This window comes from Streptomyces asoensis, from assembly GCF_016860545.1.
Taxonomy (GTDB): Bacteria; Actinomycetota; Actinomycetes; order Streptomycetales; family Streptomycetaceae; genus Streptomyces; species Streptomyces asoensis.
This window is the reverse complement of the sequence record NZ_BNEB01000003.1, coordinates 282,776-339,351: the sequence shown is the minus strand read 5'-3', so window position 1 is coordinate 339,351 and position 56,576 is coordinate 282,776. Positions and strand designations below refer to the sequence as shown.

The window sequence follows — 56,576 nt, the reverse complement described above, 5'->3', positions numbered from 1 at the left end:
CGGCCGCACCGACGACCGGCTCCGCGTCGACGGCGAGAACCTGGCCGCCGCGATGATCGAGAACATCCTCGCCCGGTACGAGGGGACGGCCGCCGTGGCCGTCTACGCGGTGCCGGACCCGGTGACCGGGGACCAGGTGATGGCCGCGCTCGCCGGGACCTTCGACCCTTCCGGGTTCGCCGCGTTCCTCGGCGCCCAGCCCGACCTGGGGACGAAGATGGCGCCCCGCTTCGTGCGGGTGCTGGAGCGGATGCCCGTCACCGCCACCAACAAGATCCACCGGGCGCGGCTGCGGCAGGAGGGGGTGCGCTGCGCCGACCCGGTGTGGTGGTGCCCGCCGGGTGGGACGGCCTACCGGGAACTGACGGAGGCGGACGCCGAGGCCGCCGGGGGCGAGGGCGGGGGAACGCCGAAGGGCCCCTCGTCTTCACGAGAGGCCCTTCACCGGTGCGCCGCCAGGGACTCGAACCCCGGACCCGCTGATTAAGAGTCAGCTGCTCTAACCAACTGAGCTAGCGGCGCATGACTCCCGCCCTCCGCCTTCGGCGGCTGGCGACGGAGAAAATACTACCTGGTCCGCGGGGGTGCTCCGGACCATTTCGGGGGCGCTGCCGGACCGCCCGTCGGGGGCGCCGCTAGATCGCGAGCGACAGCAGGACGGGTGCCGCGTTCCTGTTCAGGGTCTCGGCAGCCTGGCGGAGCCGGTGGGCGTGCTCGACGGGCAGGGAGAGGGCCAGGCAGCCCGCCGTGGCGCCGGCGGTGATCGGGACGGCCGCGCAGACCGTGCCGATCGCGTACTCCTGGAGGTCGAGGACCGGGACCGTGGGCGGCTGCGCCTCCAGCCGGGACAGCAGCAGCTTGTCGCTGGTGATGGTGCGGGAGGTGAGCCTGGCCATCTTGTGCCGGGAGAGGTGGTCGCGCCGGCCGTTGTGGTCGAGCTGGCCGAGCAGGCTCTTGCCGAGCGCGGTGGCGTGGGCGCAGGAGCGGAAGTCGACCCACTCGTTGACCGACGGGGTGGCGGGGCCGTCGGCGTACTGGGTGATCGTGACCTCGCCGTCGACGTACCGGCTCACGTAGACGGCGGCGCCGACACAGTCGCGGAGCCGGTCGAGGGTGTGCCGGAGCTGGTCGCGCAAGGCCTGCTCGCGCAGGTGGGCGGAGGCGAGGCGGGTCAGGGCCTCTCCCGTGACGTACGCCCCGTCGGCGAGCTGCTCGACGTATCCCTCCCGGCGCAGCATGCGCAGGAGGGGGGTCAGCCGCTCGGGGGTGAGGCCGCTCTCGCGGGCCAGCCCGGCGTCGGTGACCCCGGCGGAGTGGCGGGCCACGGTCTCCAGGACCCGCAGCGCCTCCTGGGCCGAGTGGTACGGCGCGGTCGGCTCGACCCTCATGACGGCTCACCTCGCATCGTGGTGCAGGGCGTGAGCGCCACGGTTCCCCCCTGGTCGCTTCATGGCCGTGATCCCTGATCCTGGCAGTGAATCGCTTCCACGATAGCGGCCAAGGGAGCCGCGACGAGAGGTTGTTGACGAGAATATGGTCCGGCCCCGGCCCCCTCAGCTGCGGCGCCGACCCGCAGGCATATGCCTCCGGCAGGACCCGGCGCCGGGACCTGGGAACCTGAGCGGTGCTCACCTCCCGGAGCCCGGCGCGCAGCCGCCCGGACTCCGGGAAAGTCCCGGACACCCCCTAGAGCACCGCGCTCAGGAACTCCCGGGTGCGCTCCTGTTCCGGCGAGCCGAAGATCTGCTCCGGCGGGCCCGCCTCGACGACCCGGCCCGCGTCGAACATCAGGACCTGGTCGGAGATGTCCCGGGCGAAGTTCATCTCGTGGGTCACGCAGAGCATCGTGATGTCGGTGGAGCGGGCGATGTCCCGCAGGACGTCCAGGACGCCCGCGACGAGCTCGGGGTCCAGCGCCGAGGTGACCTCGTCCAGGAGCAGGATCTGCGGCCGCATCGCCAGCGCCCGGGCGATCGCCACCCGCTGCTGCTGCCCGCCCGACAGCCGGGACGGCTTCGCGTCGCACTTGTCGGCCAGGCCCACCAGGTCCAGCAGCTCGCGCGCCCTCGCCTCCGCCTCGTCCTTGGACAGGCCGAGCACGGTGACCGGCGCCTCCGTGAGGTTTCTGAGCACGCTCATGTTCGGGAACAGGTTGAACTGCTGGAACACCATCCCGATCTTCTTGCGGACCTCGCGGACCTGCTTCTCCGGCGCCGGGAACAGCCGCTGCCCGTCGACGGTGATGGTGCCCTCGTCGGGCTTGGCCAGGGTCATCAGCAGCCGCAGGATCGTGGTCTTGCCGGACCCCGACGGGCCGATGAGGGTGACGTGCTTGCCGGGCTGCACGGAGAAGTCCAGATGGTCGAGGACGGTGTTGTCCCCGAACCGCTTGGTGACCCCCTCCAGCCGGATCAGCTCGGAGCTCTCGGGGGTGCCGGACGGCTGCTTCAGGGTTTCAACGGACAAGGCGTCGCTCCAAGGTGCGCAGAAGGAAGGAGGCGAGGGCGGAGATGACGATGAAGGCCACGCCGATCACCGTGAGGGGCTCGGTGAACCGGAAGTGCTCCTGGGAGAAGAGCCGGGCCCGGCCGAGCATCTCCAGCACGGTGATCGCCATGAGCAGCGGCGTGTCCTTGAGCATCGAGATGACGTAGTTGCCGAGCGCCGGCACGACCCGGCGGACCGCCTGCGGCAGGATCACCGCACGCCAGGTCCGGGCCTTCGACAGGTTCAGCGCGGTAGCCGCCTCCCACTGACCGGCCGGCACCGCCTCGATACCGGCCCGGTAGACCTGCATCGTGTACGTCGAGTAGTGCAGCCCGATCGCGAGCACCCCGGTGGCCATCGCCGACAGGGTCAGTCCCCACTCGGGCAGCACGTAGAAGAGGAAGAACAGCTGCACCAGCAGCGGCGTGTCCCGGACGAACTCGGTCACGATCCCGACCGGCCACTGCACCCACCGCGTGGGGGTCCGCATCAGCAGCGCCCACACCAGCCCCAGCGTGAACGAGATCAGCGATCCCAGGACCAGCGCCTGGAGGGTGACGAGCAGCCCCTCCCGGAACAAGGGCATGAAGTCGCGGACGGCGTTCCAGTCCCAGTTCATCGCACACCCGCCTTCAGATGGTTCTCGAGACCGCGCATCACCCGGGTGAGCAGGAACGCGATCACGAAGTAGATGAGCAGGACGTAGGTGTAGATCTCCGCGCTCTCCTGGAGCGCGAGGCGCACCAGGTTGCCGCTGAAGGCCAGGTCGCCCATGCCCATGACGGACACCAGGGCCGTGCCCTTGAGCAGCTCGACCAGGAGGTTGGAGAACGGCGGGATCATCTCCGGCACCGCCTGCGGCAGCAGGATCTTGCGCAGCCGCTGCCCGGACGTGAAGCCGAGCGCGATGCCGCCCTCCCGCTGCGCCGGGTCGACGGCCAGCAGCCCGCCGCGCACGATCTCCGAGCCGTACGCGCCGTACGTGAGGCCGAGCGCGAGCGTGCCCGCCCACATCGGCACCAACTGCCAGCCGAAGGCGGGCGGCAGCACGAAGAACACCCAGAAGATCATCACGAGGGCCGAGGTCCCGCGGAACACCTCGGTGTAGAAGCCCGCCAGGAAGCGCACGATCCACAGCCGGTGCGTGCGCGCGATCCCGACGGCGAAGGAGACGGCCGCGCCCAGCGCGGCGCTGAACACCAGCAGCTGCACGGTCGTCCAGATCCCCTTGAGGACGAGTTCCCAGAGTCCCGATGTCATCCGCCGCACAGCTCCTTCGCGGTCAGGTCGGTCATCTCGGCCTCGGTGAAGCCGAAGGGCCGCAGGATCCGGAACAGCTCGCCGCTCTTCTTCAGCTTGCGCAGCTCGACGTTGAAGGCGTCGCGCAGCTTCGTCTCGGTCGGCCGGAAGGCGAACCCGCCCCCGTCGACATGCGGCTTGCCGCCGACGAGCGGGGCGAACGGCTTGGTCGCCTCTGCCTTGGAGGACTTCTTCACGACCTCACGGGCGGTGAGGGCGGTACCGGCGAAGACGTCGACCCGCCCCGCCTCGACGGCGTTCAGCCCGGCCACCTGGTCCGGCACGATCAGCATGTCGCTCTGCCGGTACCCCGCCTCGACCGCGTACTGGATCTCGGCGTACCCGGTCCCGGTGGCGAACCTCGCGCCCTTCTCCACCACGTCCTGGTAGGTGTGCAACCCCTTCGGGTTCCCCTTGCGGACGATGAAAGCGTCCAGCATCTGGTAGTCCGGGTCGGCGAATATGACCTGCTCGCAGCGGTCGGGGTTGATGTACATCCCGGCGGCCACGACATCGAACTGCTGGGAGCCGAGTCCCGGGACGAGGGAGCCGAACTCCGTGGGCACGGGCTGTACCCGGTCGACCCCGAGGCGCTTGAACACCACCTCGGCCAGTTCGGGCGCCTCCCCGGTCAGCCGGCCGTCCCGGTCGATGTACCCGAAGGGGATCTCCCCCGCTATCCCGAGCCGTACGACGCCCTGGGCCCGCAGTCTGTCCAGCAGGTCCCCGCCCGGCGCGGTCGAGGCGGTCGCCACCCGTGAGCAGCCCGCGGCGCCGAGCGTGCCGAGCGCCGCCACCCCCGCGAGCAGCGATCGGCGTGTGGTTCCTGTCGTGTGTGTGCGCTGACTGAATCTGGTCGGTGGAGCCATGGCGGCGCGGCTACCCAGGACCATTCGTCGTATGCGCCGCGCACCGCGGGCTGCACACGACCGCCCCGAGGTCTCCCCGGCACGCTCGCGCGGGGCACGTCCGGGGCGGGGACGTCAGTGTCCGGGAACGTACCCGCGCTCCTTGTCGACCACGTTCTTCAGCGGCCGGCCCGCCGCCCAGCGTTCGAACAGGTCGACGAACTGCGCGCCGAGCTCGTCCCACCGGCCGACGGTGTCACCGCTCATGTGGGGCGAGATCAGCAGCCCCGGGACCCGCCACAGCGGGCTGTCCGGCGGCAGGGGCTCCTCGGTGAGGACGTCGAGCGCGGCGCCCGCGATCCACCGCCGTTCCAGGGCCCGTACCAGCGCGTCCTCGTCGACCAGCGGGCCGCGGCCCACGTTCACGAACCGGGCCGAGGGCTGCATCACCCCGAACCGCCGGGTGTCGAACATGCCCCGCGTCGCGTCGGTGAGCGGCGCGGCGGCGATCACCCAGTCGGCGCGCGCGAGGAGGCGGTCCAGGTCCTGGGGCCCGTGGATGCCGGTGCGCGGGACGCGGCCGACGACGGCCGCGGTCACGCCGAGCGCCTTCAGCGTCCGGGCGATCGCCCGTCCGATCGGCCCGGACCCGACGACGACGGCCCGGGTCCCGGCCACCCGCGCCCCCTCCCGGTGCCGCCACTCGCCCTGCCGCTGCGACTCCCAGGTCCGGGGGAGGTCCTTGGCCATCGCCAGGACCAGGGCGGCGACGTACTCGGCGATCGGCTCCTCGAAGATCCCGCGCGCGTTCGTCACCACCGTCCCGGACGCGGTCAGCTCCGGACAGAGCAGGTGGTCCACGCCCGCGCTCGCCGTGTGCACCCAGCCGGGACGCGGTCCCGCGCCGGGCCAGGCGGCGCGCACGGCACGCGAGGTGAAGTCCCAGACCAGCAGGACGTCCGCCTCCGGCAGCCGGGCGGCGAGCGAGGCCTCGTCGGTGTGCAGCACCCGGACCCGCCCGGTGAGGCGGCCGAGCCGGGGGAGGGGATCGGCGTCGAGCACGAGGAGCGTGGGCAGGTGTGCGGGGCCGACGGCCATCCGGTGCCCCCTATGTGCGTGACCAGGTGCCTGACGTGCGCGGATCGCCCACGTTCGCACCCGGACCGACCGCCGTCAACACGCCCGGCCGGATGCCGGGTTGCGGGGCCGCCCCGCCGTCGCGGCGGCGCCCGCGGGGGCGGGGGCCTTTCTCGGCCAACCAGGTGACCGTGTGGGCGGTGTCGCGCCGACCGGGTATCCGAGCGGTGGGACCGTGACAAGCGCCGCCGCCGGAGCACCGCCCGCGGGCCCCGGGCGGCGCGGGAGCACCGGCGGGCGTGTGGCAGCCGGGCTGCCGGACACCCGGACGGTTCGGGAACCGCCCGTACCGCAGGAGCCCCCGGTCCTGCCGGAAGAAGAGCAGCAGCAGGAAGGCTGGACATGACCGCACTCGGTTTTCTCTACCCGGGCCACTCGGCCGAGGACGACTACCCCCGTATCGAGCAGCTCCTGGGCAGCGACGTCCGGTTGGACCTGGTCCACACGGACCTCGGGGAGGACTCGCACCGGGTCGACGTACTGCGGCAGATGGGGGACCCCGAGGGGCTGACGAAGGGCGTCGAGCAGTTGCGGCTGGCGGGGGCCGAGGCGATCGTGTGGGCCTGCACCAGCGGCGGCTTCGTGCACGGCTGGGAGGGCGCCCAGGAACAGGTGCGCACGCTGGCCACCACCGCCGGCATGGCGGCCTCCTCGACCTCCTTCGCCTTCGTGCACGCGGCCCGCGAGATCGGGGCCCGGCGGGTCGCCGTCGCCGCGGCCTACCCCGACGACGTCGCCGGCCTGTTCGGTGGGTTCCTGCGGGCCGGCGGTCTGGAGGTGACCGGCGTGCACAGCGCCCCGGCCGCAACGGCGGCCGAGGTCGCCGCCTGGGAGGAGGCGCAGGTCACCGCGCTGGCGAGGGCGGCCGACGCGCCCGACGCCGACGCGGTCCTGATCCCTCACACCGCCCTGCACACGGCCGCCTGTCTGCCCGCCCTGGAGAAGGAGCTCGGCAAGCCGGTCCTCACGGCCAACCAGGTCACGGTCTGGGAGGCCCTGCGGCTGGCGGACCGCCGCGTGAACGCGCCGAGCCTGGGCACCCTGTTCACCCGGGAGCCGATCGTGCAGGTCTGACCGGCCCCCGGGTCCGGTGCCCCCGGGCGGGGCGGCCGGGCCCCGCCGGGAACAAACGGGGACACCCTCCTGTTGTGCTGCGCAGGACAGTACGCGCCGACGAGCAGGAGGACCCCCGTGGCGGCAGACGAGACGGCGAGCGATGTGACGGCGGCGGCCGGCGACGGGATCCGGGCCGCGGCCCGGGGCAGCGCTCCGGCGCCGCTGTCCGTACTGGACCTGGTCACCGTCGGCTCCGGCCGGACCGCCACCGACGCCCTGCGCACCAGCGTCGAGCTCGCCAAGTACACCGAGTCGCGCGGCTTCCACCGCTACTGGGTCGCCGAGCACCACTCGATGCCGGGTGTCGCCTCCTCCTCGCCCGCGGTGATCCTCGCCCACCTCGCCGCCCACACCGACCGCATCCGCCTCGGCTCGGGCGGTGTGATGCTGCCCAACCACGCGCCCCTGGTCGTCGCCGAGCAGTTCGGCACCCTGGAGGCGCTGGCGCCCCGCCGGGTCGACCTGGGTCTCGGCCGCGCCCCGGGGACGGACGGCGCCACGGCCGCCGCCCTGCGCCGCACCGCGACCCTGCACGAGGGCGCCGACGACTTCCCCGAGCAGCTCGCCGAACTGGTCCGCTTTCTGGACGACGACTTCCCCGACGGCCACCGCTACAGCCGGATCCACGCCATCCCCGGCCCCGTCCAGGGCACGTCGCCCGGCGGGGTGCAGTCGTCGCACCGGCCGCCCGTCTGGCTGCTCGGCTCCTCCGGCTTCAGCGCCCGGCTGGCCGGCATGCTCGGTCTGCCCTTCGCGTTCGCGCACCACTTCTCCGCGCAGAACACCGTCCCGGCCCTCGACCTGTACCGGGAGTCCTTCCGGCCGTCCGCGGTGCTCGCCGAGCCGTACGCCCTGATCGGTGTCTCCGTGCTCGCCGTCGACGAGGAACGCGAGGCCCGCCGCCAGGTGCTGGCCACCGGCCTCAACATGATCCGGCTGCGCGGCGGCCGCCCCGGTCTCTTCCCCTCTCCCGAGGAGGCCGAGGCGCACGAGTTCAGCCCGCTGGAGCGGGAGTTCGTCGATTCCTGGGGAGCGAACATCATCCACGGCACGGCCGACGAGGTCCGCACCGGTCTCGACGACCTCCACAAGCGCACCGGAGCCGACGAGTTGATGCTCACCAGCCACGCCCACCGCGGTGAGCTGCGGCTGCGCTCCTACGAACTGATCGCGGACGCCTACGGGTTGCCGACGGCGTAGGTCTCGCTCCCGGACTCGGTTCCGGACTCTGTTCCGGACTCGGTCCCGAGCAGCTCGGAGATGCGGTCGGGCGGCACCGGACGGGAGTACAGCCACCCCTGCCCGGTGTCGCAGCCGATGCTGCGCAGCCGGGTCGCCTGCGCGGAGGTCTCCACGCACTCGGCGGTGACGGTCAGCCCCAGCCGGTGCGCGAGGGCGATCATCGCCTCGACGACGACCTGGTCGGCGGGGTTCGGCGGTGCCCCCGCGCCCTCGTACTGGAAGCCGCGCACGAAGGACCCGTCGAGCTTGAGCACGGACACCGGCAGCCGGCTCAGATAGGCGAGGTTGGAGTAGCCGGTGCCGAAGTCGTCGATGGCGATGCCCACCCCCATGTCGCTGAGCGCCTGGAGGGCCTGGAGCGGCCGTCCCGCCGAGCCCATCACGGCCGACTCGGTCAGTTCCAGCTGGAGCAGGTGCGGCGCGAGCCCGGTCTCGGCGAGGATCTCCGCCACGTCCGCCACCAGGTCGGAGTCCCACACCTGACGCACCGCCACGTTGACGCTGACGAACAGCGGCGGATAGTCCGGATTGTCCGTCTGCCACTGCCGGGCCTGCCGGCAGGCGGTGGCCAGAACCCATCGGCCGAGCGGCACGATCGAGCCGTCCTCCTCGGCCAGCGCGACGAACCGATTCGGCGACAGCAGGCCGAAGCGGGGGTGGTCCCAGCGCACCAGCGCCTCCACCCCGCGCAGCCTGCCGTCCGACATGCCGACCAGCGGCTGGTAGTCGAGGCGGAACTCGCCGCGCTCGATGGCGGGGCGCAGCGTGGAGGCCAGGGCCTGCCGGGTCATCAGATGGGCGTTGCGCTCGGGGTCGAACAGCGTCCAGCGGTCCTTGCCGTCCACCTTCGCCCAGTACAGGGTCGTGTCGGCGGCCTGCATCAGACCGGTCGCCGTGGTGCCGGCCGCGTGGCGCTCCACCACACCGATGGACGCGGACACGTTCAGCCGGTGTCCGGCCAGGTCGATGGGGGCCTGGAGCGCCTTGAGCACGGACTCGGCGAGGTCCGCGAGCTGCTCGGTGCCGGTGGAGTCCTCCACCAGCAGGGCGAACTCGTCACCGCCGAGCCGGGCCACCAGCGGCACGCTCGGCCGGGTCCGCCCGGCCTCCTCGGCGCACTCCGTCAGCCGGTCGGCGACGGCGGCCAGCAGCAGGTCGCCGACCCGGTGGCCGAGGGTGTCGTTGACCGCCTTGAAGCCGTCCAGGTCCAGGTAGCACAGGCCGATCCGGCCGGTCCCGCTCTGCTCGTACACCTCCGTCTCCAGCGCCGCGGACACCCGCTCGAAGAACAGGGTCCGGTTGGGCAGCCGGGTCACCGGATCGTGCATCTGGAGGTGGCGCAGCCGCGCCTGGAGGTCACGGTGGGCGCTGACGTCGGCGACGGACAGCAGGACGGCGCCGGGCGTTCCCCCGTCGAGCGGGGAGACGGTGACCTGCGCCCACAGGGAGCGCCCGTCGGGCAGCTTCAGGCGCCGGGTGCAGCGCAGCTTCGCCTGCCGGCCGCGCAGCACCTCGCGGTAGGCGTGCCAGGTGCGGGGGTCGGAGGCCAGGTCCAGCAGTTCGGCGGCGACCCGTCCGGCCGGGCCGGCGTCCGCGACGCCGAGCAGGACGCCGAGCGCGTCGTTGGCGTCGACGATCCGGCCCTCGCCGTCGACCACCGCCATGGCCAGGGGTGCCGCCGCGAAGGCGGAGCGGTAGGCCGCAGGCCAAAGCACCGGGGCTCCGCTTTCCGTACCATGGATGTCACTCTCTGTGACGGCTGACCGGTCGAGGTCTGCCGCGGGCGTCGACCCTTCGGACGTTCCGCTCACCGCTCGCTCCCGCAGTGCACTCGATCGCTGTCCGTGCAGGAAAGTCTGCCGATCATAGAGGCTGCCCCCGGACCCGCGCAGCCACTGCCCAGTGTCCCCGAACAACCGGCCTTTCTGACAGATCGTTTCTGCCCGCACCTGGCCCGGTTCTGCGGGGGGACGACCGCTTGTGACGTTCCGTGAGAATTCCGGGGGTGTCGAGGTGATGCCCGCTTTCGGGCTCCTCACTCGTCTGGGGCAGACAAACAGGGCGTAGTACGACAAATTCACACAGGCTGGGTGGCGGTGTCCCGTGAACCGCCTTCCGGAGGTCCCTGTGCCGCGACTGCCGCGACGTCCGCGACTGCTCCCGCGCCCCCGACTGCGCAGCGGCGCGGCCGTGTTCACCACCCTTTCGGCGCTGGTCGCGAACTCGCTCGTCAGTGGACCCTCGGTGGCCGAGCCCTTCTCCGCCGCCCCGTGCGCCCTGGCCCGCACCACCGCCCACCACTCGGAGGGGGTGGACACCTGGAACAGCGCCTATGTGCGCCCCACCCGCACCCTCGACGCGGTGATGGTCTTCCTGTCCTTCCCCGACTGGACGCCGATGACCTCCCCCGGCGAGCTCGCCGCCGACCACTTCCCGGCGACCGACCGCTTCTTCCGGCAGGCGTCCTACAACCGGTTCAGCCTGAAGGCGCATCCGCTGAAGCGCTGGATCCGCATGCCGAAGCCGTCCACGTCCTACGCCATACAGCGCGACTGGAACCCCCGCAGCCGGGCCGCCTACCTGCGCGACGCGCTGGCCGCCGCCGACCCGCACGTCGACTTCTCCCGCTACGACGTCGTCTACTTCGTGGCCGACCCGGACGCGCCGGGCGTCGACTCCGACGCCACCAAGGTCGTCAACCTGGACACCCCGCTGCACGCCGACGGCGCCGACATCCGCCGGGTCGTCACCGTCTTCGAGCAGCACCCCCCGGACCGTCTCGTCCTCGCCCACGAGACCGGTCACGTCTTCGACCTGCCCGACCTCTACCACCGTCCCGCAGACGGCAAGGGCGACTGGGACACCTATGTCGGCGACTGGGACCTGATGGGCAGCCAGTTCGGCCTCGCCCCCGACCTGTTCGCCTGGCACAAGTGGAAGCTCGGCTGGCTGGAACCGCGCCAGGTGGTCTGCGTACGGGGCCCGGGACCGACCCGGCTGACGATGGAGCCGCTGGGCGCCGGACCCGGCGGCCCCGCCACCCGGGCCGCCGGGGCGCCGGCCTTCGGACTGGGCAACGGCGTCAAGCTCGCCGTGGTGCGCACCGGCCCCGACGGCGCGCTCGCCTTCGAGGTGCGAAGCCCCGCCGGGAACGACCGGGCGGCCTGCCGCAGCGGTGTCCTCGTCTACCGCATCAGCAGCGGCGCCCGGTCCGGCCGGGGCCCGGTCGAGGTGATCGACGCCCACCCCCGTACCGAGGCCTGCTGGGAGAACTCCGTCTATCCACCGCTCGCGGACGCCCCCGTCGCCCTCGGCGAGACCTTCACGGTGCCCGGCAGCGGGGTACGCGTGGACGTGGAGGGGCGCACGCCGTCGGGGGAGTGGACGGTGCGGATCACACCCGGGACGAAGCTCTGACCGAGGCCGCGGCGCGAGCGCGGCGCGGTCGTGTTGCGGGAGAACGACGAGGGGCCTTGACCGCGTTTCCGCGGTCAAGGCCCCTCGTCGTTGTCGTGCGCCGCCAGGGACTCGAACCCCGGACCCGCTGATTAAGAGTCAGCTGCTCTAACCAACTGAGCTAGCGGCGCCTGCTGACGTCGTAGACCTTAGCATCCTGATCCTGGGGAGGAGAAATCGAAATCCGCACCGCTGAACGGGCCGCCCGCACGGCCGCCCACAGCAGGATCTCCGGGCCCGGCAGCCAGGGGTGACGGGTGTCCGGGGCGACCAGCCAGCGCGTCGACGCGCCGCCGGGCGCGGGGGTGAGGGCGGGCACGGTCACCGCGTCGCCCGTGCCGTGGCACAGCAGCGGCGGCACCGTCGCGGTACGGCCGTCGCGTCGGCCCTCGGCGCTCCACTCCTCCCACTCCAGCAGGGAGGGCAGCCGCTGCGCGGTGCCGGGCGCCGCGAACAGCAGTGTCCGGCCGCGGAACGCCGCCACGGGCCCCGAGCCGGGCCCGTCGCCCCACAGCCGGTCGAGCATCAGCCGCCCGAACACCGCCGGCGCGCTGACGACGTCGAACGCGGAGCCGCAGGGCAGCACCACCGGTGCGTCGGGCCGCTCCCGCCAGTGGGCGAGCGTGCTGCGCGGATACGTCCCGGCGGAGGCCAGCCAGGCGGCACCGTCCGGGGTGACACCGAGGGGTTCGTCGTCGCATGCGCTGCTCATACCGCCAGGTGTACCGGGTGTGAACGACCGATCTCACAGGGTTGCCGGAAACCGGGACGGGAGGGACGGAAGAGGGGTATCTTGCCCGCCCGGCATATGCCATCCGAACGGCCGCACGGGCGGGTCCCGGGCAGGGTCTCCGGTTCGGACGGACCGGCTCAGACGGGGTCGGCGTGGCCGCGTCCCTCGGTGCCACCCCGCAGCAGATCGCGGCCGAACTCGACCATCTTCTTCGCGTAGTCCTCGGTCCACTCGGCGCGTTCGCCGATGTCCGCGGCGGTCAGCCGGTCGAAGCGGCGCGGGTCGGCGAGCTGGGCCGCCGCCATGGCCTGGAACTCCACCGCCCGGTCGGCCGCCGCCCGGAAGGCGAGCGCCAGCTCCGTCGCCCGGGTGAGCAACGCGGCCGGATCGTCTATCGACTCCAGGTCGAAGAAGTGCTCCGGATCACCGGCCGCCTCGGCGGGCTCGAAGAGCAGGGGCGCGGGGCGTAGCCGCGGTTCGTTCCGACGCGGCGTGGGCTCCGCCATGTCTTCTCCTCCTCGTACGGTTCGGATGACGCCACGGCCGTGGCGCCGGTGGAGTGGACCACCCTCCATTGTCCCCCGATGGCGCAAGGCCCACTCCGCCCCGCACTCTCAAGCCTCCCGGCGCCCCCGGTGTTCCCGTCGGGTTCGAACGCCCCGGCCTCCCGCCCGCGCCAAGGGATCAGGGCGTGGATCGGGGCAGGGATCAGGGGCGCCAGGGCACGCGGTGTTCCGCGAGGTGGGCCAGGACCGCGTGGTTCGCCTCCCAGCCGTCCGGGAACTTCACGAGGGTTCCCAGCTGGACCGGCTCCGTCGACGGGTAGGCGTCGAGCAGGTCGCCCACGCCCGCCCGGCACACCACCACGCACGCGTGCCGGTGACGGGAGGCCAGGACGCACAGACGGCCCGTCTCCAGATGGAAGGCGGTGGCGTCGGGCCGGCCGGAGAGTGGGTGCAGCACGACCGTGACGTCGAACTCCATGCCCTGGAGCCGGTTCGCCGTGTCCACGGTCACGTCCACGACACCCAGGTCCGCCAGTGCCGCCCGCACGGCCGCCGCCTGGTCGCGGTGCGCCGTGCCCACGGCGACCCGGCCGGCGGTCAGCGGCGCCGGATCGGCGGAGAGCTCCGAGACGGCGGCGCCGCCCCGGTCCAGCAGCCGCCGCACGACCGTGGCGACGGCCCGCACGGCCTCCGGGTCCGTCCGGGGCGTGTGCCGGGCGGGCAGCTCCAGCAGGCCCCAGCCCGACCGCGCCGCCTCGTCGATCACCCGGTCGGTGCCCGAACCGTCCGAGGGCACGGCGAAGGACAGCCGCCGGTCGCCGTGCCCGGTGCCGCTGCGGAACGGGGTGTACGGGTAGAACGCGTCGGAGACCAGGGGCGCCGCCGACGCCGGGAGCCGCCAGGACACCGGCAGCCGGTGCTGGGGCAGGTCGGGGTTGTGTGCGAGCAGGGTGCTCACCGCCGACGCCGACGGGTCGTACGACAGCCCCGCCCACTGCTCGCCGCCGACGATCGAGAACGGGTCCAGCTGTCCGGGGTCGCCCACGAACAGCGCCCGCTCGAACAGCCCGGCCACGGCCAGCAGACCGTCCGACCGCATCTGGTACGCCTCGTCCACGATCGCGTGCCGCCACGGCTCGTCGACCTTCACGTGCGCCCACTTGGCGGCGGTGGAGATCACCACCGGCAGCCCCGCCAGATCGCCCGCCTTCGCCGACTTCCTGACCTGGGGAAGCTCGTCGAGGACCGTGTCGTACGGGTCGCTGTCGCTGCTGTGCAGCCGGCCCACCGGCAGCCCGGGGTTCTTCGCGGCGAGCCGCACGACCAGGTCGTCGACCTGCGCGTTGGTCTGCGCGACCACCATCAACGGCCGCCCGGCTTCCGCCAGTTCCAGCGCCGCGCGCACGACGAGCGTGGACTTCCCGGCGCCCGGCGGGGAGTCGACCACCACCCCGCGCGCGGTGCCGTGCAGCGTGTCGCGCAGGATCGCGTCGGTGGCGCGGGTGGCGGCGGTACCGGGGTCGACGGCGGCCTCGGTGGTCACAGGACGTCCTCCTGGGTGACGGAATCGGGGGCCTCGGGCACCTGCTCGCCCGGCGGCCCGCCGTGCGTCCACGGCGTGTTCTCCGGGTCGGGCAGCTTCGCGCCGCCGCGCTGCTCGTGCTCGAAGAGGGTGAAGCAGAGCCGGTCGCCCTTCTCGGGCACGGACCCCGCCTCGGGTTCCTTGCCCCGGCCCATCCGGTCGACGATCCGCAGCACGACGAGGTCCTCCGCCGCCCGCTCCACGACCTCCGCCGCCTGCGGCTTGCCGCCCAGCGACCGGTACGCCCTGGCCCGCTCCGCGAGATGCGGCCGGTCGTCCGTCCGTACGGTGACCAGCGGGCGCGGACTCGGCCGCTTGCTCTCGCTGTAGGCCATGACGACGTCGACGACCTCCCCGGCGAACGCCTCCCCGGCCAGTCTGCGCCCCGCCATCACCAGCGGGTCGTCGAGCGCCTCCTGCGCCTCCAGCCGGGCCTGTTCCCGCTCCCGGGTGGCGAGCTTGTTGGCGGCGGTGACCGCGTCGTCCCGCCGCGGCTGCGGCGGCTCCCCGGCGACGACCCGGTCGCGGTGGCCCGTGAACGACCAGCGGTCGCGGGTCCAGCGCTCCTCGACATGCGCGGCCTCGGGCAGCTCGTGCAGCAGGTCCAGGCCCTGCCACACCTTCTCCCAGGTGGGGAGCGTCCGGCTCAGCACCAGTTCGCGGATCTCCCGCTCCGCCGCCGTGAGCGCGCCGAGCCGGTCGTCGGCCTCGAGGCCGTCCTCGGCGGCGGCCAGGGCGGTACGCGCGCGGTCGTAGCGCTCGATGGCCGGGGCGAGCAGTCTGTTGTCGAAGGCCGGGTCGGTCGCCGGTCCGGCCGGCGGGCACCACAACTGGCCGTCGGCCCCCCGGGCCAGTTCCGCCCGCAGGGCCGCCTGATCGCCCCGCTCGCCCGGCGGCGGCGCGATCCAGGCGAGCTGGGCCCCCAGATGCTGGTCCTCCAGGCTGGACTGCCCGGTCGCCCAGTGCAGCCCCAGGAGCTCCGTCATCGCCGCCAGCAGCGAGGAGCCGGGCACCCGCGCGCGCTCCCCGAAGTGGGTCAGCCACCGGCCCAGCAACGGCACCCGCGGGGGCGCGGGATACGGCGTCTCGGGGTCCTGCTCCGCCGTGCGCCGAAAGCGCATGGAGCGGCCCAGGAGCCGTACGAACTCGACGCCCGCCCTGCTCGGCACGATCAGCTGGGGCGCGTCGGCGCAGAGCTCGACCTCGACCTTGACGCGCCGTCCGGTCTCCGGGTCGGTCTCGTTGCGTTCGGCGGTCTCGACGGCTTCGGCGCAGGAGTCCACGTAGGGCAGGACCACGTCGGCGAGCTCGGCGAGGAACGCGAACCGCAGGTCCCGGTCGCGCGGCTGCGGCACGACGAGCAGCCGCGGCGCCCGACGGTCGGTGCCGACCAGCGCGCCCAGCGGGGCGCCGGCCTCGCCCGCGGTGGTCAGCGGGACGAACACCAGCGGCCGCTCGGACAGATGCCGGTGCCGGACGGTGGCGGTGGGCTGGGCGCGGCCGGTGGTGACGGCCTCGAGACGGGCGAGGGTGGTGATCAGCGACACATCGTCCCCAGGGCCTCGGCGCGCAGTTCCGCGGCCCGGCGCAGGGCGGCCACCGCCGGATCCCGCGGGTCGCCGCTCTCGCCGCGGGCCGCGGCCAGGACGTCCTCGACGGTCGTCAGCCCGCCCAGGTCGGCCCGCACGGAACGGCCCAGGGAGGTGACCGCGCCGGCCGTGCGTGCGCGGGCGCGGCAGTGGAAGGCCAGTTCGCAGGCGGCGAGGCACTCGGGCGCGTACACCGCCGGAACCGCCTCGACGGCCGCCGTGAGCTGCTCGGCGGGCAGCTCGGGGGAGAAGCAGACGCCCTCGGGGAGGGCGTCGGCGATGTCCTGGACCCGGGTGAGGCGGGCCAGCTGGCGGCGGGTGACCGCACGCTGTTTGCGCACGTCCACGGCGGAGGCGGTGGGCAGGTTGGAGAAGTCCTTGGGGCAGACCAGCAGGACGCGGTGGTGTACCCGCGGGGCCGGGTCGAGGCGGGCGGCGATCTCCTCGAGGGCCAGTACGTAGACCGCGGACTGGCGGGCGGCCGCGCCGACCTTCGCCGGGTCGGCCGCTCCGTCGAGCATCGGGAAGGACTTGATCTCCACGACGGTCCAGCTGCCGTCGGGGTGCACCACGACCGCGTCGGGTTCGAGGAAGGCGGGGGAGCCCGCGACTTCCAGCGCGATCATCGGATGGTCCAGCAGCGTCCAGGTGCCGGCCGCCGCGGTGGCCTCGCGCAGGGCCAGCGCGGTGCGGGCGGTCCGGCCCTCGGGGCCGATCGCGGACAGGTCCGGTACGGCCGCCGCGGCGGGCGGTGCGGCGCCGGGGTCAAGCCGCTCGTGCACCAGCCGCAGCAGCTCCGCGCCGCCGTCCTTCTTCACCTTCGCCTCGAACGCGTTGCCCCGCGTGAGGGCGAACTGCGACTGGCCGAAGGCCGACGGTGAGCCGAGCGCGTCCGCGAGCGTCGCCTTGTCCACCCCGGCGCCGTCGAGGATCGCGCGCCGCTCGCAGCCGGGGTTCGCGGCCAGGGCCGCGAGGGCACGGGCGTCCAGCGCCTTGGCCGGGGTGCCGGGACCGCGCAGCTCAGCGAGCCGCTGCCGGAGCGCCGTCCCCCGCGTCCGAGGGGGTGGCACCCGGTTCGGCTCCGGGGCCGAACGGTGACTCGCGCTGCCGTGGAATTCGCTCACCCGTCGAAGTCTGGCATCCGCCACTGACAATCGGGGCCGACGGTCCCGTGGAGGCCGCCGCGACCAGGGGGACGCGGGCCGCGAAGTACCGCCGGGCGCGGTCCGCGCCGCGCATCACCAGGGGTGTCAGCAGCAGGCCCACGCCCATCACGGCCGCGCCCGCGACCGCGTCGAGGAAGTAGTGGTTGGCGGTGCCCATCACCACGAGGGTCGTGATCAGCGGGTAGAGGACGCCCGCCGTCCTCGCCGTGCGCGTGCCGCCGTGGCGCCAGAGCATGACGCCGCACCACAGGGCCCAGCCGACGTGCAGGCTGGGCATGGCCGCGTACTGGTTGGTCATGCCGCCCATGCCGCGCGGCGCGCTCGCCTCGCCGCCCCACCAGCCGTACGAGCTGTACTGGGCCATGGTGTCCACGAAGCCGTGGCCGGCCGACAGCAGCCGGGGCGGGCAGGTGGGCAGCAGCGTGAAGCCGATGAGGCCGATGAACGTGGACGTCATCAGCCAGGTGCGGGCCGCCCGGTAGAGCGCGGTCCGGGACCGGAACAGCCAGACCAGGATCACAGGGGTCACGAGGTAGTGCAGCGACGCGTACCAGAAGTCGGCGGGCACGCCTATCCAGGCCTGCGTCCGGAACAGCCGGTTCAGCGGGTGCTCCGCGTTGATGTGCAGGAACTTCTCGACGCGCAGGATCGCCAGGCCGTGGTCCACGGCGGTGGTGACGTCGCCCCGCGCGAGCAGCCGGCCCGCGGAGTAGCACGCGTACACGAGCACGAGCAGGGGCAGCTCGGTCCACCAGCGCAGCCGTGCCCGCGGGGCCGCCTCGGTGCCTGGTGTCTCGGTCTGCGGCATCCGATCGCCTCCCCCTTCGTGTCGCTGTGTCGTCGCTGCTGCGCCGATGGCGCGGGACGGGCCACTTTACGGCGTGGGCGCGCGCCGGTTCGGGGCGCCCCGGCTCTCAAAGACGCTGAGATCGCCCGCCGGGTTGCCCCTGTTCAGGGTGAGCGATGATGGAGGGGAGCCGCCCCCGATTTCTTCCCTGGTCCGGCCCAGGGTTTCCCCGGAAAGGTCCCCCATGGCACCGCGCATCCTGCTGGCACGGCACGGGCAGACCGAGTGGTCGCTGTCCGGCAAGCACACCGGCCGGACCGACGTGCCCCTCCTGGAGGAGGGCCGCAGGGGCGCCAAGCTGCTCGGCGAGCGGCTGCACCGGGCGCCGTTCGACGGTCTCGCGGACGTGGAGATACGGACCAGCCCGCTGGTGCGCGCGCGGGAGACCTGTGAGCTCGCCGGGTTCGGCGACCGGGCCGCCGTCTGGGACACCCTCATGGAGTGGCACTACGGCGCCTACGAGGGCATGACCCCCGCCGAGATCCAGGCCGTCCGGCCCGGCTGGCTGATCTGGCGCGACGGCGTCCCCGAGGGCGAGACCCTCGCCGAGGTGACCGCCCGCGCGGACGAGGCCGTGGCCTGGGCCCGCTCGGCCGACCGGGACGTGCTGATCTTCGCGCACGGGCACATCCTCCGCTCCATCGGGGCCCGCTGGCTGGGCCTGCCGCTGGACTTCGCGGCCCGGATACGTCTGAACCCGACGTCGTTGTCGGTCCTCGGCTGGGCGTACGGCGAACCGGCGATCGAGAGCTGGAACGACCTCGGGCACCTCGGGTGAGCGCGGGCGCGTAGGCCGACCGCGGAGACCACCGGCGACCGCCCCCGGGCGCTCGCGGCACGCGCCGTGGCTCACACCCTGCGCGGTGTGGAGGCGTGCCGCTCCAGGAAGGCCGACACTCCACCCGCCCGCCGGTGCGGCAGCAGCACTCTGGCCGTGCCCGCCAGCATCGTCTGGATCCGCGACGACTGGACCTGGTCCAGGAGGTCCAGCACCCGCATCCCGGCCACGGCGGCCTCGTCGGGGCGGCCCCCGCGCGCGAGGTCGTCCGCCAGCTCCGCCGTGTACAGCGCGATGTTCCTCGTGAAGTGCGGGTCCTGGAGGTCCGCCGCCCGCTTCGCGTGCCGGGCCGCGCGCGGCCAGTCGCCCAGCGTCGACCAGCACTGCGCCGTGAGGCCCTCCAGTTCGGCCTCGCCGTAGAAGCTCATCCACTCGGGATCGCCGTCGCGCGAGCCCCGGTCGTAGAGGGCCTGGGCGCGGACGAGCGCCTGCTCGCAGCCACTGCGGTCGGCGAGTCCGGCCCAGCCGCCCGCCTCGCGCAGCGCCAGCAGCGACATCAGACGGGGCGAGCCCAGGGGACGGGCCACGCGCTGGGCCGCCTGGGCGGCGCGCACCGCCTCGCGGGGGCGGCCCGCGTCGCGCGCGAGGAACGCCGTGTTGCAGAAGGCGTGCGCCTCCAGGGCGTCGTCGCCGGTCATCCGGGCGGTCGCCAGGGCCTCCGCGTAGTGCGAGCGCGCGTCGTCGAAGCGGCCCGAGTCGTGGGCCAGCCAGCCGACCGAGATGGCGAGCTCCCCGGCGCCCGAGTGGAGCCGGTCGGCGGTGGTCTGCCGGGTGGTCCCGGCGTCCAGCAGCGCGTAGGCGGCGCGCAGGGGGGCGGCCGCCCGCCGGTAGAGGCCGTCCGCCCCGTGCCGGTCGTCGAGCAGCCGGATTCTGCGGACCGCTTCTTCGAGGGCGCCGGCCTCGCTCGTGCCCGCGCGGCGCGTCCGGCGTTTCGCCGACGCGTCGTGGGTGAGCCCGCGGGGGCCCAGGGTGGCGGCGGCCATGGTGGCACCTCCGCCGGTCATGAATGCGCGACGCAGCACGTCGCTCTCCTCGGTGTCGTGGTGCGTGTCGTACGGGTCCTGCGTGTCATACGGCTCATGCGCCCCACCCGTCTCATCGGTGTCCCGTCCGTCACTGGTGGTGCGCTCCGGTCTCGTGGTGTGGGTGCAGGGCGCGTCGGCCGCGGGGCGCGCCCCCCGGCCGCGTACCGAGGCACGGGGCGCGAACCCCAGATCGGTGAGTGTGCGGCCGGGGAACATGTGCAGGAACACCCGCTCGTACGCGTAGTTGGGACAGCGGATCTCCCCCGCCTCGACGCGCCCGATGTAGCGCGCGTCGCAGCTCACCCGCTCGCCGATCTCCCGCGCGGCCCGCCGCACCAGCGCGGCGAACTCGGCCGGCGAGCGGTGTCCGCGCAGAAGCCGGAAGGTGAGGTTGGGCCGTGCCGGCCGGTCGGGCCGAGGTGGGGTCACCGTTGACGACGCCATGGCCGGGTCCTCTCGTGCGAACCGTCGAACCATGCCGGAAGAGGGATGAGTTGTCCGTGTGGCACCCTTGTTCCCGGCGGGCAAGAACGTACCTGCTGTGGTCGGGCCGCCATGCGGTGTTTGGCTACAAATCGGATATCTCATCCGCGATCTGCCATGAACTGCCATCCTTTGCGGCGGACTTCCGCCGTAGCCCTTGACGTCCTGACGCGTTGAGCCGTGCGGACTACAGGTGGGCTGCGCGGTGGAGGCCGGGATGGAGACCAGCCAGAGCAACAACGATTCTTCTGCGTCGCCGGTGGTGGCGTGCGATCTGGTGACGGTGCCCACCCGGCACGGTCTGGAGGCGGTCGACATCCTGCGGAGGGGACCGGCGCCGGACGGGGTGGGCCCCGTCCTGCACGACGACGGCGACGACACCCTGGGCTTCGTGGTGCCGGCCGGCACGGCGGCGGCCTGGGACGTGCCGGGCAGCACCTGCACGGGGACCGACGGCCGGGGACTGAGACTCGCCCCCGAGCCCCCGGACCGGGGCTCGGACTGGCTGGTGCCCCCGGGCGAGGCGGACCTCGCGACGGATCCGGCGGTGCTGCGCAGGGCGCTGGGCGAGGCGGCCCGGCTGATCGAGGCGGCGGACAGCTGCCGCTGACGCCTTCGGCGTGCCGCCCGGGCGTCCCCCGACCGCGCGCGCCGTGACACCGGCGGGCCTGCGAAAATACCGGCATGGGAAAGTCCAGGAACACCCGGCGCGAGCGGGACGCCGACGCCGTCGTCGAGACCGTCGACGGCGGGCTCGCCCAGCTCGTCCCCGACCGGGACCGGGCGCGGGCCTGGACGCTGCTCATCGACGGCGCCCCCCAGTCGCACGTCGACCTCGACGACCCCGGGCACCTCTCCTTCGAGTACCAGCGGCGCCTGGGTCATGTCATCGACCTCGTCGCCCCGGCCGGCCGGCCGCTGCACGCCGTGCACCTCGGCGGCGGCGCGTTCACCCTCGCCCGCTACGTCGCCGCAACCCGCCCCCGCTCCACCCAGCAGATCGTCGAACGGGACGCCGCTCTCGTCCGGTTGGTCCGCCGGGAACTGCCGCTGGATCCCGGGGCGCGGATCAGGGTGAGGTCCCTCGACGCACGCGAGGGGCTCGCCAAGGTGCCCGACGCGTGGGCCGATCTCGTCGTGGCCGACGTGTTCAGCGGCGCCCGCACCCCCGCCCACCTCACCTCGACCGAGTTCCTCGACGAGGTCCGCAGGGCGCTGCGGCCCGGCGGGGTCTACGCCGCCAACATCGCCGACGGCCCGCCGCTCGCGCATCTGCGCGGCCAGATCGCCACCGCCGCCGCCCGGTTCGCCGAACTGGCGCTGGTCGCGGACCCGACCGTGCTGCGCGGCAAGCGGTTCGGCAACGCCGTGCTCGTCGCCTGCGATCTGCCGCTGCCGGCCGCGGAACTGACCCGCCGGGCCGCCTCCGACCCGCATCCCGGCCGGGTCGAGCACGGCCGGGCGCTCAGGGACTTCACCGGGGGCGCGGCGGTGGTCGCGGACGCTTCGGCGGTGGCCTCACCCGCACCGCCGCCCTCGGTCTTCCGCTGAGCCGGGGCCCGCTCCCGGTTCCGCTGGGCCGGGCCCCTGCCCGCAGGGAGATCCCGCCGGGCGGACGACGCTCCTCGCGGGACGCGCCCTAGTAGGTGCCCACCTCGACCCGGGGCGGTCCGTCGTGCCAGGTGCAGAAGACGGACACCCGGTCCGCGCCGGAGCCGAACTCCACCCTGATCCACGACGGCGTCTTCCACACCTGCATCGTCCAGCCCGCGCCCGGAGTGGCCGAGACGAGCGTCGCGGAGGTCTCGCCCAGGTCGAAGACGACCCGGCCGCCGTCGGTGTCGTAGCTCTTGACCTGCCCCGAGGTGGCGGGAGCGGGGGAGACGGAGGGGCTCGGGGCCGCCGTCCGGGAAGGCGCCGGGGCCGTCGGGGTACGGCTCGGGGACGGGGTGGGGCTCGGCGTCGTCGTCTCCGCCGACGGCCGGCCCGTCGCCGAGGCCGACGGGCCCGACGGCCGCGAGGTCACCTCGGCCGCGGTCAGCGGCAGGGCGCGCGGCGGGTCGTAGGCCGTGCCCGCCATCACCGTGTGCACACCCCACCACGACAGCGAGACCGCCGCGCCCGTGGCGAGCGACCAGGCCAGTACGTGTACGAGTCCTCTGCGCATCGCGGCCATCTTGCCCCACCCGCCTCACCCGTGTCCCACGGACCGCCCCGCGGCCGCACCGTCCGCTCACCGGCTGTCCACAGAAGCCGAGTTGTCCACAGGCCCGAATGACCTCCGCCCGCATGGCGTAGGTTGCCGCGCATGGCAAGTGTGCTCGTGGTCGAGGACGACCAGTTCGTCCGCTCGGCGCTCATCCGGCAGCTGACCGACGCCTCGCATCTCGTGCGCAGCGTCGGCACGGCGCTGGAGGCGCTGCGCGAGGTCGCCCATTTCCGCTTCGACGTGGTCATCCTGGACCTCGGCCTGCCCGATCTGGACGGCTCCGAGGCGCTGAAGATGCTCCGCGGCATCACGGACGTCCCGGTCATCATCGCCACCGCGCGCGACGACGAGGCCGAGATCGTCCGGCTGCTGAACGCGGGCGCGGACGACTACCTGACCAAGCCGTTCTCGGTGGAGCACCTGTCGGCGCGGATGGCCGCCGTGCTGCGGCGGGCCCGGTCCGCGGCCGCCGAGCCGTCGCCCTCCAGCGTCATCCGCGTCGGCGGTCTGACCGTCGACCCGCTGCGCCGGCAGGCCGAACTGGACGGCGCCCGGCTGGACCTGACCCGGCGCGAGTTCGACCTGCTGGCGTTCCTCGCCGGCCGCCCCGGAGTGGTGGTCCCGCGCCGGGAGCTGCTCGCCGAGGTGTGGCAGCAGTCCTACGGTGACGACCAGACCATCGACGTCCACCTGTCCTGGCTGCGCCGCAAACTGGGCGAGACGGCGGCGCGGCCGCGCTATCTGCACACCCTGCGCGGTGTCGGCGTGAAGCTGGAGCCGCCGGCCGCGCAGCCCGGGGGGACGGAACCGCTGCGATGAGATGGGCACTGGTCAAGGTCTGCCTGGCGGTCACCACGATGGTCGTGATCGCCTTCGCGGTCCCGCTCGGCCTGGTCGTCAAGGAGATGGCCCGCGACCGCGCGTTCTCCAACGCCGAGCGGGAGGCCGCGGTCGTGGTCCCGGCGCTGTCCATCACGACCGACCGCGACCAGCTGGAGCGCGTCGTCGCCGCGGCGGGTTCCGACGACGGCATGGCGGTCCACCTCCCGGCGGGCGAGGGCCGGGCCGCCGTCGACCTCGGCCGGCAGCGCGCGGCGGCCGCCGACATCGCGGCCGTGCGCCGGCTCGGCCGGGCCTCCACCGCGCAGGTGCCCGGCGGCTCCGCGCTGCTCCAGCCCGTCGCGCTGAGCCTGGGGACCGCGGTGGTCGAGGTGTACGTGCCCGAGTCCGAGGTGAGCAACGGCGTCGGCACGGCCTGGGCGGTGCTCGCGGCGGTGGGGGCCGCGCTGGTCGTCGGTTCGGTCGCCGTCGCCGACCGGCTGGGCGTACGGATGGTGCAACCGGCGAAACGGCTGGTCGAGGGTGCGCACGAGCTGGGGGAGGGGCAGCTCGGGGCGAGGGTCCCCGAGGAGGGACCGAGCGAACTGCGGCTCGCGGCGGTGGCGTTCAACTCGATGGCCGACCAGGTCGTCCAGCTGCTGGCCAACGAGCGGGAGCTGGCGGCGGACCTGTCCCACCGGCTGCGTACCCCGCTGACGGTGCTGCGTCTGAACGCGGCCTCCCTCGGCGGGTCCGCCGCGGCCGAGCAGACGAGGACCGCGGTCGCCCAGCTGGAGCGGGAGGTGGACACGATCATCCGGACGGCGCGGGAGGCCAAACCGCAGACGGCCGCCGCCGGTCCGGGCGCGGGCTGCGACGCGGCGGAGGTGGTCCGCGAGCGGATGGCGTTCTGGTCGGCGCTCGCGGAGGACGAGGGCCGCAAGGTGCGCACGGCCGGGGTGGACCGCCCGGTGCGGATACCCGTGACCCGCACCGACCTCGCCGCCGCCCTGGACGCCCTGCTCGGCAACGTCTTCCGGCACACGCCCGAGGGCACGGCCTTCGCGGTCGACGTCCACGACAGCGAGGACGCGGTGATCGTGCTGGTCTCGGACGCGGGGCCGGGCATCCCCGACCCGGAGGCGGCGATGGCCCGCGGCCGCGGCTCGGGCGCCGCGGGCTCGACCGGTCTCGGCCTGGACATCGTGCGCCGGCTCGCCGAGTCGACCGGTGGTGACGTGCGGATCGGCTCCTCGGTCCTGGGGGGTACCGAGGTGCGGATCTGGATCCAGCTGAACGGCCGGGAACCGGTGCGGGGCGGCCACCGGGGCAGCGTCCGCCGGCGCAGGCGGGCCGCCCGCCGCTCCTGAGAGCCGGCCCGACCGGTCCCGACCGGTCCAGACCTTTAACCGTCTCCGATGTGTTCCTTAAGCGCTCCCTAAGAACGCGAACCGCCGTCCCTGTCAGGCGTTTTGCCCGTTTCGGGATCGCTAGCGTGCTGCCTCGTCCCACCCCCCGGGAACCCCCGTGAGCAGTGAAGGCAGGCACGTCATGAGCACGCACCGGCGCAGGATCAGCGGCAGGAACAAGATGATCGGCGGCGCCGTCGCGGCGGCCGTGGTGGGCGGTGGCGCCGTCGTCCTCGGCGGCAGCGCGCAGGCCGCGTCGGTCGGGGCCGCCTACACCCGGACCAGCGACTGGTCGACGGGGTACACCGCGCAGTACGTCGTGACGAACGACAGCGGTCGGGCGAAGGCGGCCTGGAAGCTGGAGTTCGACCTGCCGGCCGGATCGCGGCTGAGCTCGCTGTGGAACGGCGAGTCCGCCGTCAGCGGGCGGCACGTGACCGTCTCGCCGCCCAAGTGGGACACCGACGGGCTCGCCGCCGGGGAGTCCGTCACCGTCGGGTTCGTCGTGAACGGGCAGGCGGATCCGACCGGTTGTCTCGTCGACGGCGCCCGGTGCTCCGCCGACGGCGGCGCCACGCCGGAGCCGAGCGGACGGCCGACGACCGCGGGCCCGACCGCCGCCCCGAGCCCGACCGCCTCCTCCTCCGCCTCGTCCGCCCCCACCTCCCCCGCGACCTCGCCCGCCCCGAGCACCGGCTCCGGTACCGGCACCACCGGCTCGGCCGGCTTCGCCCCCTACGTCGACACCTCGCTCTACCCCGCCTTCGACCTCCTCGGCAGCGCGAGCGCCACCGGCGTGAAGGACTACAACCTGGCGTTCGTCACCGACGGCGGCGGCTGCACACCCAAGTGGGGCGGTGTGACCGACCTCGCGAGCGACGGCGTGGCCTCGCAGATCGGGGCCCTGCGGGCCAAGGGCGGCGATGTCCGGGTCTCCTTCGGCGGGGCCTCCGGCTCCGAGCTCGCGACCACCTGCTCCTCGGCGGAGGCGCTGGCCGCGGCGTACGGGAAGGCCGTGGACCTGTTCAAGCTGACCAAGGTCGACTTCGACGTCGAGGGCGGCGCGCTGCCCGACGCGGCGGCGAACACCCGTCGCGCCCGGGCGATAGCCGAGCTCCAGCGGCAGCACCCGGGTCTGGACGTCTCCTTCACGCTCCCCGTGATGCCCGAGGGGCTGACCCAGGACGGCGTGACGTTGCTCTCCGACGCCAAGGCGAACGGTGTGAAGACCACCACAGTCAACATCATGGCCATGGACTACGGTCCGGCGTACAGCGGTGACATGGGCACCTATGCCGAGCAGGCCGCCACCGCTACCCAGGCCCAGGTCAAGAGTGTGTTCGGGCTGAGTGACGCCGCCGCGTGGAAGACGGTCGCGGTCACTCCGATGATCGGTGTGAACGACGTCGCGTCCGAGGTCTTCACGGTGGACGACGCCACCCAGCTCGTCGCTTTCGCGAAGTCCAAGGGGCTCGGCCGGCTGTCGATGTGGTCGGCCACCCGGGACAAGCAGTGCGCGGGCGGCGCCAAGAGCTCCGCGGACGCCACGTGCAGCTCGATCCTCCAGTCCGACTCCGCCTTCTCGAAGGCTTTCGCGGCCTTCAAGTGATCAAGAGCACGGAGAAACGGTGATCAAGGTGTGTCGATTACGTTTCGACAAATGAAGCCGACGGCTCTTGACGCATGACTGGACATACGGCTGTTATTGCGCCACCCAGTGTTCGGTCAAGTTGATTTCTGGTCGATTCCGATCAGCTTTCAGCCACACCTCGTGGCCGAACCGCGCGTCAGGAGCCGCTCATGCACCACGTCTCTCCTTCCGGCCGCCTCGCCCTTCCCTCCCCGAGCCGTCGCACCCTTCTGCGCGGTCTGGGCGGCGCGGCCGTGCTCGGCGCCGGCATACCCCTGCTGTCCGCGTGCGGCGGCAGCGGCACCGCGGCGGACCCGAAGACCGTCACCCTCGGCTCCAACGCCTCCGACGCGGTGCCGAAGAAGGCGTTCGCCGACGTCTACGCGGCGTTCCGCAAGCAGTCCGGGATCACGGTCGATGTGAACACCAAGGACCACAACACGTTCCAGGAGCAGATCAACTCCTACCTCCAGGGCACCCCGGACGACGTGTTCAACTGGTTCGCCGGCTACCGGATGCAGTTCTTCGCGGCCAAGAAGCTCGCCTCGCCGATCGACGACGTGTGGGCGAAGATCGGGGACAACTTCCCCGAGGCGATGAAGAAGCTCAGCAAGGGCGCGGACGGCAAGTACTACTTCGTGCCGCTGACCACGTATCCGTGGGCCGTCTTCTACCGCAAGAGCGTCTTCCAGCAGCACGGCTACACCGTCCCCACCACCTGGGACCAGCTGATCGCGCTCTGCAAGCAGATGAAGAAGGACGGCCTCGTCCCGATCGCGTTCGGCGACAAGGACGCCTGGCCGGCGATGGGCACCTTCGACCAGATCAACTTCCGTCTCAACGGCTACGACTTCCACGTCGAGCTGATGGCGGGCAAGGCCTCCTGGACCGACGCGAAGGTCAAGGACACCTTCGACCACTGGGCCGAGCTGCTGCCCTACCACCAGGACGGCTTCATGGGCCGCACCTGGCAGGACGCCGCCCAGACCCTGGTGGCGAAGAAGGCCGGCATGTACCTGCTGGGCAGCTTCGTGGCCCAGCAGTTCACGGACCAGGCGGACCTGGCGGACCTCGACTTCTTCGCCTTCCCGGAGATCAACTCCGCGTACGGGCAGGACACCGTCGAGGCGCCCACCGACGGCTTCATGGTCAGCAAGTCCCCGAAGAACCACGACGGCGTCGTCAAGCTGCTCGAGTACCTGGGCAGCCCGGCCGCCGAGGAGCTCTACCTCAAGGGCGACCCCAGCGTCGTGGCCGCCTCCGGCAAGGCCGACACCTCCGCGTACTCGGCGTTGCAGAAGAAGGCGTTCGACATGATCGGCGGCGCCAAGAGCCTCACCCAGTTCATGGACCGCGACAGCCGTCCCGACTTCACCTCCACGGTGATGCAGCCCTCGCTCCAGAAGTTCCTCCAGAACCCCAAGGGCGTCGACAGTCTGCTGTCGTCGATCGAACGCCAGAAGAAGACGATCTTCGCCTCCGCATGAGCATCGACGCCCCCACCGAGAACCCGGAGGCGGCCGCCGTGCCGCCTCCGGGCCCCGTACCCCCGAAGAAGCGGGTCCCGCAGGGCCACCGGCGCCTGCTGACCCGCCGCGACCGGATCACCCTCGCCTTCATGGCGGGCGTGCCCACGGTCCTGCACGTGGCCCTCGTCTGGCTGACCGCCCTCGCCTCGATCGCCCTGGCCTTCACCACCTGGGACGGCATCGGCTTCGACTCCATCAAGTGGGTCGGCCTGGACAACTTCCGGCAGCTGTTCACGGACAACCCGCAGTTCTGGCCCGCGGTCCAGCACAACGTCATCTGGTTCGTCGTACTCATCCTGATCCCGACGCCGATGGGCCTGTTCCTGGCCGTCCAGCTGGACAAGAAGATCCGCTTCAGCCGGGTCTACCAGACGGCCTTCTTCCTCCCCGTCGTCGTGTCGCTCGCGGTCACCGGCTTCGTCTGGCAGCTCGTCTACAACCCCGACACCGGCCTGATCAACAGCCTGATCGGCGCCAACCGGCCCGGCCACTACATCGACTGGATCGGCGACCCGCACCTCAACCTGTGGGCCGTGCTGGTGGCGGCCTCCTGGCGGCACACCGGCTACATGATGATCCTCTACCTGGCCGGCCTGAAGGGCGTCGACCCGTCGCTGCGGGAGGCCTCGGCGCTGGACGGCGCGAGCGAGTGGCAGACGTTCAAGAACGTCATCTTCCCCACCCTGCGCCCCACCAACACCGTCGTACTCGTCGTCACGATCATCGAGGCGCTGCGCGCCTTCGACCTGGTCTTCGTCTTCAACAAGGGCGCCCAGGGCACCGAACTGCTCTCCATCCTGGTCACCAACAACATCATCGGCGAGTCCAGCCGGATCGGATACGGCTCCGCGATCGCCGTCGTCCTCCTGGTGATCTCCCTCGCCGTGATCATCCCGTACCTGATCGCTACCTTCCGCAAGGAGCGACGCGCATGAGCACGGCCACCGACCCCCTCGCACCGCGGCGCACACCGGTGCGCCCCGCCCGGATCCTGCTGCACACCTTCCTCGTCGTCACCGCGCTGGCCTGGCTCGCCCCCCTGCTGTGGGCGGTGTTCGCGGCCCTGCGCCCTTACTCCGAGACCAGCGACAAGGGCTACGTCTCCTGGCCCGACAAGCTGTCCCTCGACAACTTCACCAACGCCTTCGAGCAGTCCGACATGCTGCACTACTTCGGGAACACGCTGCTCGTCGCGGTCCCGGCCGTGCTGCTGACGCTGCTGCTGGCGTCCATGGTCGCGTTCTACGTCAGCCGTTTCGACTTCCGCGTCAACCTGTTCCTGCTGCTGGTGTTCACCGCGGGCAACCTCCTCCCGCAGCAGGTGATCATCACCCCGCTGTACCGGCTGTACCTCCTGATCGACCTGCCCGGCATCACCATGAGCGGCAAGCTCTACGACTCCGCGCTCGGCCTGGTCCTCATCCACGTGGCCTTCCAGTCCGGGTTCTGCGCGTTCGTGCTGAGCAACTACATGCGCTCCCTGCCCCACGAACTGACCGAGGCCGCCCTCGTCGACGGCGCCTCCGTGTGGCGGCTGTACTGGCAGATCGTGCTGCCCCTGTGCAAGCCCGCGATGGCCGCCCTCGCGACCCTGCTGTCCATCTGGATCTACAACGACTTCTTCTGGGCGATCGTGCTGATCTCCACCGGCGAGAACATGCCGATCACCTCGGCCCTGAACAACCTCTCCGGCCAGTACTTCACCGACCCCAACCTCGTCGCCGCCGGCGCCCTGCTCACCGCGATCCCCACCCTGATCGTGTACTTCGCGCTCCAGCGCCAGTTCGTCAGCGGCCTCACCCTCGGTGCCAACAAGGGCTGAGCCCCTTCATCCCGCTGTGAAAGAGACCCCCGTGCCGCACCACCCCTTCACCCCCGTCGCCGCCGTCCCCGTGGATCCGCGCCGCGCCCGCGTCCACGAGGAGGGCTGGCAGTCCTGGAGCCCCAGCGGCACCTACGCCCTCGACGCCGACCCGTACCGTCCGACCGACGACAACCGGGCGACGGTCTGCTACCGCCCCGGCGTGACCGTCCCCGCCGGCGTCTTCCAGGGCGAGGGGCTGCTCGCCCTCGACCCCGGCGACGGCTCACCGGTCCGCCTGTGGGCGGCGCCCGACCCGCGGCGGGAGGTGCCGTCCGTCCGCCTGACCCGGGCCGGGTCCGTGGCGGAGATCAGCGCCGACGGGCCGGTGAAGGAGTTCACGGGCACCGGCGTCCAGGAGGTCCTGGCCGACTGGGCCGCAGGGCTCGGCCTCCCCGCCCCCCGGCCGGCGCCGACCGTCTGGTGCTCCTGGTACGAGTACTTCACCGCCGTCACCGAGGACGACGTCCACGAGAACCTGCGCGCGATGGACACCCTCGACCTGCCCGTCGACGTCGTCCAGATCGACGACGGCTACCAGAGCGCCCTGGGCGACTGGCTCACCCTGTCCGGCCGCTTCCGCTCCCGGTCCGGCATCGCCGACGCCATCCGCGCCCGGGGCCGGCGCGCGGGCATCTGGACCGCGCCCTTCCTGGTCGACCCGCACAGCGAACTCGCCGCCCGCCACCCCGGCTGGCTGGTCCGCTCCGCCTACGGCGGCTTCGCGCACGCGGGCCGCAACTGGGGCCACGACCTGCGGGTCCTCGACACCACCCACCCCGAGGCGGCCGCGTACCTGACGGACGTCTTCCGGACGCTGCGCGCCGAGGGCTACGACTACTTCAAGGCCGACTTCCTGTACGCGGGCGCGCTGGACGGCGTCCGGTACGACGACCGCGTGGACGCGCTGACGGCATACCGCTCGGGCATCGCGCTGATCCGCGAGGCGATCGGCCCGCAGGCCTACCTCCTGGGCTGCGGCGCGCCGATCCTGCCCTCCGTCGGTCTCTTCGACGCCATGCGCGTCAGCCCCGACACGGCCCCGCACCGCCGTCCCGAGGCCGGCGACCACAGCCAGCCCGGCCAGGACCCGGCCGAGTTCACCGGCGCGGCCCGCCAGTGGCAGCACGGCCGGCTCTGGACCAACGACCCCGACTGCCTGATGGCGCGTCCGGCGGTGGAGACCCGTGAGCGGTGGGCCGCGCACGTGGAGGCCACGGGCGGGCTGATGGCGTCCAGCGACCGGCTGCTGTCGCTCGACCCCTGGGGCGTGGAGACGACCCGCCGGCTGCTGTCGGGAGGCCGGCGATGACGCGTCGCGAACTCGGTCTGCCCGGCATCGTCTACGGCGGCGACTACAACCCCGAGCAGTGGCCGCAGGAGGTGTGGGCCGAGGACATGCGGCTCATGGCCGAGGCCGGGGTGACCATGGTCAGCGTCAACATCTTCTCCTGGGCACTCCTGGAACCGGCCGAGGGCACGTACGACTTCTCGCACCTCGACCGCGTCCTCGACCTGCTCCACGCCCACGGCATCGCCGCCGACCTGGCCACCCCGACGGCCGCGCCGCCCGCGTGGTTCTTCCGGGCCCACCCCGAGGCGCTGCCCGTGGACCGGGACGGCCGCGTGCTGTCGTACGGCAGCCGGCAGACCTTCTGCCCGAGCAGCCCCGCCTACCGGGAGGCCGCGCTGCGGATCGCCCGCGCGCTGGGGCAGCGGTACGCGGACCACCCGGCGGTGGCCCTGTGGCACGTCCACAACGAGTACGGCTGCCACAACGCGGAGTGCTTCTGCGACACGAGCGCGGCGGCGTTCCGCGACTGGCTGCGGGACCGGTACGGCGACGACCCGGCCGCGCTGAACGAGGCCTGGGGCACCGCCTTCTGGAGCCAGTGGTACTACGACTGGGACGAGGTCCTGCCGCCGAGGGCGACCGGCGCGGTCCCCAACCCGGCCCACCGGCTGGACTGGCGCCGCTTCTCCAGCGACGCGCTGCTGTCGCTGTGCCGGGCGGAACGGCAGGTGCTGGCCGAGGCCGCCCCCTCGGTGCCCGCGACCACCAACTTCATGGTGATGTACAACTTCGACGCGCTGGACTACTGGCGCTGGGCACCGGAGCTGGACGTGGTCTCCAACGACCACTACCTCCGTTCCACGGACCCCGAGTCGGAGATCGACATCGCGATGAGCGGCGATCTCGTGCGCTCGCTCGCGGGCGGCCGGCCGTGGCTGCTGATGGAGCACTCGACGGGCGCCGTGAACTGGCAGCCCGTCAACCGGGCCAAAACCGCGGGGGAGTTGCGGCGCAACGCCCTCGCGCACGTGGCCCGGGGCGCCGACGGCATCGCCTACTTCCAGTGGCGCGCGGCGAAGGCGGGGGCCGAACAGTGGCACTCGGCGATGCTGCCGCACGCGGGCACGGACAGCGCCGTCTGGCGGGACGTCGTCGCGCTGGGCGCGGATCTGCGGGCGCTGGCCGAGGTACAGGGCAGCACCGGCACGGCCGAGACGGCGGTGGTCTGGGACTGGGACGCGAAATGGGCCCTCGAACTACCCTCGCAACCCAGCGAGTTGCTTCGTCACCTGGAGCTGGTCCGGTCCTGGTACGAGCCCCTGTGGCGGGCGGGTGTCGCGGTGGACTTCGTACGCCCCGACGCGGACCTCTCGGCGTACCGGCTGGTGCTCGCCCCGAGCCTGTACCTGGTGGACGACGCGGGAGCCGCGAACCTCACCTCCTTCGCGCGCCAGGGCGGCACGCTGGCCGTCGGCTTCCACAGCGGGGCGGTCGACGAGAACTGCCAGGTGCGGCTGGGCGGTTACCCGGGCGCCTTCCGGGAGGTCCTCGGCGTCCGCACGGACGAACTGTTCCCGCTGCTGCCGGGGGAGAGCGTCGGCCTGGACACCGGGGGCACGGGGTCGCTCTGGTCCGAGCGGGTCCGGCCCGCCGGAGCCAAGGTGGTGTCCTCGTTCGCCGACGGCCCGCTCAAGGGCGTCCCCGCGGTCACCCGGCACGGCTGCGGCGAGGGCACCGCCTGGTATCTGGCGACCCTTCCCGACCCGGACACGCTGGCCCGGCTGCTGGACCGGGTCCGCGCGGAGGCCGGGGTGCGGCCGGTGCTGGAGGACGTGCCGCCCGGCGTGGAGGCGGTCCGCCGCCGGGGCCCCGCGGCCGACTTCCTCTTCCTCATCGACCACACCGGACGGGGCGCGACGGTACCGGTCCCGGCCGGCTCTACGGAGCTGCTCACCGCGACCCCCCTGCCGGACGGCTCCGTCCTCGTCCCGCCGGGCGGAGCGGCGGTCGTCCGCCGGCCGACCGGCGTCTGACCGGCGCCGGCGCACCGGCGACCACCGGCCCGAGCCGGTCGGCCGGGACCGAACGGGGCGCGGCACGTCCCCTCAGCGTGCCGCGCCCCTTCCCCCGCTCCCCGGGTCAGGTGGTCTCGGTCGGCGCCAGGGTCCCCGTGCGGGCCGCCTGGCTGTACCACAGCGCACTCGACTTCGGCGTACGCGTCAGCGTCGCGTAGTCCACGTACACCGCGCCGAAGCGCTTCTCGTAGCCGTAGGCCCACTCGAAGTTGTCGAGGAGGGACCAGAGGTAGTAGCCCCGCACGTCCGCGCCGTCCGCGATCGCCCGGCGGACCGCCGACAGGTGGCCGTTCAGGTACGCGATCCGCTCGGGGTCGTGGACCCGGCCGTCCGAGTCGGGCTTGTCGTCGTAGGCCGCGCCGTTCTCGGTGATGTACAGCGGCAGGCCCGGGGCCTCCCTGCTGTAGCGCATGATCAGCTCGTGCAGACCGGTCGGGTCGATGGACCAGCCCATCTCCGTGCGGTCGCCGGGCGTCAGATGGAAGGCCACGTCGTCCGCGCCGGGCCAGGGCGAGTGCTCGCTCGCGCCATGACCGTCCGAGCGGGGGCCCCGCACCGCCGCGTCCGCCGCCGAGACCAGCGTGGGCGTGTAGTAGTTCAGGCCCAGCGCGTCCAGCGGCTGGTGGATGGCGCGCAGGTCGCCGTCCAGGACGTACGACCAGTCGGTCAGCGACGAGGTCGCCGCCAGCAGCGTCTCCGGGTAGGCGCCCCGCAGGATCGGGCCGTGGAAGACGCCGTTCGCCAGGTCGTCGATCTTCTGCACCGCGGCGAGGTCCGCCGGGTCGCCCGGGGAGAGCGGGCGCACCACCGACGAGTTGAGGCTGAGCGCCACCGAGTTGCGGGACGGCATGGCCGCGCGCAGCGCCGAGGTGCCGAGGCCGTGGGCCAGGTTCAGGTGGTGCGCCGCCTTGAGCGAGGCCACCGGCTCGGTACGGCCCGGCGCGTGCACGCCCGACGCGTAGCCCAGGAACGCGCTGCACCACGGCTCGTTCAGCGTGATCCAGTTCTCCACCCGGTCGCCGAGCGCCTCGCCGACGATCTGCGCGTACTCCGCGAACCGGTACGCCGTGTCGCGCTCGGGCCAGCCGCCCGCGTCCTCCAGCTCCTGCGGCAGGTCCCAGTGGTAGAGGGTGACGGCCGGCTTGATGCCCTTCGCCAGCAGCTCGTCCACCAGCCGGCGGTAGAAGTCCAGGCCCACCTGGATCGCGGGACCCCGCCCGGTGGGCTGGACCCGGGACCAGGAGATCGAGAAGCGGTACGCGGACAGGCCCAGCTCCGCCATCAGGGCCACGTCGTCGCGGTAGCGGTGGTAGTGGTCGACAGCGATGTCACCGGTTTCACCACCGGCCGTCCTGCCGGGCGTATGACTGAAGGTGTCCCAGATCGAGGGGGTACGGCCGCCCTCGCGCACCGCCCCCTCGATCTGGTACGCGGAGGTCGCGGCGCCCCAGAGGAAGGCGGGCGGGAAGGTCACCGGAGTAACGGGCTCAGGCATGGAAGCGCTCCCATGGGTGGTCGTCGGGACCGACGAGGTCGAGGGGGGAACTGGTGAGGAGAGGGCCGGGGCGGCGGTGACCCGGCCCCCGGGAGTCAGGGGCTGTCGGACGGGAGGCGCCGTGGGGCGTCACAGGGACCGTGATGCCACTGCCGTGTCGCGGCCGTGGCGCGTCGTCAGCCCTTCACGGCGCCCTGCATGATGCCGCCCACGATCTGCTTGCCGAAGATCGCGAAGACCAGCAGCAGCGGCAGCGTGCCGAGCAGCGCGCCCGCCATGATCAGGGACTGGTCCGGGGTGTATCCGCGGCCGAGGCCCGCCACCGCGACCTGCACGGTCGGGTTGCCGGTCTGGCTCAGCACCAGGAACGGCCACAGGAAGTCGTTCCACGTCTGCACGAACATCAGCATGCCGAGCACCGCCATCGCGGGACGCGCCGCGGGGAACACCACGTGCCACACCACACGCCAGCTGCTCGCGCCGTCCACCCGGGCCGCCTCGATGATCTCGTCGGGCAGCGCCTGGATGAGGTACTGACGCATGAAGAACACGCCGAACGCGCTCACCAGCGACGGCAGGATCACCGACTGGAGCTGGTCCGTCCACTCCAGCTTGGCGACCATCATGTACAGCGGGATGATGCTCAGCTGCGGCGGCACCATCATGGTGCCGATCACGATCAGCATCAGCGCGCCCCGGCCCCGGAACCGCAGTTTGGCGAAGGCGAAGCCGGCGATCGTCGACAGGAAGACGATCGTCGCCGCCGACGTGCCCGCCACGATCGTCGTGTTGACGAACGCCTTGCCCAGGTTGGCGTCGTTCCAGGCCACGTCCAGGTTGTGGAAGAGGTTCGAACCGAACACGAACGGGGGCGGGTTCTGCGCCAGCCGGTTGTTGTCGCGGGACGCGGCGATCGCCGTCCACACCAGCGGGAACAGCGAAACTATGGTGAACACGCCCAGGATGATGTAGGCGACCGGGCCGCCGTGCATCTGCCCGCCGGCCCGCGCGGACTTGGGCCGGCGCACCTTGCGGGCCGTCGGTACGGCGTCCTCGGGTTCCACGGACGCCGCGGTCGTTGTCGTCGTCGTCACGGCCGGTACTCCTAACTACTGGCGCGCAGCCGGCGCGAGATGACGTAGTTGACGATGCCGATCACGATGAGGATCAGGAACATCGTCCAGGCGATCGCGGAGGCCCGGCCCAGGTGCTGGTTCACCCAGCCCTGCTCGTACAGGTACAGGCCCAGCGTCTGGAACTGGTGCTCGGCGCCGCCCGACGCGCCCTTGTTGGCATCGAACAGCAGCGGCTCGCCGAACACCTGGCTCGCGCCGATCGTCGAGACGACGACCGTGAACAGGATCGTCGGCCGCAGCGACGGCAGCGTGACGTGCAGGAACTGCTTCCAGCGGCTCGCGCCGTCCAGGGCCGCCGACTCGTAGAGGTCCTGCGGGATCGCCTGCATCGCGGCCAGGTAGATCAGCGCGTTGTAGCCCGTCCACCGCCAGATGACGATCGACGACACCGCGAACTGCGACGGCCACTTGTCGTTCTGCCAGTCGATCGCGTCGATGCCCACGAAGTGCAGCGCCCAGTTGATCATGCCGTAGTCGCGCCCGAAGAGCAGCACGAAGACCAGCGAGGCCGCCGCGATCGAGGTCGCGTACGGGGCGAGCATCGCGACCCGGTAGAAGGTCGAGGCACGCAGCTTGTAGTTGAGGATGTGGGCCAGGCCCATGGCCATCAGCAGCTGCGGGACGGTCGAGATGATCCCGATCGTCAGGGTGTTCTTCGCCGCGTTCCAGAAGAAGTCGTCGTCGAAGATGCGCGTGTAGTTGCGCATCCCCACCCACGTCATGTCGGTGGGCGCGGTCATCTCCACCTGGTGCAGCGACGCCCAGCCCGTGTACACGAGCGGGAAGAGGCCGAACGCGAGGAACAGCAGGAAGAACGGCGAGACGAAGGCGTACGGGCTCCAGCGCTTGTCGCGCTGCCAGCGGCGGGACAGCCGGGCCCGGTGCCGCTGCTCCGCCTCCGTGGGTTCTGCGGGCGGGCGGCCCGGGGCCGCGCCCCCCTCCTTGACGGGGGGCGCGGCGGTGTCGTGGCGGGTGGCCATACGTGTCACTTGTCCAAGTTGTTGTCGATGGTCTTGGTCGCCGTGTTCCAGGCTTCCGCCGCCGACTTGCCCTTGGTCACGAGGATGACGCCGTTGTCGGTCAGGCCCTGCTGGATGATCTGGTCCTTCGGGCCGATCACCTGCACCGGGGCGGTCTTGGCGGCCTCGGAGAAGACCGTACCGATCGGGGAGTCACCCGTCATGTCGTTCTTCGCACCGGTGACCTCGGCCATCGTGTACGTGCTCGGGGCGCTCGGGAAGGAGCCCTGCACCTTGAACAGCTTCGCCTGCTGCTCGGGCGCGGTCAGCCAGGTGATGAAGGCCTCGGCCTCCTTCACGTGCTTGCCGCTCTTGGGGACACCCAGGAAGGAGCCGCCCCAGTTGCCGGACTTGGGGGCCACGGCCACGTCCCACTTGCCGGCGTCCTCGGCCTTGGCCTTGCCCTTGATGGTGCCGAGCATCCACGGCGGGCAGGCGATGGTCGCGAACTTGCTGTTGGCGATCGTGGTGTCCCAGGCCGGCTGGAACTGCGTCTGGGCCTGGACCAGGCCCTCCTCGGCCGCCTTGGCCGTCAGGTCGAAGGCCGCCTTCACGGCCGGGTTCGACTTGTAGATGATCTCGCCGGAGGAGTCGTAGAACTTCTCCTTCTCACTGCTGAGGATGGCGTTGATCAGCCCGCCGGGGGAGTCCATGAAGAAGGTCCCCGCCTTGGCCTTCTTCTTGTACTGCTCACCGGTGGAGACGAACTTGTTCCAGTCGCCGGCCCACAGCTTGCCGACCGCCTCGCGGTCGGTGGGCAGTCCGGCCGCCTGGAAGAGGTCCTTGCGGTAGCAGAGGGCCATCGGGCCGATGTCGGTGCCGAGGCCGATCGTCTGGCCGTCCTTGGTGGTGCCCTGCGACCACTTCCAGTCGAGCCAGTTGCTCTTGTCGACGCCCGAGACCTTCGACATGTCCTCGAACTTGGACGCCTGGGTGGCCACGACCTCGGCGATGTTGCCCACCTCGATGGCCTGGACGTCCATCAGGCCGCTGTTGGTGGTGAGGTGGTTGACGAGCGCCGGGTAGTAGTTCTCGTTCCGCTCCGTGACATTCTCGGCGATCTTGATGTCGGGGTGGAGCTTCTCGTACTCGGTGTAGAGACCGGCTTCCTTGAAGCCCATCGTGCCGAAGAGGCCCAGGGTGATCGTGGTCTTGCCCTTGCCGCCGCCCGACGAGGAACCGTCGGAAGCACCGTCGTCCCCACTGTCGTCGGCACAGCCGGCCAGCAGCCCTGCGCCCAGTGCTGTGACGGCCGCCAGAACCACCACCCGGCGGGTCATTCGGGTCCCCCCGCTCGAGCGAAGCCGAGTGTGGGGGAGGGTACGTGCTCGCATTGCGTCCTCCTGTTGCCCTGACGTGCCGACCCCCCGGCCAACTGCATTGTTGGGCCCGTTAGTTACTCGCTGCGGCTCGGGCGGGGAACGTGCGGGATGTGTAAGTGCCAGGTACCGTGGGAGCGCTCCCACAAGTGATGTGTTGAAGAGTCGTCGGTTCGGGCGGGGGTGTCAAGGGTGGGAACGCGGTGAGATGCGTTCGGTTATCTGCCTGTTAACTAACTCGGGCGGACAGCGCTTTCCAGCCGTGAGCGGGGCCGCCCGGGCCGCCCCGTCCGGCAGGGTACGGGTCGGCGGCGCCGGTGGAAACGGGGGCCCGGCACCAGGGACGAGGGGCCCCGGGCGTTCAGGACAGGAACCGCCGGGCGTCTCGGAGAGGGGGTCGGCGGGTGTTGCGGAACGGAGTCGCGGGCGTTGCGGACAGGGATCACCGGACGTTGCGGAACGGGGGCGCGGAGGGTTGGGGAACGGGGCGCGAAGGGTTACGGAACGGGATCACCGGGCGTCGCGGAACGGGGGCGCCGAGGGTGGCGGAACGGGATCACCGGGCGCCGCTGATCGAGGCGCGGAGGGATGCGGAACCGGGGCGTCGGCTCCGGGGGACCGTGGCCGTCGGGTCGGGGACGGGGGTTGCCGGGGTTGCGGGGCGAGGTGGCCGGCCCGGGTGGACCGGAGCCGCCGGGGGTCCGGGGCGCGGGACGTCGGCCTGGGGGACCGGAGGCGTCGGGGTGCGGTGTGGGGGTGTCGGGCGCGGCGGGCACGGGGCGGCGGGTGTTCGGAAGGCGGTGTGCCGGGTGTTCCGGACCGGGGGCGTCCGGTCCGTGCGGGGCCGCAGCCGTGCACGGCCGGAGTCGGCCCGGGGCGCGGGGACACCCAGCGGCGACCGACGGCACGGACGGGACTGTTAGATTCCAGGCCAGCGTGAACAAACGGCGGGAAGGCGGGGCCCATGGCAAGCCACGGAGCGCGGAACCGGAGCGGAGGGCGGCCGACCCTCGAAGAGGTGGCCGCTCGCGCCGGTGTCGGCCGCGGCACGGTCTCCCGGGTGATCAACGGCTCGCCCCGGGTCAGTGACGCGACCCGCGCGGCCGTCGAGGCGGCGGTCGCCGAGCTCGGCTATGTCCCCAACACCGCCGCCCGCGCCCTCGCCGCCAACCGCACGGACGCGATCGCGCTGGTGGTCCCGGAGCCGGAGACCCGCTTCTTCGCCGAGCCCTACTTCTCGGACATGCTGCGGGGCGTCGGCGCGGAGCTGTCCGACACCGAGATGCAGCTGCTGCTGATCTTCGCGGGTAGCGATCGCGAACGGCGCCGGCTGGCCCAGTACCTGGCGGCGCACCGCGTCGACGGGGTCCTGCTGGTGTCGGTCCACGCCGACGACCCGCTGCCCGACCTGCTGTCCCAGCTGGAGATCCCCGCGGTGATCAGCGGTCCGCGCTCCGCCGCGGAGACGCTCCCCTCCGTGGACTCCGACAACTACGGCGGCGGCCGCTCCGCCGTCGAGCACCTGCTGTCCCGGGGCCGCACCCGCATCGCCCACATCACCGGCCGGCTGGACGTCTACGGCGCCCAGCGGCGCGTCGACGGCTACCGCGACGCGCTGCGGGACGCGGGGTACCCGGCGGACGAGGGCCTCATCGCGCCGGGCGACTTCACGGAGGAGGGCGGGCACCGCGCGATGCGCGAACTCCTCGCCCGCACCCCCTCCCTCGACGCCGTCTTCGCCGGCTCCGACGTCATGGCGGCCGGCGCCCGTCGGGCCCTGCGCGAGGCGGGCCGCCGGCTGCCGGAGGACGTGGCGATGGTCGGCTACGACGACTCGGCGATCGCCCGCCACATGGACCCGCCCCTGACCAGCGTCCGCCAGCCGATCGAGGAGATGGGCCGCAGGATGCTGGACCTGCTCCTCACGGAGATCGCGGACCGCCGTCCCGCGGTGTCCCGAGGGCTGGAGCGCCGCCAGGTGGTGCTGGCGACGGAGCTGGTGGAGCGCTCCTCCTCCTGAGCGGCCCGCCCCGGCCTGTCACGGGTGCGGCGGGGTCATGTGACGTGGTCCGACGCGGTGTCGGTGAGCTGCCACCGCACCTCGCCGTCCTGTCGCCGGGAGGTGGCCGAGAGTCCGGCGGACCGGGCCACGGCGGCGGAGGCGTGATGGCCGGGGTGGATGTGCGCCACGATCGTGCGCACCCCGCCCTCCCGCAGCCGGGCGACCAGAGCGGCGGCCGCCTCGGAGGCGAGGCCGCGGCCCTGCCAGGCCGTACCGACGACCCAGGCGATCTCGGCGTGCTCCCCGCCCCCGGTCACCGTGGCCTGCACCGTTCCGGCCAGCCGTTCGGTGTCGCGCGGCCGCAGCACCCAGTTGCACCAGGAGACGGCCGGGTCGGGCGAGCCGGCGACGAGACGTTCGTAGCGGGCGCGCAGTTCCTCGGGCGTGTCCGGGGTGCCGCCGATGAAGGTGTGGAGTGCGGGATCGCCCAGGACGACCGCCATCCGGGCCGCGTGGGCGACACGCAGCGGGAGGACGTCGAGCCGGGCCGTGGCGAACGGCCGCGCCAGGAAACCTCGAGGCATGGCCGCTCCCGGGAAACACATCAGCCGGTGACCTCCCTCCAGGGAGATCACCGGCTGATGACTCAGGGTGAGTGACGGGACTCGAACCCGCGGCATCCTGGACCACAACCAGGTGCTCTACCAGCTGAGCTACACCCACCACGCCCGGCAGTTGGACTTTGTGGTCTCCCTACCGGCCGAGAAAAAGTGTACAGGGTCGGAAGGGGTGCTCGCGCACGGCTTTTCCGCGGTGCCCTCAGCCTCCGGGCAGCACGTGCCGGGCGGCGATCGCCTTCGCGGTGTCGGAGTCGGGCCCGGGCTGCGGCACGAAGACGGCCTCGCGGTAGTAGCGCAGTTCCGCGATGGACTCACGGATGTCGGCGAGGGCGCGGTGGTTGCCGTTCTTCGGGGGGCTGTTGAAGTAGGCCCGCGGGTACCAGCGGCGCGCGAGCTCCTTGACCGACGACACGTCGACGATCCGGTAGTGCAGGTAGCCCTCCAGGGCGGACATGTCCCGGGCCAGGAAGCCGCGGTCCGTGCCGACGGAGTTCCCGCACAGGGGCGCCTTGCCGGGCTCCTTCACGTGTTCCCGTACGTATGCCAGCACCTGGGCCTCGGCGTCCGCGAGGGTCGTCCCGCCGGCCAGCTCCTCGAGGAGTCCGGACGCGGTGTGCATCTGACGCACCACCTCCGGCATCGTCTCCAGTGCCTTGGCCGGCGGCCGGATGACGATGTCCACACCGTCGCCGAGCACGTTCAGCTCGGAGTCGGTGACGAGGGCGGCCACCTCGATGAGAGCGTCGTCGGACAGCGAGAGGCCGGTCATCTCGCAGTCGATCCACACCATGCGATCGTTCATGCGACCACCCTAAAGCTGACGTCGGCTTTTGCGGTGCCCCGCGGGGGAGGCTCTCGTGCCGGACGCCGGACGGACCGAGGTCCGTCCGGCGTCCGGGGTGAGCGGTGTCCGGGGCGGGCGCGGCGCGCTCAGCTGCCGCTGCGCTGCCCCGGCAGGCTCGCCCGTGAGGACGCGTACGCGTCGCGGGCGTGCTCGGACGGCAGCGAGCCCGGCGCGCCCACCGCCGCCGGGGCCGTCCGCCGCAGCTGCGGCGGTACCGGTCCCGGGGCGTCGGGGTGCAGCACCGGCGGCGGTGGCAGCGGAGGTTCGCTGTCCGCCGGCCGTTCGCTCTGCGGCCTGCGCGCCCGGTACGCCGCCCGGTACGCGGCCGGGGACGAGCCGAGCTGCCGGCGGAAGTGCCCGCGCAGCGCCACCGGCGAGCGGAAGCCGCAGCGCCCCGCGACCTCGTCCACCGAGTAGTCCGACGTCTCCAGCAGCCGCTGCGCCTGGAGCACCCGCTGGGTGATCAGCCACTGGAGCGGCGCGCTGCCGGTCAGGGACCGGAAACGGCGGTCGAAGGTGCGGCGGCTCATGTAGGCGCGTGCCGCCAGCGTCTCCACGTCGAACTGCTCGTGGAGGTGCTCCAGCGCCCAGGCGACGACCTCGGCGAGCGGGTCGGCGCCGATCTCCTCGGGTAAAGACCGGTCGAGGTAGCGCTCCTGGCCGCCCGAGCGGCGCGGCGGGACGACCAGCCGTCGGGCCAGTGCGCCCGCGGCCTCGTTACCGTGATCCGTCCGCACGATGTGCAGACAGAGGTCGATTCCGGCCGCCGTGCCCGCCGACGTGAGCACGTCGCCGTCGTCGACGAACAGTTCGCGCGGATCCACGTGCACCGACGGGTAGCGCTTGGCCAGCGTCGGCGCGTACATCCAGTGGGTGGTGGCCGGGCGGCCGTCCAGCAGACCCGCGGCGGCCAGCACGAACGCGCCGGTGCACAGGCCCACGATGCGGGCACCCTCCTCGTGCGCCCGGCGCAGTGCGTCGAGCGCGTCCTCCGGTGGCGGAGAGGTGATCGAGCGCCAGGCCGGCACGACGACCGTGCCCGCCCGCGAGATCGCCTCCAGGCCATGTGGTGCGGTGAGTTCCAGGCCCCCTGTGGTCCGCAGCGGGCCTTCTTCGCCGCCGCACACCAACAAGCGGTAGCGCGGCACGCCGGCGTCCTGGCGGTCAATCCCGAACACCGACAGCGGAATGGAACTCTCGAAAATGGGGCCGCCGCTGAACAGCAGCACCGCGACGATCTCCTTGCGGCGTCGCCCGGAAAGCTTCCGGGCCGCGGCTTCCGGCGCGGCAGTGGAGTCGTGGCTCATCCTGCTAAGCCCCCCTCGGTGGTCGCGGCGCCCCTAACTTGTCGGGCATGTCGCTCCAGCACGTTTCCCCTCGGTCCGGCACGAGTCCCCCGCCGTAGACAGTCAAGATCGAATCTAACGTGTCGCACAATGCCGGTGTGGCCGGTTCACCACCCGGCGGATTGTCGACATGGCAACTTGGCGTGAAGCATTCGATCACGAAGCGTTGCACTCGTGGGCCGTGCAGGGAAGTGCGCCTCCGTGCCGTGGCCAATCCCCGTAGGGTGCACCGGGCCCCTGAGGCCCTTTCCGTGCAGGTGGAACGGGGGGTGGGGGGTGGTGGGGGCAAGGGATGCGCCATCACCGGAAGTTGGCTGAAAAGAGGTGGGTCCGGGTGTGAAAACCGGTCAACCGGCCGGTGAGTTCCCACCGGTGTGACGACCGCCACGGTGCGACCCCGATCCGGTGCGCTGATGGCGCCCCCGGTGGTGCGCCTGCGGCCCCGGTCCCTCGTCCAGCAGCCGGACCGCGCACTGTTCGGACCGGCGCAGCAGCACCCGGCAGACGGCGGTGACCGCGGCGAGGCCCAGGGCGGTGCCCGCGGTGCCGGCCAGCGAGGTGCCGTACCAGAGGAGGACCACCGGGACCAGGAAGCAGGTGAAGGCCGCCCAGCGGATCAGGTCGCCGGTCCGGTCGTCGCCGGGACGGGTCTCGGGAGCGGTGCGGGACGGGGGCACGGTGCGGGACTCCTTCCCGGAGGCGGCGGGCGGGCGGGGTGGTGGTGCGGGAGCGGGCGGCGGGGGTGCGGCGGCGGTTCGCAGGGTTCAACGCCTGTTCGAGCGGTCGGTCACTGCCCGTTCGGGTCGGATGAGCGAACCCTGTGCAAACCGCCTGTACGAGGCAGCAACCATTGCGTTACGGGCGTCGGCTCGTGCATGCTCCCTGGAACCCCCACCCAGGGCGTGCGATATCTGGGCTCAGGAGGCGTTCCGCCGTACCCTTGGGGGTATGGGGTCGGGAAGACGATTCCCGGACAGCTCCGCCGTTCACCGCCGTCCACCCGTACAAGGATCGATACGCCGAGACAGCCATGGCCGGTCACGAATTCTTCGAACCCGCGGACCGCAAGCGGCCCGTCGCCGACCCTACGGCGGCCGAGCCCCTGGCGGCCGAAGAGGCGCGCCATTCCTGCGATCCCGCCTTCAAGCACGGTGTGGTCGTCGGTTTCGACGGCTCCACGTCCAGTGAGCGCGCGCTGGCGTACGCCATCGGCATGGCCCATCGCTCCGGCTCGGGACTGATCATCGTCCACGTCGCCAACCGGCTGCCCACCACGGTCTGGGCGGGGTGCGAGCCGCCGGTCTTCGTGGACGTGCCGGACCACCGCACCGAGGTGCTCGGTCTGGAGCTGGCGTGCGCGGAGTACCTCGCCGAGGTGCCCTGGATCCTGGTCGAGCGCGGTGGTGACATCTGCCACGAACTCGAAGAGGTGGGGCGGGAGTACGAGGCCGACGCGATCGTGGTGGGTTCGACCCACGGCATCGTCGGCCGTATCTTCGGCTCCGTGGCGGGGCGGCTCGCCAAGCGGGCGAAGAGGCCCGTCATCGTCATCCCCTGACCTGCCGTCCTCCGGTGCGCCGTCCGGCCGGGCGAGGTGACGTCCGGGTGCTCCCGGACCCCCTGTGACCTCCTGTGAAGCTACTGGCGCGTAGAGGTGTTTGTGCCTTTGTGAAGGGCATATATCGCTCACACAACTGCACATGCCTGAAGGGAGCTTGCCGTGGACAACGACGTCTCTGCGGGAAGCAGCACCACCTCGATCGCCGGCCGACTCGCCCTGGGTGTCACCCTGTTGGCGTTCGGGCTCGGGTACACCGACCTCATCGACGGCGTGACGGCGGCGGACGCCGTGTCCATCGCCCACTACATCGGCGGCGTCGCCCTGTTCCTCGCGGGCCTGCTGGCCCTGCGCGACCGCGACACGGCCACCGGTACGGCCTGCACCGTGCTCGGCGCCTTCTGGTTCACCTGGGCGGTCTCCGCCGGGACCCAGGCCTCCGACAACGCCGCGGGGCTCTTCCTGCTCCTGTTCGCCCTCGTGGCGCTCTCCCTGGCCGTCGCGGGCGGCGATCGACTCGGCCGGGCCGCCCACGGGTTGTTCTGCGTGGGCCTGGTGCTGATGGCCGTCGCCCGGTTCGCCGACAGCGGCTCACTCACCAAGGCCGGCGGCTGGTTCGCCGTGGCGGCGGGCGCGGTGTCCTGGTACGCGGCGACCGCGGCGCTGGCCCACTGGCCCACGGCGCTTCCCCGACGTGCTGCCCGCCCGGGGGTGACGGCCACGGGCTGACCGGCAGCCGGTGCCGGGGAGTCGGGCGCCCCCGGCGAACGGAGCGGGCCCCCGCGGTGGGAACACCGTGGGGGCCCGCTCTGATGGACCGTCAGGACTACTCGACCGTCACCGACTTCGCGAGGTTGCGCGGCTTGTCGATGTCCCGGCCGAGCGCCTTCGCCGTGTAGTAGGCGAGGAGCTGGAGCGGGATGCCCATGAGGATCGGGTCGAGCTCGTCCTCGTTCTTGGGGACGAGGACCGTCTGGTCGGCCTTCTCCTGCTCCTGGTGGGCGACCGCGATGATCTTGCCGCTGCGGGCCTTGATCTCCTCCAGGGCGGCGCGGTTCTTCTCCAGCAGGTCGTCGTCCGGAACGATCGCGACCGTCGGGAGCGCGGGCTCGATGAGGGCCAGCGGACCGTGCTTGAGCTCGGAGGCCGGGTAGGCCTCGGCGTGGATGTACGAGACCTCCTTGAGCTTCAGCGAGGCCTCGCGGGCGACCGGGTAGCCCCGGACGCGGCCGATGAAGAGCATCGAGCGGGCCTCGGCGAGCGTCTCGGCGAGCTTCTCGATCTCCGCCTCCTGCTCCATGATCTCGGCGATCTGCGCGGGCAGCTTGCGCAGGCCCTCGATGATCCGCTTGCCGTCGCGCACGGAGAGGTCACGGGTACGGCCCAGGTGCAGGGCGAGCAGCGCGAAGGCGACCGTGGTGTTGGTGAAGCACTTCGTGGAGACGACGCAGACCTCGGGACCGGCGTGCACGTACACGCCGCCGTCCGCCTCGCGGGCGATCGCCGAGCCGACGACGTTGACCACGCCCAGCACCCGGGCGCCCTTGCGCTTCAGCTCCTGGACGGCCGCCAGCACGTCGTACGTCTCACCCGACTGCGAGACGGCGATGTACAGGGTGTCGGGGTCCACGACCGCGTTGCGGTAGCGGAACTCGGAGGCGGGCTCGGCGTCCGCGGGGATACGGGCGAGCTCCTCGATCATCTGGGCGCCGATCATGCCCGCGTGGTACGAGGTGCCGCAGCCGAGGATCTTCACGCGGCGGATCTGGCGCGCCTCGCGGGCGTCCAGGTTGAGGCCGCCGAGGTGCACGGTGGAGAAGCGGTCGTCGATGCGGCCGCGCAGCACGCGGTCCACGGCGTCGGCCTGCTCGTGGATCTCCTTGTGCATGTAGGTGTCGTGGCCGCCCATGTCGTAGGAGGCGGCCTCCCACTCGACGGTGGTGGGCTCGGCGGTGGTGCGGGTGCCCTCGGTGGTGTACGTGCGGAAGTCGTCGGCCTTGAGGGTGGCCATCTCGCCGTCGTCGAGGGTGACGATCTGGCGGGTGTGGGCGACCAGCGCGGCGATGTCCGAGGCGACGAACATCTCCTTCTCGCCGATGCCGAGGACGACCGGGGAGCCGTTGCGGGCGACGACGATCCGGTCGTTGAAGTCGGCGTGCATCACGGCGATGCCGTAGGTGCCCTCGACGACGCGCAGCGCCTCGCGGACCTTGTCCTCGAGCTTCTCGGCCTGGGCGCGGGCGACGAGGTGCACGAGGACCTCGGTGTCCGTCTCCGAGAGGAACTCGACGCCGTCGGCCTCGAGCTTCCTGCGCAGGTCGGAGGCGTTGTCGATGATGCCGTTGTGGACGACGGCGACCTTGAGGTCGGCCGACATGTGCGGGTGGGCGTTCACGTCGGAGGGCGCGCCGTGGGTGGCCCAGCGGGTGTGGGCGATGCCCGTGGTGCCCTTGAAGCGCGCCGGGACCTTGGCCTCCAGGTCGCGGACCCGGCCCTTGGCCTTGACCATCTTCAGGCCGGCCGTCTTCGGGGAGCTCACGACGATGCCCGCCGAGTCGTACCCGCGGTACTCGAGGCGCTGAAGGCCTTCGAGCAGCAGCGGGGCCACGTCACGCCTGCCGATGTATCCGACGATTCCGCACATGTATAGGTATCCCCAAGCTTTCGATCACCCGTAGACGATGCGTCGCAGTTGCCTGAGCGTGAGCTCGGGCGGCGCCACCGCACGGTATTTCAGGTCCGCCTCGACCCTTTCGAAGATCTCCGCGTTCACCAGGCCCTGGGCCTGGAGCTCGCGGTGGCGGCGACGGACGTAGTCCTCGGTCGTCTCGTCGAAGTAGGCGAGCACGTCCTGGATCACCCGTAGCGCCTCGCCCCGCTGGAGGGGCGTGGAGCGTGTCAGGTGATCAACAAGTTCGTCGTGCACCCGGTAGATCCTGGGGTACGCGAGCCGGTTTCGCAAGAATCGTGCCCGATTTCGGGCAGGCGCCTGTTAAGGAGCCTTGGGAGAACATTGAATGTGTTATGGGTCGCTGTTCGCGAACCGTCCATTCGGCGTCTTGCGGCCCGTCGCCCGAGGCGACGAGTTTCAGACGTCATGGACACTCCTCGCATGGGCGTACCCGAGCAGCTCGCCGAGCGCATGAGCATGGCCGAGCAGCACGAGTACCTGCGCGCCAAGTTCTCCCGGCGCACGATGATCAGAGGCGGCGCCGTCACCCTCGGCGCCGTCACCGGTGGCGCGTTCGTCACCGGCGCCACGGCGCAGGCCGCCGTGCCGGCGCAGCCCCTCCCGCAGACCGAGACGGTCGACGGCTCGCTCGTCGCGCCCTTCGGCCGCCACCTCGCCTTCGGCAACGACCCCGCCACCGAGATCACCGTCTCCTGGCAGGTACCGCTGCCGGTGAAGAAGCCCTTCGTGCGGATCGGCACCCACGCCTCGCACCTCTCGGTCAAGATCGACGCAGAGGTCCGCACTCTCTACACCCCGGCCGGTGTCGGCGCCAGCGGTGATCACACCCAGTACTACGTGCACGCCGAGCTGACCCACCTCAAGCCCGGCAGGACGTACTACTACGGCGTCGGCCACAACGGCTTCGACCCGGCCTCGCCGCAGTTCGCGGGCACCGTCGGCACCTTCACCACGGCCCCCGCCCACAAGGCGCCCTTCACCTTCACCGCCTTCGGCGACGAGGGCGTCGGCTACCACGGCCTCGCCAACAACAGCCTCCTGCTCGGCCAGAACCCCGCCTTCCACCTGCACGCCGGCGACATCGCCTACGCCGACCCGGCCGGCGCGGGCAAGACCGCCGACACCGGCTTCGACTCGCGCGTGTGGGACCAGTTCCTCGCCCAGACCGAGTCCGTCGCCAAGTCCGTCCCGTGGATGCCCGCCTACGGCAACCACGACATGGAGGCCTGGTACTCGCCCAACGGCTACGGCGGCGAGGAGGCCCGCTGGAACCTCCCGGACAACGGCCCGGACAAGAAGAACCTCCCCGGCGTCTACTCCTTCGTCTACGGCAACACGGCGGTCATCTCGCTCGACGCCAACGACATCTCCTTCGAGATCCCGGCCAACCTCGGCATCTCGGGCGGCACCCAGACCACGTGGCTGGAGGCGCAGCTCAAGAAGTACCGGGCCTCCAAGGACATCGACTTCGTCGTCGTCTTCTTCCACCACTGCGCCTACTGCACCTCCACCGCGCACGCCTCGGAGGGGGGTGTGCGCCAGGAGTGGGTGCCGCTGTTCGAGAAGTACACGGTCGATCTGGTCATCAACGGCCACAACCACCAGTACGAGCGCACCGACGTCATCAAGGCGGGCGCGGTCACCAAGAAGCTCCCGATCGGCGGCACCGCGTACCCCGAGACCGAGGGCGTCGTCTACGTGACGGCGGGCGCGGCGGGCCGCAGCCTGTACGCGTTCACCGCCCCGCTCTCCTACGAGGGCCACGAGAACGAGGTCGAGTCCGTGGCCTCCTTCGTCAACACCGGGAGCGGCAAGCAGAACGAGACGGTCACCTGGTCGCGGGTGCGCTACCTCGACTACTCCTTCCTGCGGGTGGACGTCACCCCGGCGGCCAAGGGCCGGACGGCCACGCTGACGGTGCGCGGCATCGCCGAGACCGGCGCGCAGGTCGACCACTTCACGGTGGCCCGCAAGGCGAAGTGAGCCCGGTGGGTGCGCCCGGAAGGCGGGGCGCACTCCCACCCGGCCCGGCAGGCGGTCCCCGTACGCGCTAGAGGCGCTTGAGGACCGCCTGCTTGGCCCTCGTGAACTCGTCCTCCGTCAGGACGCCGTCACGGCGCAGCTCGCCGAGTTCGCGCAGGCGGCGCAGCAGCACGTCGTGGTCGTCGCCCGGCGCGGGCGCGGGGACGCTCCCGACCGGCAGGGTCTGCCCGCCGGCGTCCGGCGCCGCGGCCTCACCGGCGGCGGCCGCCGGGTGGGGCAGCCTGGCCTGCACGGCCGCCGCGACGAGCGCCATCAGCGGGTCCTTCCTGAACCCCCACAGCTCGACGGCGTTGGGGTCGTACTTGGCCGGCGCCGCCGTGGCCGGCGCGTGCCGCGGCCGAAAGCGCAGACAGCCGTTCTCCAGGCCGACCGCGGGCCGCCACTCCACGGCCTCGATCCCGGCGATGTCCAGATCGCGGGCGCCCGCGGAGGCCTTGGACTCCTCCGTCTTCCAGTTCCACTCCAGGCGCACGCGCTCGCCGTCGAAGGACGCGGTGCCGTCCCCGGCGGAGACGGACAGCGGTACGGGCGGCCCCGGCAGCAGATAGGAGTCCACGGGACCGGCCGCGACGCCGTCGAGCAGCAGTGTCCGGCGCACCTCGTCCACGAGGTACTCGGCGACCCCGTACCGGTCGGAGTCGACGAGCAGCTGGTACGGGTCGTGCGGCTCGGCCAGCCGTCCGCCGGTGGCCGTCAGGAGCGGGTCGGCGCCGTCCCGCAGCCGCAGTCTCAGCCGCCCGCCGCGCTTGCCCTGCTCGAAGGAGATGCCCGCCGACGCTTCGAGCGGGACGACGAGTTCACCCAGTTCCCGGCGCAGCAGGCCGACGTTCCTGTCCCGGCCCGGAGTGATCCGCAGGGCGTCGCCGTCGAGGACCCAGGTGCCGTCGCGCTGGATGATTTCCGCCATGGGGGGATTCTCCCAAAGACGGGGACGGGCGCCCCCGGGGACCGTACCCGGGGGCGCCCGTCCTCTTGATCAGAACCCCGCGACGGGATTCTTCAGGGTTCCGATCAGCTGGAGGGCGCCCGAGGGGTCGGCCAGGTCCACCATCTGCCGGTTGTTGCGCAGCTGGAGGCGGTTGAGGCAGGACAGGGCGAACTCGGGGGCGAACAGGTCGTACCGGCGGAAGCGGTCGGCCAGTTCGGGGTTGGCCTCCTGGTAGGCGCGGGTGACCTCGGCGACCGTGCGCCAGAAGTCGTCCTCCGCCAGGATCCCCTCGGCGGCGAGGCCGGCCGCGAGGAAGCGGAAGAAGCAGTCGAAGACGTCCGTGAAGACGGACAGCAGCTTCTGGTCCTCGGGCACGTCGACGCGGATGCGCCGGACCTCGGGCGGCAGCACCGCGTCCGGGTCCAGGACCGCGATCTCCTCCGCGATGTCCTTGTAGATCGCCCGCTGCACGGCCCCGTCGCGCAGGACGAGGATGGTGTTCTCGCCGTGCGGCATGAACACCAGGTCGTAGGCGTAGAAGCTGTGCAGGAGCGGCGTGTAGTACGCCTGGAGGTAGCCGCGCAGCCACTCGACCGGTGTCAGCCCGGACTGCTCGATCAGGGCGCCCGCCACCGACCTGCCCTCGTCGTCCACGTGGACCAGGCAGGCCATCGTGGCGAGCGACTCGCCGTCCTGGAGGGAGGGCACCGGGCTCTCCCGCCACAGCGCGGCCAGCATCTTGCGGTAGGGCGAGTAGCGGTCCGTGGCCGCCTCGTACTCCAGGTGCCGGTAGCCCACGGCGGCGCGCTCCCGGATGATCGACAGTCCGGTCGACCTCAGGACCGGGTCGTTGTCGATGAGCCGGGCCAGCCAGTCGTTGATGGCCGGGGTGGCCTCCATGTAGGCGGCCGAGAGCCCGCGCATGAAGCCCATGTTGAGCACGGACAGCGCCGTCTTCACGTAGTGCTTCGCGGGGTGCGTGGCGTTGAAGAACGTCCGGATGGACTGCTGCGCCAGGTACTCGTCGTCGCCCTCGCCCAGGCACACCAGGTTGCCGCGCGCGATCTCGGCGGCGAAGGTGACGGACAGCTTGTTCCACCACTGCCAGGGGTGGACGGGGACGAGGAGGTAGTCGTCCGGGTCGCGGTGCTGCTCGCGCAGGATGCCGGCGAACCGCTCGACCGTCTTCTCGCCCAGCTCCTGCCGTACGAAGGACTCGTACTCGATGCCGACGCCGGCCGTGAAGGCCGCCCGTGACCGGTGCGCGGCCAGCCAGACCAGCCGGACCGGGCTCGCCGTCTCGGGAGCGTAGGCCAGGTACTCGTCGATGCCGAAGCCGAGCCGTCCGTTGTTGGCGACGAAGCAGGGGTGGCCCTCGGTCATGCCGGTCTCGATGGCCTGGAACCCGCCGCGGGCCAGCTCCGCCGACGTGACGCGCGGTTTGGCCAGCTTGTAGCAGGTGCCGGACAGGGTGGAGGAGATCTCCTCCAGGTAGACCGGCAGGATCTCGTCGCTCAGCCCCAGCGCCGTCCGCAGCTCGATCATGAAGTCGAGCGCGGCAAGGGGCAGTTCGGCGCCGTCCCGGGTGCGCGTGACGGAGTCGGCGTCCACCTGCCAGTGGTCGAGGGCGTACCGGACGGCGGTGAAGCGGTAGTGCGTCAGCCCGTCGTCGCTGCGCACGACCCAGTGGCCGTCCTCCTCCTCGGGGGTGACGAGGCGTTCGTGCGCGAACTCCGCGAGGGCCTTGCGGACCAGCAGGCGGTTGGCCCTCTCCCAGCGTTCGGGGGAGAGGTGGGCGACGGCGTCGGTGAGGCTCATGCCGTGACCCCCGTCGCCGCGGCGAACCGCTCGCGCGTGCAGAAACTCAGCAGGGCCCGCTTCTCCGGCTTGTCGATCTCGCGCTCGGCGACGAACCCGACGGCCTCGTTGAGGGCCTGCACCGCCTTGTTGGCGACGTCCGGCTCGACGACGACACGCCGCACCGCCGGGTCCTCGAAGAGGCGTTCCAGCACGGCGGTGATCACGGCACGCGTGAAGCCGTGCACGGGCCGGTCGGTGGGGGCGACCAGGAAGTGCATGCCGATGTCGCCGGGGAGCGGCTCGTACAGACCGACCAGCTCGCGGTGGGCCGGGTCGTAGTACTCCATGAGGAAGGCGGGTTCGCCGTCGTGCAGGCCGATGAGGGCATGGCTGTGCTCGTCGGCCGCGATGTCCATGTAGGCGCGCTCGACGTCGACGCGTGTCGCGTGCTGCATCATCCAGAACGCGGCCTTGGGGTGGGTGACCCAGCCGTGCAGTAGCTCGGCGTCCTCGACCGGGTCGAGGGGGCGCAGGGTGAGTCGGCCGACGGTGGCCGTGGTGGTGCTCATACGGCGAACTCCTGGAACGCGATGGTCTTCTCGACCGGGTAGTACTCGCTGCCGAGCAGCTCGCGGATGATGGCGCTGTTGCGGTAGGCGCCCATGCCGAGGTCGGGCGAGGTGATGCTGTGGGTGTGCGCGCCCGCGTTCTGGAGGAACACCCCCCGGCCCGTGGTGTCGATGGCGTAGTTGCGGGCGACGTCGAAGTTGCCCCGGGAGTCGTAGCGCAGCCGGTCGCGGACCGGTGCGAGGAACTCCGGCTCGACGTACTTGTAGCCGGTGGCCAGCACCAGGCCCTCGGAGCTCAGCTCGAAGTCCTTGCCCTGCTCCTCCTGGCGGAACGACAGGGTGTAGGTGCCGTCGGCGTACGAGGCGCCGGTGAGCGCGGAGTTGGTGAGCAGCCGGGTCGGGACCGGGCCGCCCAGGTTCTTCCGGTAGAGCAGGTCGAAGATCTCGTCGATGAGGTCGCCGTCGATGCCCTTGTAGAGGTTCTTCTGCTCGTCGGTGAGGCGGTAGCGCGTCGGCTCCGGCAGCTCGTGGAAGTAGTCGATGTACTCCGGTGAGGTCATCTCCAGCGTGAGCTTGGTGTACTCGAGCGGGAAGAAGCGCGGGGAGCGGGTGACCCAGTTCAGCCGGTAGCCGTGGACGTCGATCTCGCCGAGCAGGTCGTGGTAGATCTCGGCGGCCGACTGCCCGGAGCCGACCAGGGTGATCGACTTCTTCTTCTGGAGCTCCGCCTTGTGCCGCAGGTAGCCGGAGTTGTGCAGGAAGTCGCCGCCCAGACCGGCGCAGGCCTCGGGGACGTGGGGCGGCGTGCCGGTGCCGAGGACCAGGTGGCGGGCGCGGAACCGTTCGCCCGCCGCGGTCCGCACCACGTACACGTCGTCCTCGTAGGTCACTTCGGTCACCGTGGTCGAGAAGCGCACGCTGCTCAGCCGGCCGGCCGCCCAGCGGCAGTAGTCGTCGTACTCGACGCGTAGCGGGTAGAAGTTCTCGCGGATGTAGAACGAGTAGAGCCGGCCTTTCTCCTTCAGGTAGTTGAGGAAGGAGAAAGGCGAGGTGGGGTCGGCCAGGGTGACCAGGTCGGACATGAACGGCGTCTGGAGGTGGGCGCCGTCGAGGAACATGCCGGAGTGCCACTCGAAGTCCGGCTTGGACTCCAGGAAGACGCCGTCGAGGGCCTCGATCGGCTCGGTCAGGCAGGCGAGGCCGAGGTTGAAGGGGCCGAGCCCGATCCCCACGAAGTCATAGGTGCGGCTGGCTTCAGGAAGCGCGGTCAAGGGATTCTCCCAGGTACTGCTCGGCGTGGCCGGCGATCAGGTCGAGGACGGCTGCGATGTCGTCGGTCGTCGTTTCGGGGTTGAGCAGGGTGAACTTCAGGTACTGGCGCGCGCCGACCTTGGTGCCCGCGACCACGGCGTCGCCGGAGGCGAACAGGGCCTTGCGGGCGTAGAGGTTGGCGCGGTCGATCTCGGCCGGGTCGGTGACGGCGGCGGGGATGCAGCGGAAGACGAGGGTGGAGAGCGACGGCTCGACGACGACGTCGAAGCGCGGGTCGGCGGCGAGCAGCCGCCAGCCTTCGGCGGCCAGGTCGCAGACCTCGTCGAAGAGCCGGCCGATGCCGTCGGCGCCCATGGTGCGCAGGGTCATCCAGAGCTTGAGCGCGTCGAAGCGCCGGGTGGTCTGGAGGGACTTGTCCACCTGGTTGGGGATGCGCTCCTGCACCATGCGGCGCGGGTTCAGGTACTCGGCGTGGTAGGTCGCGTGGCGGAGCGTGGCCGCGTCGCGCACCAGGACCGCGGAGGAACTGACCGGCTGGAAGAAGGACTTGTGGTAGTCGACGGTGACGGAGTCGGCGCGCTCGATGCCGTCGATCCGGTCGCGGTGCCTGACGGAGGCGAGCAGTCCGCAGCCGTAGGCCGCGTCGACGTGCATCCAGGTGCCGTACCGCTCGCAGAGCTCGGCGATCTCGGGCAGCGGGTCGATGGAGCCGAAGTCCGTGGTGCCCGCGGTGGCGACCACCGCCATGGGGATCAGGCCCGCCGTCACGCAGCGCTCCAGCTCACGGGCGAGCGCGAGGGTCTGCATGCGCTTGTCGGTGTCGACGGGAACGGACACCACCGCGTCCTCGCCGAGGCCCAGCAGTTTCGCGGACTTCTTCACGCTGAAGTGGCTGACCTCGGAGGCGAAGATGCGCAGCCGTGCGAGGGAGGCCGGTCCCTCCAGGCCGTCCCGCCCCGGCTTGGCCTCCTCCCGGGCGAGCAGCAGGGCCTGGAGGTTGGACTGGGTGCCGCCGGAGGTGAACACGCCGTCGGCGGCCGGGCCGAGGCCGATGCGGGCCGTCGTCCAGTCGATCAGTTTGCGCTCGATCAGGGTGCCGCCCGCCGACTGGTCCCAGGTGTCCAGGGAGGAGTTGACGGCCGACAGGACCGCCTCGCCCAGCACGGCGGGGATGACGACCGGGCAGTTGAGGTGGGCGAGGTAGCGGGGGTGGTGGAAGTAGATCGCGTCGCGGAAGTAGACCTCCTCCAGCTCGTCCAGGACGGCCGTGGTGTCGTACAGCGGCTGGTCCAGGTCGATGCCGTCGATGCGGGGCGCGAGGGCGTCGACCGTGACGCCGGTGAACGGACGTTCGGTGGCGGCGATTTTGGCGGCCACCCGCTCTACTCCTTCGGTCACGGAGCGGCGGTACTGCTCCGCGGTCGTGTCATTGAGCAGGTGCGAGCGCATGGTGGGGGTCCTCCGGGGTGGGGACGGGGTCCGCGGGGGGACGGATCCGGGAGCGGAGCCTGGGGTTCAACTTAGGTTAGCCTAACCTAAGTTGAGTTGTCGGGGCCGTGCCTCGTCCGTGACCGTGATCACGTCCGCCCCCCGGACGGCCCGTCCGGGGGAGCGCGGAGCGCTACTCCGCCTCGCGGAGCTGCTCCTCGCTCATGCCCTGACGCCAGTACCCGACGAAGGTGATCAGGCGCCGGTCGACCCCGCGTTCGCGGACGAAGTGCCGCCGCAGCGCCTTCACGCACCCCGACTCGCCCGCGATCCAGACGTAGGGGTGCGCGGAGGCCGGGAGCCGGGCCTGTCGGAGCGCGTCCACGGAGTTCTCCCCGACCACCCAGGTGATCTCCGCGTCCGCCGCGGTCGTCAACTCCCGGATGTTCCCGGCGTCGTGCGTCTCCAGCCAGACCCGGACCCGCTGCCCGGCCGGCAGGGACTCCAGGATCGAGGCGACGGCCGGGAGGGCGGTCTCGTCGCCCCACAGCACGGTCAGATCGGTGTCCGCGGGCGGCCGGAACCGGATCGCGCGGTTGTCGGCCACGGCCGGGCCCAGCAGCACGACCCGGTCCCCGGCGGCCGCACGCGCGGCCCAGACGGAGGCGGGACCGGCCGGGGTGTGCAGCACGAAGTCGATGTCGATGCCGATGGTGTACCCGAGCGCGTCCCGGCGCAGGGACCGCAGGGTGTACGACCGCATCACCGCCCTTACGTCGTCGGGCAGTTCACGCCATCCCTGCCACCAGCCGTCCCCGAGCTCGATCGGGACCGCCGGTGCGGACTGGCCCGGATGCGGCAGGAACAGGGAGAGCGACTGGTCGCGCCCGTCGGAGAAGAAGTGCCGCAGGTCCTCGCCCGCGAACGTGACCCGGACGAGCGAGGACCCGAGTCGCCGGGTCCGTGCGACCTTGAGGGAGAAGAACCGGAAGGGCGCGACGACTGCGGTGGTCACGGGGCTGCTCCTGTGGGCGTGGGGTGGGGTGGCCCCCTGCTTTTCAGGGGCGCGGGGAACTGCGCGACCGGCCGTGACGGACACGCGGCTCACCCGCGGCCTGAGCCACCCGCGGGTCAGCTGACCTTCTTCGCCTTCTCGAGCGCCTCGGCGAGGGTCTCCAGCAGCGGCACGCACTTCGCGTACGACAGGATCGGCTCCGGCGAGCGCGCGATGACCTGTCCCGCCTTCACCGCCGGCAGCTTCTTCCAGGTCGCCTCGGTGATGTCGGCGGGCTGGATCGTCGAGGAGCGGTCGTCCATCATGATGA

Annotated in this window: 50 protein-coding genes, 3 tRNA genes and 1 pseudogene (2 of these 54 running past the window's edge); 19 read left to right on the top strand and 35 right to left on the bottom strand. The window is 72.0% G+C overall.

The genetic code is table 11. The features are described 5' to 3' along the window. Positions 1-483: pseudogene (locus Saso_RS14265) on the top strand (AMP-binding protein) (it extends 1,250 nt beyond the left edge of the window). Here Saso_RS14265 and Saso_RS14260 read toward each other — a convergent pair. The 7 genes from Saso_RS14260 to Saso_RS14230 form a co-directional block, all read right to left on the bottom strand. After that, positions 449-522, bottom strand: a tRNA-Lys gene (locus tag Saso_RS14260). The pseudogene Saso_RS14265 and the gene Saso_RS14260 sit on opposite strands and share 35 nt — an antisense overlap. A 113-nt stretch (positions 523-635) precedes the next feature. Next, positions 636-1,388, bottom strand: a complete 753-nt coding sequence (locus tag Saso_RS14255; protein WP_189918207.1) for an IclR family transcriptional regulator — start codon at positions 1,386-1,388, stop codon at positions 636-638. A gap of 298 nt (positions 1,389-1,686) precedes the next feature. Continuing rightward, on the bottom strand, positions 1,687-2,466 hold the full coding sequence (gene ehuA, locus Saso_RS14250) for an ectoine/hydroxyectoine ABC transporter ATP-binding protein EhuA (protein ID WP_189918205.1): 780 nt from the start codon (positions 2,464-2,466) through the stop codon (positions 1,687-1,689). Next, positions 2,456-3,106, bottom strand: a complete 651-nt coding sequence (ehuD, locus tag Saso_RS14245; protein WP_189918203.1) for an ectoine/hydroxyectoine ABC transporter permease subunit EhuD — start codon at positions 3,104-3,106, stop codon at positions 2,456-2,458. Before ehuD ends, ehuA begins: the two co-directional genes overlap by 11 nt. Next, entirely contained in the window at positions 3,103-3,747 is a 645-nt protein-coding gene (gene ehuC / locus Saso_RS14240; protein ID WP_189918201.1) for an ectoine/hydroxyectoine ABC transporter permease subunit EhuC, read from the bottom strand. Before ehuC ends, ehuD begins: the two co-directional genes overlap by 4 nt. Next, positions 3,744-4,655: an ectoine/hydroxyectoine ABC transporter substrate-binding protein EhuB gene (gene ehuB / locus Saso_RS14235; RefSeq protein WP_229901039.1), complete on the bottom strand. Its 912-nt coding sequence runs from the start codon at positions 4,653-4,655 to the stop codon at positions 3,744-3,746. Before ehuB ends, ehuC begins: the two co-directional genes overlap by 4 nt. Positions 4,656-4,769: 114 nt before the next feature. Further along, complete coding sequence (locus tag Saso_RS14230; protein ID WP_189918197.1) at positions 4,770-5,732, bottom strand: D-2-hydroxyacid dehydrogenase; 963 nt, start codon at positions 5,730-5,732, stop codon at positions 4,770-4,772. Positions 5,733-6,113: 381 nt separating this feature from the next. On the opposite strand from Saso_RS14230, the gene Saso_RS14225 reads away from it, so the two are divergent. Next, on the top strand, positions 6,114-6,845 hold the full coding sequence (locus tag Saso_RS14225; RefSeq protein WP_189918195.1) for a maleate cis-trans isomerase family protein: 732 nt from the start codon (positions 6,114-6,116) through the stop codon (positions 6,843-6,845). A gap of 117 nt (positions 6,846-6,962) precedes the next feature. Further along, entirely contained in the window at positions 6,963-8,087 is a 1,125-nt protein-coding gene (locus Saso_RS14220) for an LLM class flavin-dependent oxidoreductase (RefSeq protein WP_372442437.1), read from the top strand. On the opposite strand, the gene Saso_RS14215 is transcribed toward Saso_RS14220, so the two are convergent. Beyond that, a complete protein-coding gene (locus tag Saso_RS14215; RefSeq protein ID WP_229901038.1) occupies positions 8,066-9,940 on the bottom strand; it encodes a putative bifunctional diguanylate cyclase/phosphodiesterase in 1,875 nt (624 codons plus the stop codon). The genes Saso_RS14220 and Saso_RS14215 overlap by 22 nt on opposite strands. Positions 9,941-10,256: 316 nt before the next feature. Here Saso_RS14215 and Saso_RS14210 point away from each other — a divergent pair, with 316 nt between their 5' ends. Then, positions 10,257-11,546, top strand: coding sequence for a M6 family metalloprotease domain-containing protein (locus Saso_RS14210; RefSeq protein ID WP_230426621.1), 1,290 nt, complete (start codon positions 10,257-10,259; stop codon positions 11,544-11,546). A 96-nt stretch (positions 11,547-11,642) separates the two neighbouring features. Here the strand turns inward: Saso_RS14210 and Saso_RS14205 are convergent. The 7 genes from Saso_RS14205 to Saso_RS14175 all read right to left on the bottom strand — a co-directional run bounded on the left by Saso_RS14205 (position 11,643) and on the right by Saso_RS14175 (position 17,969). Then, positions 11,643-11,716 (bottom strand) — tRNA-Lys (locus Saso_RS14205). Further along, a complete protein-coding gene (locus Saso_RS14200) occupies positions 11,707-12,297 on the bottom strand; it encodes a bifunctional DNA primase/polymerase (RefSeq protein WP_189918191.1) in 591 nt (196 codons plus the stop codon). The genes Saso_RS14205 and Saso_RS14200 overlap by 10 nt, the downstream gene beginning before the upstream one ends. Before the next feature lie 158 nt (positions 12,298-12,455). Further along, positions 12,456-12,824, bottom strand: a complete 369-nt coding sequence (locus Saso_RS14195; protein ID WP_189918189.1) for a hypothetical protein — start codon at positions 12,822-12,824, stop codon at positions 12,456-12,458. Positions 12,825-13,026: 202 nt separating this feature from the next. Continuing rightward, positions 13,027-14,367, bottom strand: a complete 1,341-nt coding sequence (locus tag Saso_RS14190) for an AAA family ATPase (RefSeq protein WP_189918187.1) — start codon at positions 14,365-14,367, stop codon at positions 13,027-13,029. Beyond that, positions 14,364-15,953, bottom strand: a complete 1,590-nt coding sequence (locus tag Saso_RS14185; protein ID WP_189918185.1) for a hypothetical protein — start codon at positions 15,951-15,953, stop codon at positions 14,364-14,366. The genes Saso_RS14190 and Saso_RS14185 overlap by 4 nt, the downstream gene beginning before the upstream one ends. Continuing rightward, positions 15,944-17,065, bottom strand: coding sequence for a hypothetical protein (locus Saso_RS14180; protein ID WP_189918184.1), 1,122 nt, complete (start codon positions 17,063-17,065; stop codon positions 15,944-15,946). Before Saso_RS14180 ends, Saso_RS14185 begins: the two co-directional genes overlap by 10 nt. Further along, positions 17,016-17,969, bottom strand: coding sequence for a phosphatase PAP2 family protein (locus tag Saso_RS14175; RefSeq protein ID WP_189918182.1), 954 nt, complete (start codon positions 17,967-17,969; stop codon positions 17,016-17,018). Before Saso_RS14175 ends, Saso_RS14180 begins: the two co-directional genes overlap by 50 nt. A 223-nt stretch (positions 17,970-18,192) precedes the next feature. On the opposite strand from Saso_RS14175, the gene Saso_RS14170 reads away from it, so the two are divergent. Beyond that, complete coding sequence (locus tag Saso_RS14170; RefSeq protein ID WP_189918180.1) at positions 18,193-18,786, top strand: histidine phosphatase family protein; 594 nt, start codon at positions 18,193-18,195, stop codon at positions 18,784-18,786. A 71-nt stretch (positions 18,787-18,857) separates the two neighbouring features. Here the strand turns inward: Saso_RS14170 and Saso_RS14165 are convergent, their stop codons facing one another. Further along, positions 18,858-20,315, bottom strand: a complete 1,458-nt coding sequence (locus Saso_RS14165; protein WP_189918178.1) for a hypothetical protein — start codon at positions 20,313-20,315, stop codon at positions 18,858-18,860. A gap of 256 nt (positions 20,316-20,571) precedes the next feature. Here Saso_RS14165 and Saso_RS14160 point away from each other — a divergent pair, with 256 nt between their 5' ends. Beyond that, positions 20,572-20,964 carry a hypothetical protein gene (locus tag Saso_RS14160; protein ID WP_189918176.1) on the top strand — a complete coding sequence of 131 codons (393 nt, stop codon included), beginning with the start codon at positions 20,572-20,574 and terminating at the stop codon, positions 20,962-20,964. 74 nt (positions 20,965-21,038) lie between these two features. Beyond that, a complete protein-coding gene (locus Saso_RS14155; RefSeq protein WP_189918174.1) occupies positions 21,039-21,905 on the top strand; it encodes a spermidine synthase in 867 nt (288 codons plus the stop codon). Positions 21,906-21,993: 88 nt separating this feature from the next. On the opposite strand, the gene Saso_RS14150 is transcribed toward Saso_RS14155, so the two are convergent. Further along, positions 21,994-22,521: a hypothetical protein gene (locus tag Saso_RS14150; RefSeq protein ID WP_189918173.1), complete on the bottom strand. Its 528-nt coding sequence runs from the start codon at positions 22,519-22,521 to the stop codon at positions 21,994-21,996. A gap of 141 nt (positions 22,522-22,662) precedes the next feature. On the opposite strand from Saso_RS14150, the gene Saso_RS14145 reads away from it, so the two are divergent. From Saso_RS14145 to Saso_RS14110, 8 genes are all read left to right on the top strand, one after another. Then, positions 22,663-23,382 carry a response regulator transcription factor gene (locus Saso_RS14145; RefSeq protein WP_189918172.1) on the top strand — a complete coding sequence of 240 codons (720 nt, stop codon included), beginning with the start codon at positions 22,663-22,665 and terminating at the stop codon, positions 23,380-23,382. Next, positions 23,379-24,752 carry a sensor histidine kinase gene (locus Saso_RS14140; protein WP_189918171.1) on the top strand — a complete coding sequence of 458 codons (1,374 nt, stop codon included), beginning with the start codon at positions 23,379-23,381 and terminating at the stop codon, positions 24,750-24,752. The genes Saso_RS14145 and Saso_RS14140 overlap by 4 nt, the downstream gene beginning before the upstream one ends. 181 nt (positions 24,753-24,933) lie before the next feature. Then, positions 24,934-26,400 carry a glycoside hydrolase family 18 protein gene (locus Saso_RS14135; protein WP_189918170.1) on the top strand — a complete coding sequence of 489 codons (1,467 nt, stop codon included), beginning with the start codon at positions 24,934-24,936 and terminating at the stop codon, positions 26,398-26,400. 191 nt (positions 26,401-26,591) lie between these two features. Further along, complete coding sequence (locus Saso_RS14130; RefSeq protein ID WP_189918169.1) at positions 26,592-27,908, top strand: ABC transporter substrate-binding protein; 1,317 nt, start codon at positions 26,592-26,594, stop codon at positions 27,906-27,908. Continuing rightward, entirely contained in the window at positions 27,905-28,885 is a 981-nt protein-coding gene (locus Saso_RS14125) for a carbohydrate ABC transporter permease (RefSeq protein WP_189918168.1), read from the top strand. The genes Saso_RS14130 and Saso_RS14125 overlap by 4 nt, the downstream gene beginning before the upstream one ends. Next, positions 28,882-29,772: a carbohydrate ABC transporter permease gene (locus Saso_RS14120; protein WP_189918165.1), complete on the top strand. Its 891-nt coding sequence runs from the start codon at positions 28,882-28,884 to the stop codon at positions 29,770-29,772. Before Saso_RS14125 ends, Saso_RS14120 begins: the two co-directional genes overlap by 4 nt. Positions 29,773-29,788: 16 nt before the next feature. After that, a complete protein-coding gene (locus tag Saso_RS14115; RefSeq protein WP_372442436.1) occupies positions 29,789-31,123 on the top strand; it encodes a glycoside hydrolase family 36 protein in 1,335 nt (444 codons plus the stop codon). After that, positions 31,120-33,138, top strand: a complete 2,019-nt coding sequence (locus Saso_RS14110) for a beta-galactosidase (protein WP_189918162.1) — start codon at positions 31,120-31,122, stop codon at positions 33,136-33,138. The genes Saso_RS14115 and Saso_RS14110 overlap by 4 nt, the downstream gene beginning before the upstream one ends. 106 nt (positions 33,139-33,244) lie before the next feature. Here the strand turns inward: Saso_RS14110 and Saso_RS14105 are convergent, their stop codons facing one another. From Saso_RS14105 to Saso_RS14090, 4 genes are all read right to left on the bottom strand, one after another. Beyond that, positions 33,245-34,675, bottom strand: coding sequence for a GH1 family beta-glucosidase (locus Saso_RS14105; protein ID WP_189918161.1), 1,431 nt, complete (start codon positions 34,673-34,675; stop codon positions 33,245-33,247). Between the two features lie 176 nt (positions 34,676-34,851). Beyond that, a complete protein-coding gene (locus Saso_RS14100; RefSeq protein ID WP_229901084.1) occupies positions 34,852-35,739 on the bottom strand; it encodes a carbohydrate ABC transporter permease in 888 nt (295 codons plus the stop codon). A gap of 41 nt (positions 35,740-35,780) precedes the next feature. Further along, positions 35,781-36,791 (bottom strand): carbohydrate ABC transporter permease, encoded by a 1,011-nt coding sequence (locus Saso_RS14095; protein WP_189918550.1) that lies wholly within the window; start codon positions 36,789-36,791, stop codon positions 35,781-35,783. A 5-nt stretch (positions 36,792-36,796) separates the two neighbouring features. Continuing rightward, positions 36,797-38,164, bottom strand: coding sequence for an ABC transporter substrate-binding protein (locus Saso_RS14090; protein ID WP_189918158.1), 1,368 nt, complete (start codon positions 38,162-38,164; stop codon positions 36,797-36,799). Between the two features lie 949 nt (positions 38,165-39,113). Here Saso_RS14090 and Saso_RS14085 point away from each other — a divergent pair. Further along, positions 39,114-40,169 carry a LacI family DNA-binding transcriptional regulator gene (locus Saso_RS14085; RefSeq protein WP_189918156.1) on the top strand — a complete coding sequence of 352 codons (1,056 nt, stop codon included), beginning with the start codon at positions 39,114-39,116 and terminating at the stop codon, positions 40,167-40,169. 35 nt (positions 40,170-40,204) lie between these two features. Here the strand turns inward: Saso_RS14085 and Saso_RS14080 are convergent, their stop codons facing one another. The 5 genes from Saso_RS14080 to Saso_RS14060 all read right to left on the bottom strand — a co-directional run bounded on the left by Saso_RS14080 (position 40,205) and on the right by Saso_RS14060 (position 43,638). Continuing rightward, positions 40,205-40,735, bottom strand: coding sequence for a GNAT family N-acetyltransferase (locus tag Saso_RS14080; RefSeq protein WP_189918154.1), 531 nt, complete (start codon positions 40,733-40,735; stop codon positions 40,205-40,207). 66 nt (positions 40,736-40,801) lie between these two features. Then, positions 40,802-40,874, bottom strand: a tRNA-His gene (locus tag Saso_RS14075). Positions 40,875-40,970: 96 nt separating this feature from the next. After that, positions 40,971-41,573 (bottom strand): oligoribonuclease, encoded by a 603-nt coding sequence (orn, locus tag Saso_RS14070; RefSeq protein WP_189918152.1) that lies wholly within the window; start codon positions 41,571-41,573, stop codon positions 40,971-40,973. A gap of 128 nt (positions 41,574-41,701) precedes the next feature. Next, positions 41,702-42,922 (bottom strand): helix-turn-helix domain-containing protein, encoded by a 1,221-nt coding sequence (locus tag Saso_RS14065; protein WP_189918150.1) that lies wholly within the window; start codon positions 42,920-42,922, stop codon positions 41,702-41,704. Between the two features lie 386 nt (positions 42,923-43,308). Continuing rightward, positions 43,309-43,638 (bottom strand): hypothetical protein, encoded by a 330-nt coding sequence (locus tag Saso_RS14060; RefSeq protein WP_189918148.1) that lies wholly within the window; start codon positions 43,636-43,638, stop codon positions 43,309-43,311. Positions 43,639-43,991: 353 nt separating this feature from the next. Here Saso_RS14060 and Saso_RS14055 point away from each other — a divergent pair, with 353 nt between their 5' ends. After that, positions 43,992-44,519, top strand: a complete 528-nt coding sequence (locus Saso_RS14055) for a universal stress protein (RefSeq protein WP_189918147.1) — start codon at positions 43,992-43,994, stop codon at positions 44,517-44,519. A gap of 162 nt (positions 44,520-44,681) precedes the next feature. Further along, positions 44,682-45,248: a GPR1/FUN34/YaaH family transporter gene (locus Saso_RS14050; protein ID WP_189918146.1), complete on the top strand. Its 567-nt coding sequence runs from the start codon at positions 44,682-44,684 to the stop codon at positions 45,246-45,248. 97 nt (positions 45,249-45,345) lie between these two features. Here the strand turns inward: Saso_RS14050 and glmS are convergent, their stop codons facing one another. Both glmS and Saso_RS14040 read right to left on the bottom strand, forming a co-directional pair. Beyond that, positions 45,346-47,163 (bottom strand): glutamine--fructose-6-phosphate transaminase (isomerizing), encoded by a 1,818-nt coding sequence (gene glmS, locus Saso_RS14045; RefSeq protein WP_189918145.1) that lies wholly within the window; start codon positions 47,161-47,163, stop codon positions 45,346-45,348. Between the two features lie 24 nt (positions 47,164-47,187). Next, positions 47,188-47,445 (bottom strand): hypothetical protein, encoded by a 258-nt coding sequence (locus Saso_RS14040; protein WP_189918144.1) that lies wholly within the window; start codon positions 47,443-47,445, stop codon positions 47,188-47,190. A gap of 186 nt (positions 47,446-47,631) precedes the next feature. Between Saso_RS14040 and Saso_RS14035 the strand changes: the two genes are divergently transcribed. Beyond that, positions 47,632-49,194 carry a purple acid phosphatase family protein gene (locus Saso_RS14035; protein ID WP_189918143.1) on the top strand — a complete coding sequence of 521 codons (1,563 nt, stop codon included), beginning with the start codon at positions 47,632-47,634 and terminating at the stop codon, positions 49,192-49,194. 67 nt (positions 49,195-49,261) lie between these two features. On the opposite strand, the gene Saso_RS14030 is transcribed toward Saso_RS14035, so the two are convergent. The 7 genes from Saso_RS14030 to Saso_RS14000 all read right to left on the bottom strand — a co-directional run. Next, positions 49,262-50,161 (bottom strand): DUF4429 domain-containing protein, encoded by a 900-nt coding sequence (locus tag Saso_RS14030; protein ID WP_189918141.1) that lies wholly within the window; start codon positions 50,159-50,161, stop codon positions 49,262-49,264. Between the two features lie 69 nt (positions 50,162-50,230). Then, positions 50,231-52,000, bottom strand: a complete 1,770-nt coding sequence (locus Saso_RS14025; protein WP_189918139.1) for an IucA/IucC family protein — start codon at positions 51,998-52,000, stop codon at positions 50,231-50,233. Then, positions 51,997-52,551 carry a GNAT family N-acetyltransferase gene (locus tag Saso_RS14020; protein ID WP_189918137.1) on the bottom strand — a complete coding sequence of 185 codons (555 nt, stop codon included), beginning with the start codon at positions 52,549-52,551 and terminating at the stop codon, positions 51,997-51,999. The genes Saso_RS14025 and Saso_RS14020 overlap by 4 nt, the downstream gene beginning before the upstream one ends. Further along, positions 52,548-53,822 (bottom strand): lysine N(6)-hydroxylase/L-ornithine N(5)-oxygenase family protein, encoded by a 1,275-nt coding sequence (locus tag Saso_RS14015; RefSeq protein WP_189918135.1) that lies wholly within the window; start codon positions 53,820-53,822, stop codon positions 52,548-52,550. The genes Saso_RS14020 and Saso_RS14015 overlap by 4 nt, the downstream gene beginning before the upstream one ends. Beyond that, positions 53,806-55,272, bottom strand: a complete 1,467-nt coding sequence (desA, locus tag Saso_RS14010; protein ID WP_189918133.1) for a lysine decarboxylase DesA — start codon at positions 55,270-55,272, stop codon at positions 53,806-53,808. Before desA ends, Saso_RS14015 begins: the two co-directional genes overlap by 17 nt. A gap of 172 nt (positions 55,273-55,444) precedes the next feature. Continuing rightward, positions 55,445-56,266 carry a siderophore-interacting protein gene (locus Saso_RS14005; RefSeq protein ID WP_189918131.1) on the bottom strand — a complete coding sequence of 274 codons (822 nt, stop codon included), beginning with the start codon at positions 56,264-56,266 and terminating at the stop codon, positions 55,445-55,447. Positions 56,267-56,382: 116 nt separating this feature from the next. Beyond that, positions 56,383-56,576: the final stretch of an ABC transporter substrate-binding protein gene (locus Saso_RS14000; protein ID WP_189918129.1), read on the bottom strand. Its footprint extends 856 nt past the window's final position; only the last 194 of its 1,050 coding nucleotides appear in the window; the start codon falls outside the window, past its right edge; the stop codon is at positions 56,383-56,385.

Coding starts and splice junctions, on each gene's coding strand:
- Saso_RS14255 (WP_189918207.1), bottom strand. CDS start 1,388: ATGAGGGTCGAGCCGACCGCGCCGTACCACTCGGCCCAGGAGGCGCTG.
- ehuD (WP_189918203.1), bottom strand. CDS start 3,106: ATGAACTGGGACTGGAACGCCGTCCGCGACTTCATGCCCTTGTTCCGG.
- ehuC (WP_189918201.1), bottom strand. CDS start 3,747: ATGACATCGGGACTCTGGGAACTCGTCCTCAAGGGGATCTGGACGACC.
- ehuB (WP_229901039.1), bottom strand. CDS start 4,655: ATGGCTCCACCGACCAGATTCAGTCAGCGCACACACACGACAGGAACC.
- Saso_RS14230 (WP_189918197.1), bottom strand. CDS start 5,732: ATGGCCGTCGGCCCCGCACACCTGCCCACGCTCCTCGTGCTCGACGCC.
- Saso_RS14225 (WP_189918195.1), top strand. CDS start 6,114: ATGACCGCACTCGGTTTTCTCTACCCGGGCCACTCGGCCGAGGACGAC.
- Saso_RS14200 (WP_189918191.1), bottom strand. CDS start 12,297: ATGAGCAGCGCATGCGACGACGAACCCCTCGGTGTCACCCCGGACGGT.
- Saso_RS14195 (WP_189918189.1), bottom strand. CDS start 12,824: ATGGCGGAGCCCACGCCGCGTCGGAACGAACCGCGGCTACGCCCCGCG.
- Saso_RS14175 (WP_189918182.1), bottom strand. CDS start 17,969: ATGCCGCAGACCGAGACACCAGGCACCGAGGCGGCCCCGCGGGCACGG.
- Saso_RS14170 (WP_189918180.1), top strand. CDS start 18,193: ATGGCACCGCGCATCCTGCTGGCACGGCACGGGCAGACCGAGTGGTCG.
- Saso_RS14165 (WP_189918178.1), bottom strand. CDS start 20,315: ATGGCGTCGTCAACGGTGACCCCACCTCGGCCCGACCGGCCGGCACGG.
- Saso_RS14160 (WP_189918176.1), top strand. CDS start 20,572: ATGGAGACCAGCCAGAGCAACAACGATTCTTCTGCGTCGCCGGTGGTG.
- Saso_RS14155 (WP_189918174.1), top strand. CDS start 21,039: ATGGGAAAGTCCAGGAACACCCGGCGCGAGCGGGACGCCGACGCCGTC.
- Saso_RS14150 (WP_189918173.1), bottom strand. CDS start 22,521: ATGCGCAGAGGACTCGTACACGTACTGGCCTGGTCGCTCGCCACGGGC.
- Saso_RS14145 (WP_189918172.1), top strand. CDS start 22,663: ATGGCAAGTGTGCTCGTGGTCGAGGACGACCAGTTCGTCCGCTCGGCG.
- Saso_RS14140 (WP_189918171.1), top strand. CDS start 23,379: ATGAGATGGGCACTGGTCAAGGTCTGCCTGGCGGTCACCACGATGGTC.
- Saso_RS14135 (WP_189918170.1), top strand. CDS start 24,934: ATGAGCACGCACCGGCGCAGGATCAGCGGCAGGAACAAGATGATCGGC.
- Saso_RS14130 (WP_189918169.1), top strand. CDS start 26,592: ATGCACCACGTCTCTCCTTCCGGCCGCCTCGCCCTTCCCTCCCCGAGC.
- Saso_RS14125 (WP_189918168.1), top strand. CDS start 27,905: ATGAGCATCGACGCCCCCACCGAGAACCCGGAGGCGGCCGCCGTGCCG.
- Saso_RS14120 (WP_189918165.1), top strand. CDS start 28,882: ATGAGCACGGCCACCGACCCCCTCGCACCGCGGCGCACACCGGTGCGC.
- Saso_RS14110 (WP_189918162.1), top strand. CDS start 31,120: ATGACGCGTCGCGAACTCGGTCTGCCCGGCATCGTCTACGGCGGCGAC.
- Saso_RS14105 (WP_189918161.1), bottom strand. CDS start 34,675: ATGCCTGAGCCCGTTACTCCGGTGACCTTCCCGCCCGCCTTCCTCTGG.
- Saso_RS14095 (WP_189918550.1), bottom strand. CDS start 36,791: ATGGCCACCCGCCACGACACCGCCGCGCCCCCCGTCAAGGAGGGGGGC.
- Saso_RS14090 (WP_189918158.1), bottom strand. CDS start 38,164: ATGCGAGCACGTACCCTCCCCCACACTCGGCTTCGCTCGAGCGGGGGG.
- Saso_RS14085 (WP_189918156.1), top strand. CDS start 39,114: ATGGCAAGCCACGGAGCGCGGAACCGGAGCGGAGGGCGGCCGACCCTC.
- Saso_RS14080 (WP_189918154.1), bottom strand. CDS start 40,735: ATGCCTCGAGGTTTCCTGGCGCGGCCGTTCGCCACGGCCCGGCTCGAC.
- orn (WP_189918152.1), bottom strand. CDS start 41,573: ATGAACGATCGCATGGTGTGGATCGACTGCGAGATGACCGGCCTCTCG.
- Saso_RS14065 (WP_189918150.1), bottom strand. CDS start 42,922: ATGAGCCACGACTCCACTGCCGCGCCGGAAGCCGCGGCCCGGAAGCTT.
- Saso_RS14055 (WP_189918147.1), top strand. CDS start 43,992: ATGGCCGGTCACGAATTCTTCGAACCCGCGGACCGCAAGCGGCCCGTC.
- glmS (WP_189918145.1), bottom strand. CDS start 47,163: ATGTGCGGAATCGTCGGATACATCGGCAGGCGTGACGTGGCCCCGCTG.
- Saso_RS14035 (WP_189918143.1), top strand. CDS start 47,632: ATGGGCGTACCCGAGCAGCTCGCCGAGCGCATGAGCATGGCCGAGCAG.
- Saso_RS14030 (WP_189918141.1), bottom strand. CDS start 50,161: ATGGCGGAAATCATCCAGCGCGACGGCACCTGGGTCCTCGACGGCGAC.
- Saso_RS14025 (WP_189918139.1), bottom strand. CDS start 52,000: ATGAGCCTCACCGACGCCGTCGCCCACCTCTCCCCCGAACGCTGGGAG.
- Saso_RS14020 (WP_189918137.1), bottom strand. CDS start 52,551: ATGAGCACCACCACGGCCACCGTCGGCCGACTCACCCTGCGCCCCCTC.
- desA (WP_189918133.1), bottom strand. CDS start 55,272: ATGCGCTCGCACCTGCTCAATGACACGACCGCGGAGCAGTACCGCCGC.